The organism is Pseudanabaena sp. PCC 6802, assembly GCF_000332175.1.
In the GTDB taxonomy this organism is placed as follows: Bacteria; Cyanobacteriota; Cyanobacteriia; order Pseudanabaenales; family Pseudanabaenaceae; genus PCC-6802.
On record NZ_KB235914.1, the window covers coordinates 300291 to 356828 of the forward strand.

Consider the following 56538-nt stretch of genomic DNA (forward strand, 5'->3'; position numbering starts at 1 on the left):
GCTGCATCAGCCGCTGATGATGTTGAAGATTCTGAGGAGCTATGGAATGTCGAGACCAGCGCATCGGATTTTGAGATACCCGATCTCGATATTGAGGCTGCCACATCGGATTTTGAAATAACTGACGCAGATATTGAGACGGTGACATCAGATCTGCAAGCGGATGACATGTGGGGTGTAAGGACAACTACTACCACGCCAAGCGCAGACGACTCTGATGACATGTGGAATGTAGAGACAACGGAATCGAGCTTTGAGATATCTGATGCAATGGATGCAGAACTGGAGCGTTCTCTAGCTGACGATCTGGAGATGCCTGACCTTAGCAGCGATGACACCTCTGCTTCGATTAGATCCGATATCTCGAATCTAGACGAATCCGACCTGAGTGGTGAAACGCCTTCTATATCTGATGATTTTGGACTGGCTGAATACAGTCCGGATTTGTCTGTGTCTGAGGAATTTGACATGTCCGCAGATAGTCAGGAATCTTCTATGGAGGCCGACACAGCTTCTTCAGCAACGACAGAACCAACAGCGCGTAGCGGGGGCAAAAAAGCTGTGGGAGCGATCGCTCTGGCGGCTTTACTAGCAGTAGCTGGTGGTGGAGGCTGGTTTGTATTTGACAAATCAGCGCAGGAGCAGAAATTAGCTGAAGCCCAGGCCATATCTGCTAAGACATTTGACCCGAACCAGTTGGGGAAAGTAGAGGCATTGCAAGATGCCCACGCCCAACTAAAGAAAGCCGTCACGCTATTAGGAGAGATTCCTAACCGTCCTGGTTCTCCCTACGAGCAAGCACAATCAGAGCTAAAAGCGCTGCAACCCAAGTTACAGGCCGTTGAAGCCAAACTCAATGCGGAGAAACCAGCGATCGACAAGCTAGAGAATGCCAAGAAATTAGCTATGGATGCTAGCATCATCGTTCAAAACCCACCACATAAAGCAGATGTGTGGCAAAATGCCCAGACCAAGTGGCAGGAAGCGCTCAAACTACTGGAAAGCATCCCCCCAAGCAGTTTAGCGGCAGCGGAGGTCACACAAAAACTAGAACTATATCGCAGTAACTATGCTGCGATTACGGCACAGTTGCAAAAGCAAAAACAAATTGATTTTGCTGCTTCGCTCTGGCCGCAGGCTTTAGGCCCCGATCTGCAAGCAGAAATTCAACAACTCAAAGCCCGCAATCTACCGCATCCTCAATTTATTAGCGGCTGTATCGAGATCGTTAGCCCTCGGTTGAACGTGGGAGAGTTGAAGCAACAAGGCTTTCAACCCGATCGATTCTCGAAAGTCTTCTGCGAATACGTGGCATCGACAAAATAAGGAGATTTCCAGAAAACACGGGATTTGCTGAGATTGGGCGATCCCGAGTCTAAAACTTTTCCCTTGCCTTTTGCATTGTCACCTATGACTCTACGCGATCTGGTTGGACATGGGGATGTGGGTCTGCGTCTCCACGCAGGGGTGGAAGCCCTGCAACCCGTCCTAATACGAATTGATGGTGCTGGAAATGAATAATTGGTTATTGCGCCAACGTCAAAAACACCCGTGGGGTATTTATGCACTGTTGTTTGTATTGGGCTTGGCGATCGCCATTGGCATTTACTTCATTTTCTTTCGCGCCGAAGAAAAACTCGATGCCAAGGTGCCATCGCTCCCGCAGCACCCACAGATTCAGGTGTACATGAATCATAACGAATCTGATAGTTATACCGATCGCTACCGCCGTATCCTGCGCTATGGTGACAACCTGGAACGCATACTGCTCGACAACATCAACCAAGCTGATACGAGCATAGATGTAGCAGTACAGGAGTTGCGGTTGCCCAGTATTGTCAAAGCCTTAATCGAGCGCCAAAAAGCAGGAGTAAAAGTCCGTCTCATTCTGGACAATACCTACAATCGCAGTTATAGCGAATATACCTCAGCGGAAATTGCCAAACTCAATAGTAGAGCGAAACAAAAATATCGGGATTTCTTTGCGTTTGTCGATGTCAATCGAGATGGCAAATTAAGTCCCACTGAGATAAGCGATCGCGATGCTATTGTCATCCTGAAAAATTCCAATCTACCCTATATCGATGACACGGCAGACAATTCTCGCGGAACGGGGTTAATGCATCATAAATTCATGGTAATTGATGAGAAAGTCATACTGGCTGGCTCCGCCAACTATACCATGAGCGATATCCACGGTGATTTTAGCAATCCTAACTCCACTGGCAATGCCAATAACCTGGTCAGAATTGAGAACGAAGAGGTAGCCAAATTATTTACGCAGGAATTCGATCTTATGTGGGGCGATGGGCCAGGTGGACAGGCCAATAGCTTATTTGGTAGCAAGAAACCCTATCGCAAAGTCAAATACGTTCTGGTTGGAGATGCTCAGGTGCGGGTCAAATTCTCTCCCGATTCTAGAAATCTCTCCTTTGAGCAAACTAGCAGTGGCTTGATCGGTACCGTACTGGCTAGTGGCGAGCAATCTGCCGATCTAGCATTGTTTGTATTTTCGGAACCTGTCTTGGGCAATATCCTCGAAACTCGACAGAAAAAAAATGTTAATGTCCGGGTTCTGGTTGACTCGAATTTTGCCTACAGAAACTATGCCACCACTCTGGATATGTGGGGCTTTGTCTCCACGCAAGACTGTAAGTTTGGGAATGGTCGTCCTTGGGCAGCCCCAATTAAGACGGCTGGTATCCCTAGCCTATCAGCAGGAGATTTGCTCCATCACAAGTTTGCCACGATCGATCGACATCTTGTCGTCACTGGCTCGCATAACTGGTCGATTAATGCTAACTACAATAACGATGAAGCGATCGTTGCAATTAATAACCCAGTGGTAGCAGCACACTTTCAACGCGAATTCGATCGCCTGTATGCAAATGCTATTCTTGGCCCCACTGTCAAACTAAAGAAAAGCGCGCCGACTATCTGTCCGAGTAAACTTAAGGGGATATTCAAACCAGAGAACCAAACCCTAGTGCCAGCCAAAACGCAGGCGATCGAGTCAGAAGAAACGTTACCTAACGAGTAGATAGGGCATCGGCTCTGAGGTCGTCGATCAGTCGAGCGAGTTGGTCGCTATCTGCCTGGTAGACCTGCGCGCAAAAGTGACAGGTCGCTTCAGCACCGTCATCCTTGACAATCATGTCCTTTAACTCTGCCTCGCCCAGCATCTTCAAGGCTCCCAAAACGCGATCGAACGAGCACTTGCATTGAAATCTGACTAACTGTGTTTCTGGGAATATCTCTAAACCCAGATCGCCAAGCAGGTCTTGCATAACCCCAGACAGAGATTTACCCTGGCGCAGTAACGGGGTAAAACCAGTCAAAGCACTGATGCGAGACTCTAGAAGTTCGATCAAACGCACGTCATGGGCTGCTTGGGGTAAAACTTGCAGAAGTAGCCCACCAGCCGCCGCTACGCCAGTTTTATCGACAAATACCCCTAGTAACAGGGCAGAAGGTGTTTGCTCGGAAGATACAAGGTAATGGGTCAGATCTTCACCGATTTCGCCGGACACCAGTTCAACCGTACTGGAGTAGGGATAGTCATAGCCAGTATCCTTCACTACATAGACAAAACCATTGCGCCCTACCGCTTTACCCACATCGAGTTTACCTTTGTCGTTGGGGGGCAGTTCTACTTGAGGATTGGTGACATAACCTCTAACCGTGCCATCCAGGCCAGCATCTGCAAACACAACACCCAAAGGCCCGTCACCATTAATGCGGATATTAATACGCGCTTCTGCCTTTTTCATGCTGGAGGATAGCAACAAGCCCGCGCTCATTGTCCGACCGAGAGCGGCGGTTGCCACGGCTGACATTTTGTGACGGCGGCGTGCTTCTTCTGTAAGTTGAGTTGAAATTAAGCCTACGGCGCGAATACCGCCGTCAGCCGCAGTGGCACGAAGTAACTGGTCAGCCATTGATTCACACTTCTATTTTGTAACTATCTACCAACACTTAATATTACGCAAAATTACTGGGTCGTAGAATCCGTCTTCAGACTATTTTTGGCGCGATCTGGTTTATATAGCCATAGACAGATCTGTTAGGACAGAGGGTGTGGGGGCTGCGCCCCCACGCAGGGGAGGCAGGGCGGTCTTGGGGGTTCCCCGCTAGAGCCACTGCCGTGTGAAACCCCTGCACCCCGTCCTAAGCCTGTTGACTATAGCTGGGGGTGAGGGGGGTGTTATCCTTTGTCGCGATCGCTTAATCTAAATTCACAATTGGTAGGTAAATAGGATCGATCTGACAATCTTCGCTAAAATGAACGGATTGAGTATATTTGCTACTGAAACATGCTGCAAAGCGCTGAGCGAGCCATTCCCGACCCACAAGATTCTGCTGCTAAGCGCAAGCTATGGCTGGCAGCTATCAAGCCACCTATGTACAGCGTTGCCATTATTCCGATTACGACTGGTACGGCGATCGCCTTCCATGAAACTGGCATTATGCACTGGGGCGTATTTGCGAATTTCTTAATCTCCGCAATTTTGATTCTGGTCTGGGAAAATCTGAGCAACGACGTGTTCGACTCTGAAACAGGCATAGATCGCAATAAGGCTCATTCCATTGTGAATCTGACTGGTAAGAAAAGCGCGATCTTTTGGCTGGCTAATATCTGCCTCATGCTGGGCATTCTTGGCGTACTAGCAATTTCCTGGTGGCAAAGGAATTTTGTGGTGGTGGGGCTAATTGCGCTCTGTTGCTTCTTGGGATATACCTACCAGGGACCTCCATTTCGATTTGGCTATCGCGGTTGGGGTGAGATTATCTGCTTCTTTGCCTTTGGGCCGTTAGCAGTATCAGCCGCCTATTACAGTCAGGCACAAACCTACTCCTGGGTAGCATTGCTCGCGTCGGGGATTGTTGGGATTGTCACCAGTCTAATTCTATTTTGCTCTCACTTCCACCAGGCAGAAGATGATATCGCGGCTGGCAAGCGATCGCCAATTGTCAAACTCGGTACATCTCGATCGGCTCGACTATTACCCTGGCTCTGTGGCAGCATTTACGCTTTGACGCTTTTGGGAATCGGTTTGGGCGCATTCCCAATCTGGACGGCACTGGTATTTACCAGCCTCCCGGCGGCGATCGGACTCTGCACCTGGGTAGGACGGAATCACGATCGCCCCGAATTGGTAAATAACTGCAAGTTCATCGCGGTTGGCTTGCACTTCTGGAGCGGAGTGTGCCTAGGTCTCGGTTTTATTCTTTAGCAGCAATTTATAGCGGTTTTCACTTGAGAACGGGTTTTATTTTTGGGGTGAAGGGGTGGAACACGGCAGTGGCTCTAGCGGGGAACCCCCAAGACCGCCCTGCTTCCCCTTCTTGGGGGCAACGCCCCCAAACCCCCTTCTCGTTTTCATCTGAAAACCGCTATAGCTAACGGATCTCTATGGCAATATGACTGAGCTTTTCAAAAATGTTGCGGCTGTAATCAATGGGCCACCAGTCATATAGAAATATCTCCAGCGGTCGCCACATAGCCACCCAGCCGATAATTAGCAGTCCTTCTTTGAAAATGTCAATTAACGTCTGATTATTCAGCCAGCCAATTAATCCACTGACACTAATGCAGAAAAATAAGAATACCAAGCCCACGATCAAAGCAACGCGCCCTTCACGCAGGATGGCGCGCAGTTCCTTATCTTTAGTCTGCCTGCGATAGTCGAAATAGTGATGGATGGCTTCTGGGACGATCTGTTTTGCTTCTTTCTTCAACTCATCGGGCAAGTAAAACACTAACTTCAGGGTGGTTTTGAGTGGGAACTCGCACACTGACTGGACGATATAATTTTCCACTTTGTCATCAAGATCTTTTTCTAAGAACGGCGATGGATCGAATGAATTAAATAGTTGGTGCAGATTGTTGAATTTCAGCTCGATTAGATAGATATTGCCTTCGCGATTGTAATAGGACTCTACTTTTTTCATCGGAACAGGGCAAGTTACTTTCAAAAAAGTATACTAGGTCGCCTCATCCTTTTTCTCGCCCCCTGTAATCAGTCTTGCTCCTCGCTGTTTAGTAAAGTAGTTCCAAGCCCATTGAGTCAATACCAATAACTTATTATCAAATTCAATTAGGTAATAAATGTGTAAGAAAGTCCAGATTAGCCATGCGGGTATGCCCGTAAACTTTAAGAAGCGCATGTCTACTACTGCCGCATGCTTGCCAATTACAGCTAAGTTACCCCAATCTGCATAACGAAAGGCTGGTAATTTTTTTTCTACCAGTCGGGCTTCGATCAGGTCTGCCACGTATTTTCCCTGCTGCATTGCGACTGGAGCTATACCAGGCAAGGGTTTATTGCCTTGATGGGCATAGTTTGCCAGATCGCCAATTACAAAAATATTAGGATAGTTGGCAATGCTTAGATCTGGTTCGACAATTACTCGGCCAGCTCGATCTAGCTGTACGCCAGTACAGTCGGCTAAAACTTTTCCCATCGACGATGCTTGCACTCCCGCTGCCCAGAGGATGTTTTCAGCCGTGATGTAGTCTGTGCGATCGCCACTGCGAACAGCCACCACCTTATCGCTAATTTCTGTGACTAGAGCTTGGGTCTTAACCTGCACGCCAAGACTCTTTAGCGCCCGCGCTGCCTCTAAGGATAGGTCGGCAGGATAGGTTGGTAATATGCGATCGGTACCTTCAATCAATACTATTTCCGTTTCCGTGGTATCGATACTGCTAAAGTCGCTTTTCAGCGTACCATGAGCGAGTTCGGCCAATGCCCCTGCCAGTTCTACACCAGTGGGACCGCCCCCAACGATCGCAAACGTCAGAAGGGCGCGCCGCTTTTGGGGATCGCATTCCTTTTCAGCCTTTTCAAACGCCAGTAAAATACGACGGCGCATTTCTACGGCATCTTCTAGGGTCTTAAGTCCGGGAGCATCCTCTGCCCAGCAATCGTTACCAAAATAATGATGGCTCACGCCAGTGGCAACGACTAGCGTGTCGTAGTCAATAGTTTCCCCGTTGCGGGTAATTAGTGTTTGTTTTTGAGTATCTATACCGGTAACCTCACCCATGAGCACCCTTGTGTTTTTGTGCTTTGCCAGGATGGCTCGCAAAGGAGAGGCAATGTCCGCCGGGGATAAGCCGCCTGTTGCCACCTGGTAGAGTAGCGGTTGAAAGAGATGAAAATTACGCTTGTCTAGTAAAGTAACCTGCACGGGGGATTTACCTAGCTCCTTAGCCGCATACAACCCACCAAACCCACCGCCCACAACTACGACATGATGAGCGTTAGGATCGGCTTTGGCAGAACTGTAGCGATCGGAGCTATTAGCTATTATTGTTTGCATCACAATTACCTCATGGGATCGGCAGAGGGGAATTTATGCAGATCGGAGTCTGACTTCTTCATTATGCTGAAATGCTACTGAAATGGTATGTAGCGTCAGCCACTATTCAACGCCATAAGGTTCTCACTGCCACGGATAGTATAGCTATAGCCAATAGGCTTAGGACGGGGTGCAGGGGTTCCACACGGCAGTGGCTCTAGCGGGGAACCCCCAAGACCGCCCTGCCTCCCCTGCGTGGGGGCGCAGCCCCCACACCCCCTGTCCTAACAGATCTGTCTACGGCTATATAGCAATTTTTAGATGAAAACGAGAAGGGGATTTGGGGGTGTTGCCGCCCAAGGCAGATTTACTAGCGATCGCAAGATCTTCCTTGAGGAGTAGCATCGGGATAAAACGTCACGATCGCATCTCTATCTTTGACAAAGACTGCCTGATAGTTTTTGCCTGAGTCGGCATCCCGTACAGATAGAATACATGCACCCTGGGCGTTCCCCCGCTCTTTATAGGCTTTGGTGGCAGCAAGCATTAGCTCCTCAGCATTGTTAACATAGGAGTAACCCTTGAGTTCGTCAGTCCAGGTTTGCCCATCCTTCTTAATTACTACACCCAAGGTATAAAGCACGCCAGGGATGACTTCCTCGCGATCGCGGTTATTCGCTAGACGACCGCCTTGCCCATTTTGCTGCAATTGCAGATATCGCCCCAAGAAATGTAAACCGCCAATTTTGGTTGCTCCTTCTAGCTCGCCACAAAAGATATGCTCGAAACCCTCTCGCTTTGTCCAAATTGAGGTGAGATCGTCCAAAAATTCTGCTGGCGAATTGCGCCCCGCGACTAATGAGCCTCCGACCGCAGCACGAATAGCACTGACCACGGATGGGTACTCGGATAGCAATCGCCTCACATCGCTACTCTTGAGCTTCGTTCCAATTGGGCCGCAGGTACGCAACACTGCGCGATCGAAATCATTGAGCGCCGGCGGTGGAGGTGTGATATCTACAACTCGCCTTTGGGGGCGGTTCACCTCTACCAGTACTTCGCTGGTAGAGGTATCGAAAAATGGCAGGAGAGCGTTATTGGGCTGGCTGCTAGCGATCGAAGAGGTACTTGAGGCACTACTTGCCGCACTACTCGACGAGCTGTTACTGACAGTACTAAATGTGCCACATGTAGCACTAACCCAGCGTCGTTGCGGCGTAACACCGGGAATTTCGAGCCAGATATATTCTCGCTTTGTGCTATTAAACCCGATCGCGTTATATTTCTGGTTCTTTGATACCCGAACATTGCCTGGGTTTGCACCATTTATCGCTCTAGGGGCAGCACAAGCACGGCTTGCAGTGAATGTGCCGGATTGCAGAACCTGAGCTTGAAGGATGTTGGCGGGTATGAATATTGCGATCGTTAGTATTGCAGTTAATACACCTAAAGCGATCGCTCTGGCGATCGCGATTGAAATTCCCATCCAAATTTCCATAAGTACCCATCCAAAGTTATTTACATCGATAGCGCTACTCGAAATCCAATCTGATTTAACCAAACGTCCGGCGTATACTTACCACGCGCAGCAGCACGACAACGACCCGGAATCGCAAACCACGATCCCCCTCGCACGACGCGATATTCATCGTCGCCATCCTCTTCCCAAATGCTTCCATTGTTGGGTGCGCCCTTGTAGTTGTCATGCCAAGGATCGGCACACCACTCCCATACTTGACCGTGCATGTCAGCTAGGCCAAAGGGGTTACAGACAGAGAAACTATTTACGGCAAGGGTTTGGGTGCGATATTCTCCTAGAGGGCCAAAGCCATAGCCAGAGGAACCATCATAGTTAGCTAAGTCGGTCGAAATCGTATGCCCATAACAAAAGGGTGTCTTTGTGCCGCCTCGACAGGCATATTCCCATTCGGCTTCGCTAGGTAAGCGATAATCCCTACCAGTGGCTCGTGACAGGCGAGTGCAAAATTCCATCGCCTCGAACCATGAAATGCTTTCTACGGGTCTATCTGAGCTTTTAAATTCCGATGGGTCGGGGTTAAGCACCAGAGGCTTAGCTGGGTTGGAGGGAGGTAAATTAGCAACTACTTGCCACTGAGCCTGGGTGACGGGGTGCTTGCCCATGAAAAACCTGGAAATATTCACCCAGTGCTGCGGGCCTTCGGTCATTTCTCTACCTGCTTCTCTGTCAGATGAACCCATAAAGCAAACGCCACTGGGGACATATACCATTTCCAGAATGGCAGATAATTCGGATGATGAAGTAATGTCCTGAATCAAGAGCTTAGCTCGGTTGACACGACGATTGATTTCCTTGCCATTGGAGTTTAACCTGACTACTTCATACTCAAATTCGCGACTATAACCGCTCTCTATCCGACGATCTGCCAATTGATGACGCTCTGCTTCTGCCATTATGTCCAGGGTGATTTGCCGATCGCTGTTAGCGCTCGCTAAATTGGGATCTAAAGCTAATGCCCGGTCGTAATCGGCGATCGCAGCTAGACAATCGCCTAATTCACGATAGGTATTACCGCGATAATTATAGGCTCTTGACAGGTCCGGCTGCAATTCAATCACTCGACTGTAGTCGTCAATTGCTACTTGATATTTCCCCAGGCTAGTATAAGCCAGTCCCCGGTACAGGTATGCTTCTACGTACGAATCGTCCAGAGCGATCGCCTGACTAAAGTTGGGAATTGCGTCCTGGTAGTCTTCGGCATAATATTTTAGTTTCCCGCGTTCAAAGTAGGAGTCGGCAAAACTAACTTGGCGACTGTATCCTATGGCGGTAAGAGACTGATTGAGCTGATTGAGGTAATCCCAGTCTTCTAAAGTGGTGTTTGCGATCGTAGTATTAATTAGATCGTTAAATGTTCTATCTTGATGCGGTGGTAGTGGCGTGATGTTGTGTAGATCTAGCCATGCGTTCATAGATCGGACGATCTGCCCTTGCGCCCAGGAGCGATCGCTTAAGTGGCTCAAGCTCAAACCTAGATCTAGGCATAGCTCTGGATAAGATAGAGGTTCCCGTTCCCACAAACTTTGATAGAGAGACTGATACCGCATCACAATTAGCTTGACTAGCTCGCTCGTTTCCTGTGATGGGACATCTCTCAGCAACTGAGATAAGAACTCCGGCAATAACGGTCTCAGTCTCAATTTTGGGATGGGATTGAGGAGAAAATATTCATCCAGTTGCAATCCAATCGATATACAATAGGAACTTGCAATGTATTGCTTCAATCGATCTAAGTCTGACTGACAAAAAACATACGATACACCAGAAGTATCCACATCTATTCCACTCTGACGGGCATTTTGCTCCTGCTCGATCGCTTTTAGATTTTCGATAAAGATAGGGATACTGTTAGGGTCATAGTTTTGACTGTATTCCTCCGGCGATATCCCTTTAGCAGTAGCTTGCTTTAAGCCCTTCCACCACTCTAAAGTAGATTGTTTGGCTAGACTGTTAAGACACTGCCGCAGGTCGATTTCTAATACTCCTGGTACGTAGCGATACTCGGTGCAGGACAAGCCCCAGTGGCCTGAATGCAAGTATAAAATCTCGGCAAACACGTCAGATTCCAGAACTACGATCGGTTCTGTTTTCAGCATCGTAAATATTTCAGCCACCGCTGACTCCCCGGCAAATGCTTCCGGGAACCAGTTGTCAGCTAACAGATCGACTGGCCGATCGCGATCTCTGTAGAACTGACAAAACTGTTCTAACTGCGCCGTTAGTTCTGGGAACAGCGTCAGATCGTTTAAATCTGCTTCGGAAGAGGTTGGTATATGTAGAAGAATTTGAACTGGAACGATACTGAACCTGCTCATCTCAAGATCGAACGCATCTGAGAGATGTAGATTTTGGTTAATAGCCTCCCAAATTTTCGACTTTGCAGTCGCTCTGGCTCCTAACTTCGCGCTCGTGGTTGAAGTATTTGACTGTAGATTAAATTGCACTAATGCCGTATGGCGATCGCTGGCACGGATAGCCAGAATAATTTGTCGCTCGGTTGTTTGTAGCTTTTGCTGTAGATCTTTCTGGCGCGATCGCCGCCACTGGAGAAATTGCTCGGATTGGCTAGAGTCAATTTCAGAGGGCTGCATTTTGTTAGCCAGCAGTTGCCTGAATTCCAATAGCTTTTGCTGGCATTCTGGGTTTAGCTTTGCCTCTAGATCTGCATCAGTATCGTCGGAGAGCGTGTCGTCGCGATTCTCTAAGGCACGGAGTTTAAGCTGTATCAGCCAGAGCCGCTGGACGAGCATCGCCAATGTCAGATCGGAGGCGATCGCCTCGTCTAACACGGATGCGTGACAAACGGGCCGACAGCTTTCAGTCTGACATAAAGCTTCTAAACCTTGCTTAAACTTAGACCAGAACTCCATAATTCCTAGTGCTTGGATATGAGGTATTGCAGGGATCTGCTACCTTAGAACTGATATAGCCGCAGATAGATCTGTTAGTGCAGGGGGTGTGGGGTTGCGCCCCCACGCAGGGGTGGATCCCCTGCACCCGCTCTCAGCCTGTTAGCTATAGCAGTAGTTTTAACACATCAAAGCGTTGAGTCACAGTAATTTTAGTTCCGAACACCATCTGTTTGAACTTGCTACACCGCACGGTAATGCTATCCCTGTTGTGTTTGCTTTTCCAAATACATACTCGGTTGGCATTACTAGCTTGGGTTATCAGACGATCTGGGCGGATCTGGCAATGCGATCGGAAGTAGCTGTCAGCCGCTGGTTTACGGATGACTGCGAACCATTGCCACGCTATGCGGAGTTGTTAGGTTTTTCTTTCTCCTGGGAACTGGACTATGTCAATATTCTAGCCGCATTAGAGCATTTGGGCGTACCAATTAGCAGCACCGATCGCGCATCTGACTCGCCACTAGTTTTTGGCGGCGGTCCAGTTTTGACTGCCAACCCCGAACCATTTGCCGATTGGTTTGACTTTGTTTTGCTGGGGGATGGGGAAGAACTGATTGGCAACATGCTGGCTGCCTATCAACAGGTACGCGATCGGCCTCGCCATACTCAGCTCAAGCACTTGGCAAAGGTGCCTGGTATTTACGTGCCCGGTTTCTATGACATAACCTACGAATCGCCAGAAGGGGCGATCGCCTCAATTCAACCCATTGACTCCGATATTCCTGCCACTGTCGCTAAACAAACCTACAGGGGAAATACCCTTTCTGCGTCTGCGGTGGTCACTGCTAAAGCTGCTTGGGAAAGCATCTACATGGTGGAAGTGGCGCGTAGCTGCCCGGAAATGTGCCGTTTCTGCTTAGCCAGCTATTTGACTCTGCCGTTTCGTACCCCCAGCGCTACGGACAGCCTGATTCCTGCCATAGACAGGGGCTTGAAAGTAACCAATCGCTTGGGCTTACTAGGAGCATCGATTACTCAGCATCCAGAATTCGATCTGCTGCTGGACTATCTTGCCCAACCCCAATTTGATTCAGTCCGACTCAGTTTGGCATCTGTGCGCGCGAATACGCTAAGCGTGAAGCTAGCCCAAACCCTTGCCAGCCGCGATAGTCGCTCGGTAACTGTCGCTGTAGAAAGCGGTTCCGATCGCCTGCGTCAGATTATCAATAAAAAGCTGCACAACGACGAAATTATACAGGCGGCGGTTAACGCTCAGGTGGGCGGGTTGAGCGCGCTCAAACTATATGGCATGGTGGGCGTTCCTGGTGAAATCGATCGCGATCTCGAAGAGACTGTAGAAATGCTGCGATCGCTCAAAAAAGCCGCTCCAAAACTCCGAATCAGTTTTGGTTGCAGCACGTTCGTACCTAAATCTCACACGCCTTGGCAATGGATGGGAGTCGATGCCAGCGCCGATAAAAAACTGAAGTATCTGCAAAAACAACTAGCTCCAAAAGGGATTGACTTTCGTCCAGAAAGCTATAAAGACTCCATAATTCAAGCGGCGATTTCCAGGGGCGATCGCCGCCTCCAGGCTTTGTTACGACTGGTATACGAATATAGCGGTGGCTCAGTGCCAAGCGACGGCATGTACAAGCGCGCCTTTAAGCAACTGCGCGGTCAAATACCTCCACTCGAAGCCTACGTTTACGAAAATTGGCAAAGCGATCGCGTTTTACCCTGGCAGCACTTGCACGGGCCTCTACCTGCAAATACTTTACAGAAACATCTAGAAACTTCACTAGCATATAGGATAAAACCGGATCGGCAATAGGATGTGAATGTATATGACATCAGTAGATATTTTGCAAGAAACCAGCGATTTCAGGCTCACCTACGAACCTTTAGATGTGGCTGAGGTTTACAGGCTGGCGGATACATCGGCAAATGGGGCGGTGGTGCTGATGAGTGGTATGGTGCGGGAGCAAACCGCAGGTCGAACTGTAGACCATCTGGACTATCAGGCATACGAGCCGATGGCTCTAAGGATATTTGCGCAAATTACGCAGGATATTCGGCGCATGTATCCCGATGTTAGTCGCGTTGTAATTCATCATCGTTTGGGCAAGCTAAGGGTGGGTGAAATTAGCGTCGCGATCGCCGTGGGATCTCCCCATCGCGCGGAGGCGTTTGATGCCTGCCGCTATGCCATCGACGCGCTCAAACAAAATGCCCCCATCTGGAAAAAAGAATACTGGCTTGACGGTGATAGTACTTGGGTTAATATTGGCAAGTGTAATTTGCCGTAAGCTCCTTCTCATTCACAGTCACTATGAAAAATCCAGGTTTAGTCCGCTTAGCTAGCGCGATCGCCTGCTCGATCGTCCTTTGTTCCCCATCATTAGCCAGCGCTCAGAACGGTTCGATTGAGTCGCTGGCAAATGCATCGGCAAGAAGTTGGCAGAAACAAAGCCGTTTGACGCAGATGCGCCCTGAGAATTTTGACTTGACGCTGTATCCGATCGTCGATGCCAATGAAGGTTATTGGAAAAGCCTGCTATGGGATACCAGCATTGCAGAACCGCAGGATGATTTCGTCGCTCAAAGTTTAAGCCAGATCGTCGCTCTGACTGCTACACCTAATCTATCTGACTCTCAAGGGAGCATCGTGGAAGCTGCCATGCAGGTGAGCACGCAGCTATACGCCAGCAATCCCAAGCGGTTTGCGATAATTCGGAACAGCTTCGAGCAAGCCCTGGAACGCAGTTCCGATCCGCAATGGGTAGCGATGTCGCTGTCGGGATTGGCGAAGGGAGATGCGTCAGTAGGCGAACTCGTGCGGATGGGCGATCGCATCAAACAGCGATTCCCTCGCTGGCATCAGGATGTCTTGCTTTACACGACCCTAAAGGAGATCGATCGCCTTGCAACACCAGCCGCTACGCCACCCTTAGCCGATTTGCTGAGCTGGACGATCGCACCCGATTCTTTCCATCTTTACGTCATCTGCCAACCCAACCGTCAAGTACTTTGTCAGGCAGTGGTAAAGGATCGGAATGGCGAGTTTGTCAGACAAAACGGTCAATTATGGTCTGTGCCGTTGTTATTGCGATCGCTGCACCATCTGAGTTGGAAATTCACTCGCGGACAAACTCCTCAGGGTATCTATCGTATCGAAGGCACGGTACCGCAGCCGGACACAGAATATTTCCGCGCCTACGGGCAGTTCCCATTAGTTAAATTATTCGTGCCTTTTGAAGGAGGAGTGAAGGAATTTTTGCCAGGGCAAAAGGGGACTTTTAGAGGCAATATCCAACAATATCAGACATTGCTACCAACTTCCTGGCAAAACTATTTTCCCATGCAGCAAAGCTACTGGGCGGGATTGTACGGGCGATCGCTATTTCGGATTCATGGTAGCGGTGAAGGAGCTAACTACTTCCCAGGCAATCGCCCTCAACTGGGCAACAATACCTGGAGTCCGACAATTGGATGTCTTTCCGCTTTGGAAGTATATGACGATCGCGGCAATCTCTCTCAATCGGATATGCCAAAGATTTTGAGAACGCTCACCAATCTAGGCGGTGGTAGTTTATCAGGTTATTTAGTTGTCGTGGAAGTCCCCGGCGATGGCAAAACCCCTATTTCGCTAGAAACCATTCAGGCATCAATTAAAGAAACCTCCACAGCTTCATCATCTAGATAACGATCTAGCGTCAGTAAGCATAAAAAAAGTTATCCTTGTCCTAATCTATAGTTAGATCCCTGAGAAAGTAAAAGCGATCGCTCCGCCAATCATTTCCTCTTTCTCTACCCAAATAACCTGCTAGGGGCGATGAAAGTTCTACGAGCAAATCGTGGATTTCTCGATCCTCCAATCTAGGTTCTCTATCTTTGATAAATTTGGCGTTGTACTGTACCCTGATAGCAAGTGGTGTTGGTTTTTCATCTGGGTGAGCTTGTAATTCTTTTACTGCTTGAACTACATGCGACCGCAATCTAATCTCAGTTTCAACTTTCTGAATATATTCATCAACTTTTTCGTCGCTACGTCCTGCCACTAAATACTTTCTAAGTTCGATCAAGTTAATTGAGCCAGAATATTTTGCTTTAAGTTCGACCAAATTTTGTAATGTTGTAGGATTTATAATTGCCATACCATGTACTTTTGCCGCATCTTCGAGTTGCTCTGTCGGCTCTCCTGAACCGATAATTAACTTAGCTGCTGTCTCAAAAAGTTCTTGCTTTCTAAGTGTTCCTAAGTTAAGTAGTTGTACTGCTGTATCGTTAGGTATCTTCTTCCCAGCTTTACATTCACCAAAGAGGGGAAACGGTTCTAGACACAATAAATCTAATCCTCCTGCTCCACCTTTATGTGCGTAATCAGCTTTAAAACCAAGGAATTCAAGACCTTTTCGCACAATATTTTCAAAATCCGTTCCAGCCTGATAGTTACTTTTTCCCTCATCTTGCTCTTTACTGCGATCGCCTAAAGTAACAATCTCTCTATCTTTTATCCAATCTAAATTAGGATCGGATATTTGTATTGGTTTAGTTTCTTGCCAACCAAGAAATACTTGAATTTGCTCAGCTAATAGTTTGGCGGCATGGTTAGTAAAAGCCAGTTGGCTAATTGCTATTTGCAGGTTTTCTAGTTCAGGATCTTCTGGAAGTTCTAGGTTTTCTAGTCTTTCTCTACGTTTAGCAAATTCGCGATCGCCTATAACTGGCAGGTCATCGGTCACAGTAATAGGATGAGACAAAGGTATGAATTGCGCTGTCGCTTTGGCAGATACTTCCACCGAATTCGGCAATAAATAAACTCGCAAATAAACCAACCAAATGACTTCTCTTTGTGCCAGTATTTCCTCTAACGTTTCTACTGACCAGACTGTAAGGCGAGATATTATATCTAAGGCTTCAGCAGAATCAATAATTTGACATAGCTCGCATCTAGCCCATGCGTTGACAAAAACATTACCAGAATCAAGATTAGAATTATCGGGATAAAGTCCGAATTGCTGCCCCGGACGCAGAAATGATTGGGATATTGCTGCGATCGATTGACCTTTTACTAAGGCATCAACATCAGTAATGGGTAAGCACAAGGCATTAAAAATTGGGGCTGACTGACTCATTTTCCTCTACTGCCCTGTACCTGCGAATCTGAGCAAGAGTCCTACAAGTGCGATCGCAGCACTAATCGAGAGTCCTGCCGAAATACCACCAACCCATTTGACAACATCCCAAGTTCTATCTTGCCACTTTTGGGTTTGCCCAAGTTCTTTGCTAAAATGCTCCACTTCAGTATTGAGTTTGTCGAATTCAGTACTAAACTTATCAAACTCAGTATTAAGTTTATCAAATTCAGTATTGAGCTTATCAAGTCTTTGAATGACATCTAGTAGGGTTGGTTCGTTACTACTGGCTTGCATTGGTATTACCTCACCGATCTATCTGTATATCATCTATGCTATCATCAAGGTCTGATGTGCTTTTAGGAATGCTGACTGGCATATCTTCATCAATCAAATTTTCCGGCTCCTGCCCAGAAGGATCGCTGAGGATCTCACGGATTAGGGGGTTATCAGTTGCCAATCTTCTCTTAGCAATAAAGTTAAAAATACTGTCCTCTGTTAACTCATAATTCTCAGCAGAATTATAAACAAATAAGATAGCTAAAAGAGGTTTGATGTCCTGGCTTTGTAAAAATACCCATTCCCCTCCTTGTTCTTGAAGAAGTTTTCTTACACAATCTCTGGGTATGGCAGCACCACGATTAATAGTTTTTGAGCGTATTAAGCAGCCGCGAGTAAACCCAAATTTTTTATAGTCAATTAGTCTTTTTAAGGCTGCTCCAATAAATCTACCAGCAGACTGCTGAAGGACAGCTACTCCAATTTTTACAACTCTACCGCTCTCCTCACCAATAATTCTGAAATGAAGGTAGCCTTGGTCGGCTTTACTAGCTTCAATTTCTTCTATGTTTTTAACTGCAACCCCTTCAACTGTCTCCTCATCTATCAAGCTAGCAATTCCCAACCAAAGAGCATCGGCAATTACTTCATTATTCTCCATATATTCGTCAATGTCTTCCTCAACTGCTGCCATTTCATTATTGAAAGCCACCTCAATGGGATCTGGTGGCAATATTAGAGGGATGTCAGGAGATATTACGTCTTTCTTGGTTGTAAAGTTCTCCGAACACCACATTAGCACTCTCCTGGCTGTGGGCTTTTCCTTGCCGATTTCTCTCAGTTCATCTACATCAAAAGGATAAACAGGATTTGGTGGCACTAATTCTTTCTCTTTATAAAATATAGCTAACCATTGAGAAACTAGATCTACCACGCTGTCAGGATTAAGATATTCCAGTTCTAAAACTCGATCTGCTGTGCGATCGAAAGCTGCCCCTGCTACAGGTAACTGTTTGATCTGATCTCGGAAAGTATCAGGATATGTTGCCATCAGTAGCACGCACCGTTTAATGCGGTTGCGTAGATCTTTCGCTAAGGCATACACAACCTGTGCTCTAGTAAACCCCCTTTTGTTATCGCCGGGGTCATCTAGCTCATCAAAGCAGAACACAACAGTAATGTAGTCGCTGATCAGATCTAAGATTTGGCAGGCAAAGTTAAAAGATTCTACTTCTTGCTTCTGATTAGGAGAGTTGGGTAATCCCATCTCCACCGCTTTCCCATCAGCTAGGTCTTCTCCTGCTAACCAGTTAACTGCATAAGATTTATGGTGTTCAGAGAGCGTCCAAAGGATTGCCTTTAACAAATAGGGGTTGTCAACGTCTGGCTTCTTTGGCAAAAGTGCTTTATGCAAACGGTCGATCCATGTAGGATCTTTAGCTAATTCCTTTGTAACACCAATTACCGCTTGCCTGGATGAGTAAGCTTTTTTAGACGTAACTTCTCGTAACAAGTTTACTGCAAGTTCTTGCCATTGCGAGACCTCCTGAGAACCTATTTTTTTGAGGCTTGAAACTAAGGTTTGTAAAAACTCATGCTTAATACAATCCGGGTTGCCATAATTACCCATATAGACGAAAAAAGCTTTACCATCTGCTTGAAGGAGATGACGAATACGGCTAATGATGTGGGTTTTACCTGTACCTTTCTCAGCAGTAATAGTAATACCAACCGAAGGAAGCTCACCTCTATCGACTTTAGTAATTGCCTCAAATACAACATCAGAAACCATAGCATTGATAGATGTTGCATCTGGGAAGCTTTTGCCCCATACATGCTGATGATCGGCAAATTTAATTGCAAAAAGATTAGAACCCTCGATTGCTTTACTGAGATCCTCAACTGACGATGATGAAGTTGTCATAGAAATTAAGTTTGGTAAATGTGTGAGTAAATTAATAGTTTGAATAAGGCAGCTAATCAGTGTGATTGGGTTAATATTTTGGCATAGCACCTCATACCACCAACTTTAGTCATGATCGAGTCCTCTAGCTTGTCAGTTGCACCATCTTCTAGCGCTCCACCTTGAAGCTGAAAAATATCATTAGTTTGCATTTCCAGCATCCAGTCATTAAATTGCGAACGGGTAACGCGATCGCCTATTTCCCGCCTAATCCGATAAATCGGTACAAGACGATCGTAGTTGTAATCGCGGTTGAGGCGATCGTAAACCTCTAGGGCTAAAGCCTTAAACTCGTCATAGGTGGCGATCGCTACTGCATTTGTTTGGCGATCGCCGATCTGGTTGCCAGCACCAGGTAAAGCATCGCCCAAATGCCGAATCCACTTCAGCAAAGCATTGGCAACGCTACTACCAACTTGGTTTTTCCCAAACGAAAAGTTCTCGTCTTTGAGACCAGAAGCAAGGACTTCCTGCCCGTAAGCGGTTATAGAAATCCGCGTAGCCCGTTTTTCTGTGGCAATTAAGATCGCATTTTCCTGTGACAAATTATCCAGAATTACTTGATAATCCTTAGATTTCTCACCGGATTTAACAATTTGCCGCATTAGGTCGCCTTTTTTAACCCCCTGTGCGCCCATATCCCACAAACCGAGCAGTAATCGTGTTTTAGCCAGTGCTGCATTAAACTTTGAGCTTTGCTGTTGTGACATATTGATATCTCATTAGATATGATTATTAAACCAGATAATTAGGGCAACTAGACCGCGATGTTAGCCAGAAATTATCAAGCATTATTTAGCTTAACCAAGTTTATTGGTATGGTTTTCAGCTACCATCTCAAGCCCACCAAAGATGTCAAACCTGGACATCCTGACCGATCGCACCCCAAAAACTTGCCAAATTACGATCTCTTTGCGATGTTTTGCGATCGCGGCAAAGCATCATCCGCAATTCCCCCATCAGACCTATCAATTCAGTGAAGGTGTAATTATCGACTTCTTGACGCGGAAATGTCGTGGGAAGCTGCCCATTGGCTGATATCTTGACGGTTAATTGCTGCTGCCATCAAATCTGGGAATAGATCGGGGGTACAGGCGAAAGAAGGTACGCCAAATCCAGCGATCGCGGCTGTGTTGCGATGGTCGTAGGCAGGCGAACCATCATCGCTCAACGCCAACAAAGTAATGAACTGTACCCCCGACGCAACTAGAGTAGCAATGCGTTTGAGCATTTCCTCATTATTCCCACCCTCATATAGATCGCTAATCAAAACCAGAATGGTTTCCTGGGGTTGGCGTACCAATCCTTGACAGTAGGCTAAAGCCCGATTGATATCCGTACCGCCGCCTAGCTGGGTACCAAATAAGACTTCGACCGGATCCTGTAGCATTTCAGTTAAATCGACTACTGCTGTATCGAAGACTACCATACTGGTTTTGACGGCTGGCAATGTCGCTAAGACAGCACTAAAAATGCCCGCATATACCACAGACGTAGCCATAGAGCCGCTCTGATCGACGCATAGAATGATATCGCGCAAAGAAGAGCGTTTGCGTCCATAGCCAATCTTAGTTTCAGGAATGATGGTGCGATAGTCCGGTTGATAATTTTTGAGATTGGTGCGAATTGTGCGATTCCAATCGATTTCATGATGACGGGGGCGGCGGTTGCGTGCGGCGCGGTTTAAGCTGCCCATTACCGCCTGCCGCGTCGGGTTCTCTAGCTTGCGTTGTAATTCTTCAACGACTCGCCGCACCACAATGCGCGCAGTTTCCTTTGTCTTACTAGGCATAATGCCACTGAGCGATAGCAAATTTGCTACTAGATGCACGTCTGGTTCGACTGCTTCTAGCATCTCTGGTTCCAGTAACATGCGCTGCAAGTTCAGTCGTTCCAAAGCATCCTGTTGCATCACTCTCACCACAGAAGCAGGGAAGTAGGAGCGAATGTCGCCCAACCAGCGCGCCACCTTTGGCGACGAGCTACCTAAGCCACCGGAGCGATCGCTGTCATAGAGGGCACTCAAGGCACCATCAATCGCCGCGTCCTGGCTGTTAAGACTAAAGCCTAACCCATCAGATCCTGCGCAAATACCATCAGCCGCTCCGCCACCGAGGATAAGTCTCCAGCGACGCAGGCGGGTTTCGGGGAATGGGTTATGGGGGTTGGGGAGAGAGGATTGAGACATGAATATATAGTTTTTTAGAATCTTGGGTTTGAGAACAAACTGCAATAACAATAGATTTACCGATCGTAAATCTCTCGACGATGACCAATTTGATGGATAGTAACAACCTCTTCAGCAGCATTCGTAGAATAGATGATACGATAATCTCCAACTCTCAGCTTACAATATCCTGCTAGATCGCCCGCAAGACCTATGGGAGAGACTTGCTCAAAATTTGTAGCTAGCCATTTGATTTTCCGAGTAATACGAAGTTGAATAGCTCGATCGAGCGTAGCAAGATCGTTGAGTCCATCAGAAGTAAATGTTACTCTATAGCTCATCCCAGTCGATTCCAATTGTTTTCAAGGCATCTTCAGCAGAAATAGTTAGTTGGGGATGCTGGTTATGCCTCAATAGGCGCTCGACAACTTCTGGCCGTAAATTTTTTCCCCAATCTGGATCCCTATACTCCTCTAATACCTCGGTTACTACTTCCCGAATTAATGCTCGAAACTGCTCGGTAGTCAGGTCTTTTACTTGCATAATTTTTTCGCTTATTGTCTTAAATTCTAGTGTAACCTTAGTTCACAGTTCTTTGACACCAAGTAGCTGAGCTACAAGCGGGAGGACGGTATCAGCGCGATCGCGATCTAGGTCTATAGCGCTGCTGCCAGTAATTGCTGTGCTGGAGTCTCCACGTTTGACGCGCTCTCCCATTTGGCGACGTTCGGGGGCGGGAAAAGTAGAGAAGGTGCGGCGGAGGAGCGGTAGCAGGATGGTAAACGTGTCGTCAGTCAAGCTGGCGACCCAGGCATCCAAAACTTGCCACAGGCGATCGTCGTGCAGGAGAATGAGACCGCTGCCTTTTAGAAATCCTTCCACCCAGGCGGCAGCGATCGCGGGTTCGCTGGCGGTGGAGAGCGCGAGTCCCATGCGAGTTCCCACCGATTCTGTGGTAAAAATGCCCGCATCGAGTAAGATGCGACAGCAACGTCCCGCTAGAAGCCCGTGCAATCCCTGTCGATCTGCCATCTGTGCCAATACTGCTTGCCACGATTCGAGCATCTCAGGGTTTTGTAGTAACATCACCGCACTATTCACTTCAACGATGCGATCGTACATAGCAGTCGCAGCTTCATCATTCAAAGAGGAGCAGGCAAAGGGTAATCCCACACAAATGCGAGCGACTAAGCCATCAACTACGTATTTGATAATCTCCGTATCAATTTGGCGCACGTTGCCATAGCGCAATACATTTGCTAGCGGCGGCAAAGCTGCCATCAGGTGAGCGATATCTGTGGCGATCGCTGCTTCTGCTTGCAGGCGCACCATCAGGTAGCTGGCAGCATCAATTAGATTCGCCAGTAGGGTCTTATCCACCAGATCGGTGAGAGTAGGAAGATCGATGGCTCGATTCGCCAGATCGCGCGTACGGGCGATTGCAGCTTCCTCAATGGTTTTACCCCAAATACTAGCTTCAATTAGCTGTACGGCCAGTTCTGGCTGCCACTGCAAGCGCCACTGTTCTTTGAAAGTGCCCTTACCTGAGGTGTATTGCTGGCTCCCCCAAGGGATATCGAGCAAAAGGAGGCGATGGAGTAGTTGCGATCGCTCAAGGTCGTTAGCGTTGCGTAAATCCAGATCGAGTTGGCGAGCAGAGGCTTCGGCCTTTAGGCGCAAACGCTTCTGCTGTTTGAGCAAGTCCTGCTGCAAAGGCACCATCGGTGTATCGTCCGGCACTTCGCCCATCCGTTCCCCGACGATTAGTTTTTCGCGAATCAGTTGCATTGGTAGAGGATCGCCAAAACATAAAACGGCTTGTACCGCTTCATTGAGTTCGGGAAGTCCTGGAAGGGGGCGATCGCGCAGTGCCGCCAGAGATTCTGCCAGCCGCACGGCTTCGATAACGCTGGCGGAGGAGGCATCGATATCTTGCGATCGTAGAAGTCGAGCAACATTGACAATCCAACGGGTGGTGATTTGGGGGTTAGATGATAGGAGTTGGGGGTTGGGGGTTGGGGGTTGATGCAGGGGTTTAGCATTTGCCGTGAGTTCTTGTGTTTGATGCGAAGACTGTTGGACAAATGCTAAACCTTTACTGGATTCCCAGAGGTGGTGATACCAGCCGGGGGAGTCGATGCCTGCGCCGTAGCCACTGGTGAAACAGAGTCGCCCGTAAGTCCAGGGCACCCAGGTTACTTCTACCTTGATTTTGGGGAGTCCTTTCAGTAAGGCAGCATCTGTTTTGGCTGGAGGCATCTGGGCGAGGGAGGGAGCGTGCCAAGCTCCACAGACGACAGCGATTCGCTCCTTACCTTCGGCTTGGGCAGCGCGGATGCATTGTCGCATGTAGGCTTCGCGCTGTCGCTCGATCGAGCGATCGGGAAGTTCTAGGGCTTGGCTGATTTCTCGATTTTCTCGATCTAGTTCCTGCTTAAGTTCTTTGCCAGGATCTAGATCTAGCTCCTGTCTGAGTGCTGTCATCGCTTCCAGGATGCCAGCAAACAGATCGGTGCTATCTCTGCGGTGCTCTACCATGTATTCCCACCACCGCTCGCCATCGTTGAATCCTGCTGCTTCGGCGAGATATTTGAGAGGATCTTGAGCGATCGCACGTTCGGGATTGTCAGGCGGTGATTCCAGAGTGGAGGGATTAGGAAGATCGGCGGGATCTAGAGAGTTGGAAGTTGGGAGTTGAGAATTAGCTATGGCAAGGCGATGGATTTGCGGGAGGTCGATGAAGCGAACGGGGATATTGCGCGTTAGTCCGTAATGGAGAGCCTGCCATTCTGGGGAAAAGATGGCGAAGGGGTAATAAACAGCTTGCTGTAATTGTTCGGGAGCGTAGATCAGCAGGGCAACTGGTGGCTTCATGTCCGCATGTGTTAGTAGCGGCAGAATAGGCTGAGCTTCAGGTGGACCTTCTACTAAAATCGCATCGGGTTGTAGTTGCTCTAAAGCATAAACTAAGCTGCGCGCCGAGCCTGGCCCGTGGTGGCGGATGCCGAAAACATGGATTCCCATTACTCTGCCTCCCTACCCGCCCGATAGATATCCTTCCAGCCATCTCGCTCTTTGATTACGGTTTCCAGATATTCTCTCCAGACAATCTGGTCTTGCACGGGGTCTTTGATGACGGCACCGAGCAACCCGGAAATTAAATCGCCCGATCGCAGATATCCATCGCCGAAATGTGCGGCTAGTGCCAGACCGCTATTCACGACAGAAATTGCTTCGGCGGTACTGAGCGTACCGCTGGGAGACTTAAGCTTGGTTTTACCATCCTGGGTAACGCCGTTGCGCAATTCGCGGAAGATGGTGACGACGCGACGGATTTCCTCAAGGGCAGGTGGTTCGGCGGGGAGTTCCAGGGCGCGACCGAGACTCTCGACGCGGCGCTGGACGATTTCGACTTCCTCGGCTTCAGTATCGGGGACAGGGAGAATGACGGTATTGAAACGGCGCTTGAGGGCGCTGGACAATTCGTTAACGCCGCGATCGCGATTGTTCGCCGTGGCAATTACATTGAATCCTTTACTTGCCTGTACTTCCGAATTGAGTTCGGGGATGGGAAGGGTTTTCTCGGAGAGAATGGTAATGAGAGTATCCTGCACGTCGGAGGGAATGCGGGTTAATTCCTCTACGCGAGCAATTTTGCCATCGTTCATGGCTCGCATCATGGGACTATCTACCAATGCCTGTCGTGAGGGGCCTTCAGCCAGGAGTCTGGCATAGTTCCAACCGTAGCGAATCGCTTCTTCGCTCGTGCCTGCAGTGCCTTGAATCAGGAGAGTGGAATCTCCAGCGATCGCCGCAGCCAGATGCTCGGATACCCAGGATTTCGCAGTACCGGGTACGCCGTATAGAAGTAGAGCGCGATCGGTGGTCAAGGTGGCGATCGCGATTTCCATTAAGCGTTTATTGCCGATATATTTGGGCGATACCTCGAACCCGTTGTCGAGTTTACCACCTAAGAGATAGGTCGATACTGCCCAAGGTGAAAGCTTCCAATTGGGGGGACGTTGCTTGGTATCCGCTTTGGCTAATTCCTCTAGTTCGTGGGCAAACTGCTGTTCGGCGTGTTGGCGCAGTAGCGCACCATCAAGTTCTACGCTTGCTTGCGCCTTTGGGGGAGTCTCCTTTGACTTGGCAGTTTTCGAGGTTTTGACAGGTTGTTTCTCATCGCTCATAAGAGTTAATTCCTATTATCCATTATTAATTGCTTCTAACATTTCTTGTCGTAGTTTGACAATCCCTAGAGACTCATCTATAGTTCTTAATATAGAGTTTTTGACATAATCATTATATTCAGTGGTTTCACTTTGTTCGACTTGCTGACGCGTGTCGCTCAATAAAGCTACTAACTGGTGAATTTGAGTCGGTGCCATGTATCTAGCGCATCCCCATAGAAATGGATCGAGTCTTCTATCATATCGATTGTTATTCTGTTCGATTTCCTGCTTGAAGCTATCTAAAGCTACCTGAGTTACTCCCCCGCTCCAAATTGCCTTATCCTTAAATAGCAAAATTCCAGCTAGATTGGAGGTAACACCTTGCGATTTTATAGCTTCCAGCGCGATCGCCTCCTGTCGCTCGTATGGTAGAGATTTAAACATCTGGTAGATATTCGGCATTAAAGGTTGCAGAATTGATGCAGCGTTGGATGTAAATATAGCTTCGATCCAGGCAATATCTTTTTGACGCGATGCTGCTAGCGCCAGCCCCCTTAATACTATCTCATCCGATCGCTTGTGTTGCGCAACTTCCATTAGTTCTGAGGGAGTCTTAGACCAGATTTGTGCCCAAAGCGATAGCGGGGTAGATGCTAGCATTTGTTGCAACCACCACGATTTATCTCCTAATTTACTATCTTGACTTTTTGGTTCGATTCCGTCACGGATCGTACTTTTGTCACCCACTTCAGATAAAGTTACCTGAAAAAATGACTCGCCCTTTTTACTCACAATCTCAAGTGCAGATTTAACCCGCTCAGTCATGCGCTGGCATAGACGCGACTCGGGTAGGCAAGATAAATGCTCCGCAGCAACGCGGCGGACTTCCTTACTGCGATCGTCGAGGGCAGATTCTAGAAATGGTTCATCCACCATGCTTAAGCCGATCTCCAAAGTTTCCAAAAACTTGGAGCGATCGCCTGCGGTCTCGCTTTTCCACGTACCTTCCAAATATTCCCTAGCGCGATTAGCATCCCGCTGGCGCTGAACTCTGAACCAGATTAATCTCTCTTTGAGATTGCCTGTTTCCCATACAGTTTCGCGATCGTCAACTGTTACATAGTTCCATTCAGGGTTTTGCGCCGCCAACCATATGCCCCGCTTACCCAACACAGGGACGATCGCAGCATGTAAATCTCCCAAAGCCTTACCCAAAGATAGCAAGCGCTCCAGACTAGTTTCCGGTACCCGTTGTCCCATCTTTGCTACTGCTCTTACGAATTCGGGTAAGATCTCCAGATTTGCTCTATTTGTATCGCTGAGGATTAACTGTAAGTAGTAAGCAGCGCGATCGCTACAGCATGGTAAATCTTCAAGATCGCAGGGCTGTGGTAATGGAATATCAGTAGTTTTAAGTTTCTGTCCCAGTTTGTGATGCAGCGTAATTGCTGCGGCTACACTTAGCAAAGCAGTTTCTGGGTTGGCAGGATCGATTTTGGCTATCAATTCGCCAAGTTTTCCGTCTGCAATTGGAGGTGTAAAAGGTTGGCGTTCGGTACCGATTAGGGCTGTGGCGACGATGTTTTGGAGCATGGTGGGGGTTGGGTGATAGGGGTTGAGGGTTTGGTGATAGGCGTTAACGCAGGGGTTTAGCATTTGTCCCATAATCTTCGCATCGATCGCAAGCATTCATCACAAATGCTAAACCCTTACAGGATTGGGTTGGATTATGGGGATTGGGGTTAGAATAGGTGGAATTTTTGGAATGCATAGGTGCTGAGAGGGAGGAATTTTCTCCCGTTCCACTCGCCGAATATGGTGATGGGATGCCCTCCACTAACTGCGTGCATTGACCAATTAGATGAGGAAACATAGATTGGCAATATCTTTCCATTGCGATCGCGAATCGACCAATTATCAGATTCCATAGGCATGAGCGTAACTTGTGCGATTGTCAAGGGGAATTTCTCTAACCAAATATGACAAGATAAGGCATGATGATAGGCAGCGATCGCGTCGTCAATGCTTTGATAACCGGGCATCCGATCGAGCGAGCTAACTGATTCATAGCGAGTTTTAATTAACGCCCGCAGGGGATATGCACTTTCATAAAACGCCAGCTCTGCCTCGAACGCAGTACCAGGCATAATCTGTAGCTCGAACGGCTGCGTGCCGTAGGCAAATTGCAGGATTAGGGCGGGGCGATCGCTCTGTTTCCCCCATAACCAACTGCGACTTACCCTTAATTTTTCCTCCTCTTCTATACTCTGTCCCATTACCAACCAATAATCTCTCACAACTCTTTCAACTTTTCTATCCTCTCTCTTTTCGTTGTATTTCTCTGGTGGAACCGATAGGTTTAGGTCAGGCATGGGGGGGCTGCCCCTACTACGACTGGAATCGCCATTTCCATCTTCCACTTCCGCCAACAGCTCCGCTTGACTTTGACTCCAGCCCATCTGCGTCCGAATATCCGCCTGCACGCCACTGGGCAAAGTCTCCAGGCGTTGGAAGCCTTCGAGCAGTAAATGCAATTTGCTAAGTTGCTCTAATAGTCTTTCCGCCCAATCTGCACCTGAGTAGGGAATTCCAGCCATGTCCTTGATTAAACGGGCGATGCCGGGGGCTTGGGCATCAACCGCTCGCGCGGCGGCTTGCTCCCAGTAACTATAGGGTTTGGCTTGCACCGTCGCTAGACCCTGGCGAATTAAATCTGCCAGCCAAAGTTGCAATTCTTTGACTCCCGCCGTAACTTTGCGATATCTTTCCGCAGTGCGCTTAGCTTGGGCTGCAGGATCGGCAGGTTGGGCTGCCTGCTCCTGCTTTTGCTTCTGCTTCTCCTCTCGCTTTGCGCGAGAATTCAGCCAATCTGTTACCCATTCCGGCGGCTCGCTATCCTGGAAAGTATCAGGTTGCTCTGCCAAAAGCAAAAATAAACCTATTCCGTGTTTGCAGGGAAACTTACGGCTGGGGCAGGAGCACTTAAATGCAGGTTCGCTCAGATCGACCTGCGTGCGGTAGGGGTCTTTGCCGCTACCCTGACACTCGCCCCAAATCACCTGTGAGGTTTTGCCAAGCGATCGCCACTTACTCAGAGTCGCCAGACCCATACCATTTTTAGCAGATGCCGGATCTGGTGCTAATGCTATTACCTGTTCTGATGTCCAAGTTGCAACCATAATTGAGAGTGCAGGAATCCAGAGAATATCTTATGGCAACCGCATTATAGCACCAACTATCGCAACACATTAGTATGCTCGTGCCAATCTCTCAATTAAATCCATCACCTTGACTTTTACTAAATCGCGGACTTCTCGAAATTTATCAATACCCTCTCCCTCAGGATCGTCAAGTTGCCAGTCTTCAAAAATATCGCGTAGCACCCATGCTTCCGGTAGATTTACACCGCATCCACATAGCGAGATTACGGCATCATAATTTGCTGGGTCGAAATCGCTTAAGGGTTTAGATGTCTGCAAGCTAATATCAATGCCTATCTCTGACATCACTTGCATGGTTATAGGATCGACCTGGCTGGATTCCAAGCCGGAGCTAGTTACCTCAACTTTGCCAGATCCAAATATCCGAGTAAATCCCTCTGCCATTTGCGATCGCCGCGAATTTTTTTTGCAAACAAACATGACCTTCGGTAGAGAAAGTACTTTCCTCAAACAGATGGCTGTAGTTGGACAAAGGCTAACAAACTGGCTTGTATTTTGAATTATCGGCGGCACTGCATCGCGATCGACTTGCTCGAATCCCATCTTAGTAAAGAAACCCGATTCCAATGTTGTTAACAGATAAACCTGCCTGACTCCCTTAGACTGAGCGTATGCCATTAGCTGTTCGGCGATCGCGCGACCGTAGCCCTTTTTTCTATAAGCTAGCGCGATCGCTAGCGACCGCAACAACCCATACACACCGTATAGTTCTATGCCGCCGATACCCACTATTTCTGAGTCAACCTGACCTAGAAACATAGAATCTAATTTGCTTGGGATATCTGCGATTGGTAGACCGTTAACTGCAAGTAGTTGCTCGATATACTCTAGATTTGCTGTAGTTGCTGGCTTGAGGGTTATCATTGCTTTGACTCTAATTTTAGACTTTGTACCGTATCTCGAAAGTTGTGAGAAAGATGCCTGTAGGTCACGACAGCTAGTTGTGCCCCTACAATGGGAGCAATCCAGTATAACCAGTGATGCTGCCAAACCCACCCAACGAGAGCTGGCCCGAGCGATCGCGCTGGATTCATACTCGCTCCTGTAATTGGTCCCATAAACGCCGCCTCTAAACCAACAGTGAGTCCGATTGCGACACCCGCAAAACCTGAGGGAGCGCGCCGATCTAGTCCCGACCCTAAGATTACAAGCATGAGAATAAAGGTGAGGACAAACTCCAAAATTGATGACTGCAACCAGTTGTCATGCAATGGGAGCGTAGCACCCATATTTGCCACAGATCCTAAAGAAAGGAACAGGATTGATGATGCGGCGATCGCGCCTCCACATTGAGCCAGAATGTAAGGCAATACTCGATTCTGTGGGAAAAAGCCACTTGTCCAAAAAGCAAGCGTGACAGCGGGATTAAAGTGCGCGCCGCTAATATGACTGAGGGCATAAATTAGAGCTGCCACCACTGCGCCAAATACAAAGCTAATTCCCAGGTGCGTAATTGCACCATGACTGAGTTCGTTGACCATCACTGCTCCAGTGCCCGCAAACACTAAAATGAACGTGCCAATACTCTCAGCGGCAATTTCTGAATAGCAAGCAACAAACTGCTTTTGCAATACTTCCTTCACTGGTTTTGATAATAGTGCTTAAATTTAGCGATTATTCGCAGACAATCCAAGCATATTTCAAAAAAAATTGATATGTCAAGCCGAAGGATCGCAGCGCCGAGCTGGCAGAATTTCGCTAAAACGACGGAATTCAGCTAAATATTGTTCTAAAATAACAAACTGAGATAGATTAAGGCTGTAATAAATCCAACGACCGTCGTGACGAGCGCGTACTAACCCTGCCTCTTTTAAAGCTTTGAGGTGGAATGATAGCTTTGATTGAGCAATACCAAGATATTCGCAAAGCTCGCAACCGCAAAGTTCTTTATTGCGCAGCAGTTCTACAATATTTACTCTTAACGGATCTGACAGTGCATGAAATCCTGCAATAATTTGAGTAGAGACTTGAGGTGAAGTAGAGGCTGATGTATTTAGCATCAAGTTTTATTGAAATATTATTTTTATAGGATACTATAAGCGCGATACTTTTGTTTTACATTAAAAGAGGTTGGAATTTGTCATGACAGATCGATACCCTTATCCCAACGAAGAAACTAAAGAAACCTGTCTCGATCGCTTGCGAGAAAACAACCGCCAGCTAGAGCTATATAATTTATTCTTGGACGATGCAATCTCTCAAGTTGACTCGGAATTACGCCAACAAAAGCGAGAAAGATTATTGCCGAAAATACAACCTATCGAATAAGGCGATCGCAGATCCAAATTTACATCTCAGGTTGCTTAAAAAGCAACCTCATTCTAATCTTGTCATCTTCAACAACACTAAAATGGCCGTACCAATCGTCGCGTAGAGCGATCGCTTTCGCAACTTTTTGAGCTACTACAGCACTCGATGGCATCTTAACCCGAAATAGAACAATCCCAGTTGTGGCAGGCAATTGCGATCGAAAAGCCAGTTCTCCAAAATCTTTGTCAAATGTTAAGAGAATACGGTTCTCTATTTGAGCGCGACTTAGCACTTCGCGATCGGAGATGCCAGGTGAGTCAACTCTAATCCAGGCTACATCATGTCCATTTTGTCGCAGCGCTTCAACAGCATCAAGGGGAAAGTTTTCGTTAGCAAGGAAGCGCATAAGCTAGACGGGAATGGCGTAAACCTTTTCGGATTTCAAAGAAGCACTGGCATAGCTAAGACAAGCCTGGATATCTGCAAGAGTAATACCTGGGTAATTACGCAAAATTTCGTCCGTACTCCAGCCTTGTGCAAGGAGATCGATAATGAATTCAACTGCAAGTCGAGTTCCTTTGATAATAGGTTTACCAACTAAGACATTTGGGTTGAGAATAATTCGAGATTGCCAATCCATAGTTAATAATGGTTCAAGTACGTAGACAAAGGACTGATGCAGTAGTCATTGGCTCTAGTATAGCTCATATCGCTTTTAGCTTCCCCTCAATAACCCAGCATATTGGCGATCGCAGCCACAGGTGCCCCCCGATTGCTTCGCAATACTTTTGTTTTGCGTTTGTTGCATGGGGGAGGCTATCTCCAATATTAAGTTATTCGTGGCAAGTAACGGTAGTAGTTGAAAAGCTGAGATAATTATGATTGGCTTCCGAATATTTGCTCGAAATCGATAGTAAAGCTATCTGACGAAACCTTAACTATGACAAATCGATATCCTTATCCTAATGAAGAAACCAAAAGAAACTGCCTCGATCGCCTGCGGGAAACTAATCGACAGCTAGAGCTATATAATTTGTTCTTAGACGATGCGATTTCTCAAATTGATTCGGAATTGCGCCAACAAAAGAGAGAAAGATTATTGACGAAAATACAACCTGTCGAATAAGGCGATCGCTGAGTGCCTACCCCTAGATATCGGGGCAACCACGGGGGGATTGCCCCTACCACAATAAATGGTTGATATTGACAAAATAGCGAATTTGCAGGGTTTCGGGCAATATTTTTGTCTGTTTCAGTGCCATTCAATAGTATAATCTTTCGCGATGCTTTATGGAAGTTGCGTTGGATAGACCCTCAAGAATGGGAGTTTCCCATCAAAAAATGTAGGTATTACTTTCTCTAATAGCTATCAGTTCTTACATCCAAAATTATGGAAATAAAAAAGATAATCTCTCGCTACATAATAAAATCACCATAAGCAAGATTAGTAACGTAGCGATCCACAAAAAAGAATAAACTCTTCTCCGTTTTTTAATAAACTCTTTTTCTTTTCTAAACTCAACATCATCATTTAAAATCCTATTTATATCCTCTTGGACTAAAAGGTCTAAAAATCTTCCTTTGAGATTCTTATATCTTAGTTCGAGCCTTTCAATTTCCTGATCTAGGCTCCATATTGAAAATAGAAGGTATAAGAAAGATATAGCAAGAAATGCCAAGGAGATATTTGTGGTATCATCATCAAATATCTTGTTGAGTTTACCAGGTTTATTAGAACTAAGAAATTTTAATAGAAAAACAGATATAAAATATGAGATAAAAGTAATTATACTCTTTTTAAAGTCACCAAGATAGTTTTCAATGATATTATTAGATTTTTCAGTGATGGCAATTAGTTGATCGCTAATTTTATTTCTTATCTCTATATATCTATTTAAATTTTGTTGAAGATAAGTCTTAAATCCCGACTGAATAGAAAAAAATACATCATTGGAAATTTCAATTGGTTTTTCACTTTTTAAATAAATTGACAATATATTCCTGGACAGGTTTATTTTGTCAGCTACATTTCCTGAGTTGGAATATATCCAATCGAAGATCTTCATATATTCAATAATTGAAGAAGTATTAGTTTCGTCAATTTTAAAGTTTCCCTGAAGTGTTTTAAAGCCATTAAGTTTATATTCAAAAATATTTTTTTCCTTAATTGAAGTAATATCAAATATGCTCGCAATAGAGAATATAACAGTAAGCCTATCAAGTTTTTCCGTAATACTATTGGGACTAGTAGGTCTTTGCTCTAAATAGAAGTAAGTTGGCAAAAAAGGATACTCAGCATAATTTGCGAAATTGCAAACTTCTCTAAGTTGATTTGCTTTATCTGGCAAATCTTTGAAGCTGTTGAATTCTGAACTACTGAATTCAATCCTTTGTGAATAAAAGTTTTCAATATCCTCTCCAACAATAAAAAAGCACAACTTCTTCCGGAGAATATTATCCTTAATAGTATCTAAGAACTGTATTGTAGTTCTCCCTTTAACAAAATCACAAAAACTACTAAAATCATATATGTTGGCTGTATAATTAACATTTTTTTTGATTTCAAATTTTAAAGTAATTTGCTCATCTTCAACATCATTGAGTACTTTTCTTAGTTCATCGTTGAAACTCTGATAGTTTTTAGTAGATGAAGCTAGAGTAACTGAGGAATTGAAATTGTCTATTGAAAGGCTTAGTTGCCAATCATCATTATTAGGTATTTTATCTAAAACCCCTGCTATTTTAGTATCTATATCTAGAGTTAAATTTTTTGAAGTAAGGTATTCAATACGATACGAAGTAAACTTATCTTCTATAAGTACAGAAGTATTATTATCTAATGGTTCGAAGATGCTTTGTATCGATTGAGATAATTTCATTTTTGTAACCTTGCAAACCACTTGTATCCTTCTTCGGTCTTTATTTTAATAAACTTGTTACCCTCACTATCTTCTTCAGCGATAATTGTCTCAGTAATATTTTCAACATGATCGTTAATCCAAAGTTCAATACTAGAAGATAATTTTATTTTTTCGGAAATTCTTCTTTTTGTAATTTTTTCTTTAATTATAGGAAAGCGACGATCAAATTTAAAGTTCTCAGGCAGGCTTTTTAACTTATCAACTATTGTTTCTGTTTTTAGTTTATCATCTATTGGCTCATAGCCTGTTAACATATCAACAATCTCAGTTAAGTTAAATTCATCGTGAGTTCTCATGTAACCTACAAAAAAGTTTCGTATAATTTGATAATCTTCAGGATGTTTATCTTTTATGGGTTCGATTGTCTTCTTAAATATAATATCAACTGACCTTTCAGTATTATATGCAGGTGTGTAAGTCTCGCTAAGCTCTAAATAGTCTTGCCACCAATACTTTGACATAGTTGAATTAGTGTCAAAGATTCGTACTTTCTCAATTTGGTGAGTGCCGTTATAGGCAACCATAACTGCCTTATACAGTTGCTTTTTTAGGGGAAAACCACTTTTTATTCTTAAATCCGCCTCATCCAAAATTTCTTCATGCTCGGCCTTGCAAATAATTATATGTTTTTGATTATCAATTTCTAACAATGCCTGAAAAAGACTCCCTTTTTGTACTTCATGTTTTAGGTGGGTGATCCTCTGCTGAGTTTCCTTTTCAATTCTTAATAACCTTTTAGCATTGCCTTCTGCCGCTTCTAGGAATGAATTGTTTAACATTTTATCCAAGGACGCTCTAACTTCTGTAGTTTCCGACAAAAACTTGAACTCCCTATTTGAGAAAGACAATTGAACTTTTTCGATCAACTTTTCAATATACTCTTGAATCTCGTCTCCTCCCTGCTCAGTGTTACGCAACTTAACCTTCTCTTGGACATGATCGAAAGAGTAAAGTGCAGCTTTGATAATGTTCATGTGGAATGCTTCTGACTATATACCCATGTAATTGATTTCAAATCTTATCACAATTATTGCTCTGGTAACCTGAGATATTACAGGAGATATGGTTGTTTCAAGGGTCACTACCTAAAAAATGTAGGCTGTACTATTGCCGTGGCAACAAATGGTATCGATGCCATTGATATCGATACCAGCATTACGTAACAATACTGCCGCAGAGAGTGGCAATCCCTGGTCAAGCAACAGTTTCATAGCGATTGGGTAGCTCAATGATGCGATCGTCTAAGTAGGAAGAGGCAAAAATTAGGGATTGGCGAATATCCTCATCTTCTAATTCAGGAAACTCTCGATGTAATTCTTCGCGATCGCTATAGAGCGCTAGTAGCTCAATTACTCGACGAACAGTAAGGCGAAGGTTGCGAATGCAGGGTTGTCCATTCATGCGTTTCGGATTGCTCGTAATACGATCTAATTTCATAAAGCCTAATTCCAATGTTTTACAATCATCTTAACACTTTGAGTTACAAGCCATCCATGGCGCTGAGGGCTTTACCCAAGCGCACAAGCCCCTGACAGCAGTCCATGCGATCGAGATGGACTTCAATGAAAGACAGGCGATCGCTATTTGCCAGAGCCTTATCCAAGGCTATCTCTAACTCCCCTTCCGTGCGTACTTCACAACTCCAACTATCACCAAATACTTCCGCTAGGCGATGATACTTCCAAGGTTGAATGTCGTTATAGGGACCTTCATGAATGACGCGCTCGACGGTGTAGCCGTCATTGTTAATTAAGAAAATAATGGGATTTAGTCCGTACCTAATTATGGTTGATATCTCTTGACAGGTCATTTGAAACGCGCCATCCCCAATGAATGCAACTACGCGACGATCTGGAGACGCTAGTGCCGCTCCCAAACACGCAGGTGTAGCATAGCCAATTGAGGTGTAGAACGCTTGAGCGATGAAGTCATTGTTACTATGCATGACCAGATCGATAGTGGCAACGAGAGCATCGCCTGTCTCCGCGATCGCAATGGAATTATCTGCGAGGAAATGATTCATGCGCTCGTAAAAGCGGATATTGGATATTTTGCGCTCTGGTTCTGGAGTAAAACTGGCGGAGAGAAGCGAGGAGGCGGGTTTGATATCAAGCGATTCGTATGGCTTGTGCTGTAACTTTACCGTTAAGGCATCGACAAAATCCCCCAGACAGACAGGGCTGTAGTGATGGTATTTGATTCTGACCTTGTCGGAGTTAGCATTGATTAACTTGTTTTCATCCAGGTGAGCAGTAAAGCCACCTAAATTCATATCCGACATCAGGGCACCCAAGCATAAAATACAGTCCGCTTCTTCCACTCGTTGCCTGACATAGTCGCGACTCAGCGCTCCGGCATAATTGCCAATAAATTGGGGATGCATCTCAGAAATGATGGATTTGCCCAAAATTGTAGTAGCAATGGGATAGCCCGATCGCTCTAGCAATCGCGATAGTTTCGATTCGATATTAAATCGATGAAATTCGATCCCAGCAAAGATGACCGGACGCTCCGCCACTGATAGTAGCGATACGGCTTCTTCTACAGCTTCTTTGAGGGCGTGAGAGTTGCTGGTGGGAATGTCCGGGATATCTATCGAAACTAAAGGCATACAGGGTTGATGCACCATGTCCGCCGGGACTTCGATATATACGGGTCGTTTGTAACGCAGACAAGCAGCGATCGCGCTGTCGATTTGGGCGGCTGCCTGGCTGGGGTTAGAGATCGTTACTGCAGCCACGGTGACGTTACTGAAAATGGCGTGTTGCAGTTTGTAATCGCCAGTGGTGTGATGCATGAGTAGGTGATGATGGCGCTGTGACGTGTGGGGCGCGCCACTAATGACGATGAGGGGCACCAATTCGGCGTAGGCTCCTACTACGGCATTCAGCAAACTCAGGCCACCCACATCGTAGGTAACGCAGACAGCCCCCACCCCATTTAGTCGGGCGTAAGCATCCGCTGCATAGCCAGCATTGAGTTCGTTACAAGTACCGATTATTTGTAAGGAATTTTCCAGGAACACATCCATCAGCCCCAACACGTAGTCGCCAGGTATGCCAAAGATATGCTTAACCCCAACTGCAGCAAGACGCTGCGCTAAATATTCACCCACCGTTACCCCATGCACCTCAGACATAAGTAACCGCTCCTGCATTAGTTTGAGTAAATCTATGCCTCGATCTTAGCTAGATTCATCGTGGGTTGGGCATTTGAGCTAGTTCAACCCATAGGTTTTTGGTCGTTTCATACACAAAACTTAATGAATAAAAAATAGACAGCAGCGATCGCGGCACAGTAACCTAGAGTTCATTAATTGTAATTTTGCATAAATTATCCATAAACAAACAAAGGAAAGCTTATGGCAATTCAACGCGGATCTAAGGTTCGTATTTTGCGGAAAGAATCCTACTGGTACCGCGATGTTGGTACCGTGGCCTCCGTAGACAAAAGCGGCATTATCTATCCCGTAATCGTACGCTTTGACAAAGTCAACTATTCCAACGTTGCCACTAACAACTTCGCCATTGACGAAGTTGAAGAGGTAAGCTAAGGGGTTCGCGCATAGATGGCTGAATTTAGACTTCTAAATTATATAGCTACCTATGCCTGAGTTACCTGAGGTTGAAACGATTCGGATCGGACTAGATCGAACAACAATTGGCCGACAAATCGAAGGTGGAGAAGTATTGTTGCCCCGCACGATCGCCCACCCCGAAGAGTCGGCTAATTTTGTGTCTGCGCTCACCGGCCAGGCATTTGTGGAATGGCAGCGGCGCGGTAAGTATTTACTGGCAAAACTAAGCGATCGCAGCTATCTAGGCGTACACCTGCGCATGACAGGTCGCATGTTATGGCTAGATCGGAGCGCGCCAGTCCACAAGCACACGCGCGTAAGGCTATTTTGCGGCGATTGGGAATTGCGATTTGACGATCAGCGCACGTTCGGACAAATGTGGTGGGTGCCGCCCAGGACGAAAGTAGAAAAGATTATTACAGGTTTGCAAAGTTTGGGGGTCGAACCGTTTGACCCAAAATTTACCCCCGCTTATTTAGCTGCAAAATTGAGCAAGAGCGAGCGTCCCATTAAAAACGCTTTACTCGATCAGGCGATCGTGGCAGGTATCGGCAATATTTACGCCGACGAGTCTCTGTTTCTCAGCAATATTCATCCACAGTACCCAGCGCGACAGTTACAAGCTACTCAGATCGCGGCACTGCATGCTGCGATTATCAAGGTATTAAGCGATGGCATCACGAATGGCGGCAGCACGTTTAGCAACTTCCAGGATGTCACGGGCAGTAAAGGGAACTATATCGATATGGCATGGGTATTTCGTCGTACTGACCAGGCTTGTAAGGTATGCGGCACGGCGATCGCGCGGATTAAATTAGCGGGGCGATCGTCGCATTTTTGTCCCCACTGTCAACCGCAATTTCTTCCCTAGATCGATCCTCGAACTATTTTCTTCCGCGCTTTCTATTGGAAAGCTTTGCCAAAGTTGCTCTCCACAAAATAGAGAAAAATGCTGCCGACATAACTGACATAGCTATGAAAAATATAAAATAAACAGCAAAAGATATCCAAGCACCTGACGTAAAAGCTACGACTATAGCAACAACTGCTCCGTAAGCATATATCCATGCTAGACTACCAAAACATATCCAAGCCAAAATCAAAACCCACCATGGGAATCGACCTCTAACCAAACCTCTAAACACTCGACCTATAAGCTCGATCTGGCCTATGGGTTCGTAGCCAGATGGAACTCTATCGTATTCTACTGGTCTAGAATTGGGAGGGACTTCATTGGAAGGTTTGCCTTTATCCAGATCGTAGTCTGGTAGGAGCCGATCAGAATCATCTCTTCTGGTCATTTGCGCCTCCAGGATATTAGATACCTGACTTAAAGATTATAGCCGCAGTTTAGCCTTGGTGTATTGACGCTGTCAATGGATGCGTTAGCGATTTGCGTAACGCATCCTAGGCAGCTAAACTACTAATCTCGATCGATACATTTCGTACATCATCAAGCTGCCCGCGATCGCTAAGTTCAGTGAGTCTGCCGTACCCACCATTGGAATTCGCACGAGTTGCTGGCAAAACTGGCGCTGCGCTTGAGTTAAACCTCGCCGCTCTTCTCCTAGAAAGAGTAAAGTAGGATGCGGATACTGTAACTGATGCATATCCATCGTGCCATCGGGCGAAGCGCCGATTACGGCGCACTGGTGCCGCTCTCCCCATGCCTGCAAAGTTGAAAGATTCGTACGTACGAACACCTGTCGAAATACGGCACCCATCGATGCTCGTACCACATCCAGCGCAAAGGGATCTATGCGATTTCCAATCAGGATAAATCCCGCTCCTCCAAATGCCTCGGAAGTGCGGATCAAAGTGCCTAAATTACCAGGCGATCGCACTGTTTCCAGAACCACCCAGCACAAGCCAGATTGTGGCGAGATTTCCGCTAGCCTTGACCAGGGCTGGATCGCGATCGCGGCAATTCCCGAAGCCCGCTCTGCTCTGGACATTTGGCGAAATTGTTCGGGTGTCAGAGGTAGGCAAGGTACGCCGGAACGTCGCGCTTGTCGCACCTGCTTTCTGGCGATTGGTGCCGTCAGCAGCTTTTCGCTATACAAAATTTGAGATATCTTTAAGTGATTGTCGATCGCCCAGATGAAGTTCCGTACACCTTCAATATAGAACGATTGACTGGCATCGCGGTAAGCGCGATCGCATTGTAGTTTTTGAATTTCAGCTAATAGATCGTTTCGAGAAGTTTTTTCATGAATCATCCTCCTTGCGAGCAACCTGGCTCGCAGCGTATTGGACACGCACACGATCCTAGCACGTCCAAGATCTCGTGCGCTTAGAGGTAATGCTAAAATTGGGGCATTAAGTTTCACCAAAGATTCTCTATGAGTTTTCAACTACTAGAAAAATCTCAAATTCAGCCGATCGCAGAGCAGCGGGTAGTCCTTGAGGGCGTAAGCTGGCAGCAATACGAATCCCTGTTGGCAACCTTAGGAGATGAATTTCCAGGCTTAAGATTGTCCTACCTAGAAGGTACATTAGAAATCATGACTACTTCTGCCGAGCATGAAGAATTAAAAACCATCATAGCTATGTTGATGGAAACCTACTTTCAAGTAACACGCACGCGGTTTCATGGCATAGGAGCGGCAACGTTTCGCAAGGTTGCGAAGCAAAGAGGTTTAGAGCCTGATGAATGCTACTGTTTGGCGCAGAAAAAGGAATTCCCAGATATCGCGATCGAAGTAGTTTTGAGTAGCGGCTCTGTGGATAAACTGGAAATTTACCGAGGGCTAGAAGTACCAGAGGTATGGTTTTGGCAGAATGGTCGATTTGCGATTTATCACCTGCGATCGCACGGTTATGAATTAGTCAACCAGAGCGAGCTTTTACCAGATTTAGATCTGGCTTTGCTATCTAGCTACGTCAGACCAGCTGAGCAATTTGATGCTGTAATGGAATATCGCACCGCACTCCAAACTAGCCAAACTGATGGCTGAGAAAGGCTTTTGTCAGTGAGATTGCCTGCTCTGGACTGGAAGCGATCGCTACATCCCCCGCACCCAGCTTTTGCCAAAAGTCATTGCCGTCACCAGTTTCGTTAAGCAAAATTACTTTTTTCCCAGCTCTGAGGGCGAGGGCAACCTCCGATGCCGTACCCGCGCTCATCCCACACGCAATTACCACATCGCTGGACAGCACGTTGATATTATTGCGGGCGCTACCCATGCCCGTGACAATCGCAAGATCGATGTTCTCAGACATCCCTCGGCGATCGGCTCCAGGTAAAATCCCAATCGTAAACCCACCGGCTGACTTTGCTCCTTCATTCACCGCTGCCATCACGCCTAGATTTAGCCCACCAGATAAGATCGCCCATTGTTCCTGCGCGATTAACTTCCCTAGCTCGTAGGCATGGCACAGATCGGCTTCAGTGGCACTCGCGCCCGGGCCCATCACCCCGATCGTAATTTTAGGCATAGCATTGATTATGTTTGATGTGCTTAGTGCATAAGGGTTTTAGAAGCTATTAGCTGTTAGCTAAATAGCTACTCAACTGCGTATTTATGACTATTAGGATGCTAGTATGTTAAAGAATAGCAATATTAGTTAACAAAAGATTAATTATGCCACGCTCTGCTTTTACCAAAAACGAACAAGGAATCATGAACAACTGGGCGATCGAGCCTAAGATGTATGTCGATCAGGGAGAAGAGCGGTTTGGCCTGACCGAATATGCGGAAGTAGTTAACGGTCGCCTAGCAATGGTAGGCATAGTTGGCTTGATTGTATTGGAATTTATTACAGGCAAAGGTTTTTTAGCTCTGCTCGGTTTCTAAATTTGGCAGTGGCACTGATGCCATGGAAATCTTCTTAGATGTTTTGGTGCTGCTCTGAGTTTCGAGACTAGAATAGTTGAGATCGCCTTAAGGTATAGATCTGCAAACTTTTCTAGGGGGCTGCAACGCCAAGCACGAACATGAGCGACCAAATTCAAGACCGACCGATTAGCCGCGTGGGTAGATCGCCCTGGCGCAATTTATCGCTAGTTGCCACTGGTGGGTTTATTGCCGTTCTGACATTTTCTCTAGTCGGTCTGTGGCGCGTGGGCGATCGCTTTTTTGCCGAGATGGCATCGATGTTTAGCTTCAAAATATCCTCGGCGGAAGTAGATTTGCGCCCGATCGTAATCCAGCAAATACGCGGGGCTAGCGAGCTAACCACGTCGATCTTCGTGATGGAAACAGTGGTGCCTACTCGTCAAAGTTTGCTTTTGGGTAGCGTACCGCTAGGAACGACAAAGCTGCTCTATATCGCACATGGCGAGGTGAGAGCGGGGGTAGATTTGAGCGCGATCGCGCCGCAAGACGTAACCGTAACTCCGAACAGCATTACGATCGCCCTGCCACCGCCTAAAATTTTAGACAGCAAGATCGATGTCAAGCGCTCCAGCGTGTACGAGTACGATCGCGGCTTTTTAGGTCTAGGGCCGGATGTGGGTCCCAATTTACAGACCCTTGCCCAGCAAGAAACCCTTCGTCGGATTGAGAAAGCTGCTTGCGATAACGGCATTTTGACTGCAGCAAATCAAAGAGCAGAGCTTGTGGTGAGTCAGTTAGTAAAGCTAACAGGTGATGCTAAAGTCACGGTCAAAACGCAAGCACCCACGGCGGGGTCATGTTCCTGAGGATATAGTCGCTAGGCGGGAACGCAACCAGCTAAAATAGCTTTTGTAGTCTTAAGTTTCTAAATTACGGGCATGAAAGACCTCGATCTCGAAAAAACAATTGACAAGCTCAATGAGATTATGGAGTTCGAGTTGTCGGGGGTAGTGCGCTACACGCATTATTCCTTGATGATTACTGGCCCTAATCGCATTCCCATCGTCACTTTTTTTAAAGCGCAGGCAAACGAGTCTTTACTCCATGCTCAGCTAGTTGGCGAAATTCTCACTGGTCTTGAGGGGCATCCCAGCCTCCGCATAACCCCTCTCGAAGAAACTAATACCCACTCTGTCAAGGCGATTTTGTCTGAGAGCTTATATCACGAGCGTCAGGCAGTACGTTTTTACAAAGAATTACTAGAAATCGTCCAGGATCGCAGTGTTTATCTCGAAGAGTTTGCCCGCAGCATGATCGGTAAAGAAGAGTTGCATAACCTGGAACTAAGGAAAATGCTCCGGGATTTTGGGGGCTGAACCGAACTTTAGCCACCAAAATAACTTAATTCGTCCACAACTAAGAAATTAAACTAATGACGGTTCGCGTTCGCATTGCCCCTAGCCCCACTGGTAATCTCCATATCGGCACGGCTCGAACAGCCCTATTTAACTGGCTGTATGCCCGTCGTCATGGCGGAAAATTCATTTTGCGTATCGAGGATACAGATCGCGAGCGATCGCGGGATGAATACACGCAAAATATCCTGAGCGGCTTAGCCTGGTTAGGTATTGACTTTGATGAGGGACCTTTTTATCAAACCCAACGCCTGGAACATTACAAAGAGGCGGTTCGTGCATTGCTGGATCGGGGTTTAGCTTACTTCTGCTATGCCAGTGCCGAAGAGCTAGAACAAATGCGAGCGGAGCAGAAAGCCAAGAAACAGGCTCCCCGCTACGATAATCGCCATCGCAACTTGACCTCCGAACAGCAGGCAGCGTACGTGGCAGAAGGTCGCCGACCCGTAGTGCGCTTCAAGATCGAGGAGCCGCGTGAAGTGACATGGCATGACATGGTACGCGGTGAGGTGACGTGGAATACCCGCGATCTGGGCGGCGATATGGTCATTGCCAGAACTGACGACCAGGGACAGGTTTCTCTACCGCTGTATAACTTTGCGGTCGTGATCGACGATATCGAAATGGATATCACCCATGTGATTAGAGGTGAAGATCACATTGCCAATACTGCCAAACAAATCTTGCTATATGAAGCAATGGGCGCAAGTATGCCAGAGTTTGCCCATTTGCCTCTAATCCTGAATAAGGATGGAGCTAAGATTTCCAAGCGCGACGGTGCCACATCTGTAGATGAATTCCGTGCTATGGGATACATACCTGAAGCATTTAATAACTACATGGTTTTATTGGGTTGGTCTAAGCCTGATGCCCAGGATATCTTTACCATGCAGGATGCAGCCCCCTTATTCGGCTTCGATCGCGTCAACAAAGCGGGCGCGAGATTTGACTGGGATAAGCTCAACTGGCTTAACAGTCAATACCTGCACGATATGCCCGTGGAGGATTTGTGCGATCGCCTGATTCCCTTTTGGCAGCAGGCAGGTTTCAATCGCGAGGTTGACTTTGCGGCAGAACGCGGTTGGCTATTGGAACTGGTAACGCTAATTGCCCCCAGCTTAACTCGTCTCACCGATGCCGTGGAGATGACACGCTTTTTATTCGAGTCCGAACTTAAATTTACGGATGCCGCGATCGCGGCTTTGCAACCGGAAGCGGTGAAGCCAGTCATTACAGCGCTATTGGGGCAGCTTAAAGATACTCCCGTACTGACTGCTGATGCCGCAAATAGCCTGATTCAAACGGTGACCAAATTGCAAAATGTCAAAAAAGGTATGGTGATGAAGCCATTGCGCTGCGCGCTTACCGGCGACGTTCGCGGCCCAGAGTTAATTCCATCATTCCTGTTATTACACCAACGCGGTTTGGCGATACCGCGCCTACAGCAAGCCTTGTCAATAACGTAGTTAAACGGATCGGGTAAATATGGACGCAAAACACGATGAAGTTAAACAAATTGCCTCGCAATTGCTAGCTGGGATGCTTGCCAATCCGCATATATATCCCAATATCAGCGATGAGGGAGGTAGAGGACAGCTAGAGCAAAATCTGATAGTTGTAGCGCTGGAGATGGCTGAAAGCTTAATCGAGCATGTTGAGAGCAAACATCAGCATTGAACGAATCTTTACGGTTAGCCTGCACGGTCGATACTAGGCCTTGGGGTATTCCCCGTACTTGAAGTCTGCCTGCGCGGACTTCAAGTACAAGGGGGTAATTAAACAGGATTTGGTATTACCAGTATTCTGTTGCCAATTGCTCGTCCAGGGTTTTGTCGGGTAGCTCGGGTGATTTGGCGGGTTCTTTAGCTGGCGCGTCTAGTGGGTTTTTCACTGGCGGCTTGTCTGCTGGTGGTTTTGGAGCTGTTGTGCCGCTATGTACGACTACAGGCGTGCCTACTGAAGCCCAATTAAATAACCATTTGGCATGGTCTAGCGCTACGTTCGTACAGCCATGGCTGACGGGCGTACCAAAATTACGATGCCAATAAGCTCCGTGGATGGCATAGCTGCCAGAGTAATACATGGTATTTGGTACGTCGGGTACGTCGTAGTCAGCTCCTTGCATCCTCGCGATCGATTGCTTTGTTTGAATGGCAAACGTACCGACTGGTGTTTCGTGTCCGGGCTTACCCGTAGATACAATCACAGCATATACGGGTTTATCGCCTTCCCAGGCAATTAAACGCTGCGAACCCAGTCTGATCTCGATCCATTTCTTATCTGATACCATTAGTTCTTTCATTGCCCGAGCAATCGTGTCAGACGGCTTGGATGGCTCGGCGATCGCGGGTATAACGCTGCTGAAGCTGGCTAAAAGGGCTGCCGTAGTGGCAAGCCCCCACCGCAGCAATAACGAGCCAGTAAAAATGGCTTTCATGGATCGACTTCTCCTCAGTTTATGTCAAAAGCTTCCTACCTCTATTTTGCGCAAAAATCGTTGGTAAATGTCAGAAATTTCAAGAAATCTCAATAAAAAGCCATGAAAGTTAAAGTGGGTTATGTTGCAACTGTGAGTCAAAACGTTACAGTAAGAGACTTGTAGACCATAACACCACATTTGTTAGAATTTCGTGGTGAGCTAGAGGCATTATTCGTAAATTAAGGAAAGTTCAACGTGAGTAAATTTAGTGCGATCGAGTCTATTAAGGCCCAGGAAATTCTCGATTCGAGGGGACGACCCACGATTGAAGCTGAGGTACGACTAGCTGGAGGTGCCATAGGCTTAGCCCAGGTTCCTAGTGGTGCTTCTACAGGTAGCTTTGAAGCCCATGAGTTGCGTGATGGCGAAAAGAGTCGCTACGGTGGCAAGGGCGTGCTAAAGGCGGTACGCAATGTCACGGAAAAGATTTTGCCAGAGCTGGTCGGTATGGACGCGCTCAACCAGGAAGCAATCGATCGCGTCATGATCCACCGCGATGGTTCGCCCAATAAATCCAATCTGGGCGCAAATGCCATTTTGGGCGTTTCTTTAGCTACAGCTAAAGCAGCAGCAGCAGCGGTGGGGTTACCCCTCTATCGCTATTTGGGCGGGCCGCTGGCTAACGTTCTACCAGTACCCTTGATGAACGTCCTGAATGGCGGTGCCCATGCCGATAACAATGTCGATATTCAGGAGTTTATGATCGTGCCCAGCGGTGCGCCTAGCTTTAGGGAAGCTCTGCGTTACGGGGCAGAGGTATTTACCGCCCTGCAATCCGTATTGCATGAAAAAGGACTGGTAACCAGCGTTGGTGATGAAGGTGGTTTTGCGCCGAACCTGGAATCCAATCAGGCAGCACTGGAATTATTGGTAGATGCGATCGCCAAGGCTGGCTATACACCGGGCAAAGATATCAGTTTGGCTCTGGATGTGGCATCAAACGAGTTATTTAACAACGGCAACTATACGTTTGATGGCAAGTCGCACTCTGCCTCTGCCACGATCGCCTATTACGAGCAGGCGATCGCCAAATACCCGATTGTATCGATCGAAGATGGCCTGCAAGAGGAAGACTGGGAAAATTGGCAAACCATGACCGGGAAGCTTACCAATACGCAGCTTGTCGGTGACGATCTATTCGTCACGAATAAGGAGCGTTTGGATCGAGGCATCCGTGAAGGCTGTGCCAATGCCATTCTGATTAAGCTCAATCAAATCGGCAGTCTTACGGAAACCCTAGAAGCGATCGCTACGGCGGACAGAAACAGCTATCGTTCTGTAATCAGCCATCGCTCTGGCGAAACTGAGGATACTACGATTGCAGATCTGGCTGTGGCGACGCGGGCAGGGCAAATCAAAACCGGATCGCTTTGCCGCAGCGAGCGCGTTGCTAAATACAATCGCTTGCTTCGCATTGAAGCGGAATTGGGCAGTCAGGCGGTTTATGCCGGTGCGGTTGGTCTAGGCCCGACTAAATAGTTCGATATCCCATCAAGAATTTGCGCGTATCATGCCTCCGCCTTGCTTAGATTGCGCTCCTCCTGACCTGTGCGCGATCGTGCTGGCGGGGGGGCGAAGTTCTCGTATGGGTCAAGATAAGGCTCTGATACCGATTAATGGCATTCCCTTACTGCAACGTACGTGCGATGTAGCAGCAGCCTGTTGCGATCGCGCGTACGTTGTTACAGGGCGATCGCAAGATTATCAACATCTGCCATTAGCACGGCAATGCCAATTTCTGAGCGAATCCAATCCAGAGGGGCCACTGGTTGGTTTTTACGTTGGTTTGCGCCAATTAGATACGCAAGCAGTCTTAACCAACTGCGATTGGATACTCTTACTTGCCTGCGATTTACCTAATCTACAAGCGAGCGAATTGCAAAGGTGGGCGAGTCAACTGCCCCAGCTATCAGAGACCGTAATGGCGTATCTTCCCAAATATTCTGCTTCTGGCACCAATCCATCCCATAAACAATGGGAACCGCTGTGTGGATTTTATCGTCGGGACTGTTTGCCTAGCCTCAAGGGATTTATCGCCGATGGTGGCAGGTCGTTTCAGCGATGGCTAGATCGCATTCAGGTTGCCGAAATTCTCAACGTAAATCCACTCGTACTATTTAACTGCAATACACCTCAAGATTTCTCAGAACTATAGCGGTTTTCAAATGAAAACGAGAAGGGGGGTTGGGGGCGTTGCCCCCAAGAAGGGGTTCCACCCCTTCACCCCGTCAATAAAACCTGTTCTCAATTAAAAACCGCTATATAGCGGTTTTCAGATCGGCGGTGAGTAGGGGGTGTGGGGGCACAGTCCCCACGCAGGGGTGGAGCTTTACGATGCAAACGTAATATCTTCAAATAGTTCCTCGATCGCGAATTTCAGATTAATGCTCTCCAACTCGATGACATCACCGGGTTCGTATGCTGTTAATTCCCATTTGCCGCGATCGTTCGGTCGATAGATATCCACTGCGATCGCTTCAGAACTAACTAAAACGTACTCCTTTAAGCTAGCTGAACGGCGATACAGCGCAAATTTATTGCCTCGATCGTAAGCTTCTGTACTAGAAGATAAAACTTCCACAATCAAGCAGGGGTAACTGAGGAATTTAGTATTGCTGCGATCGCGATCGTCGCAAGTCACGCTCAGATCGGGATAGAGAAACAAATCCAGGTTAAACACTTCTACCTTAGCATCAGAATTAAATACTTGACATCTTTTGCCGCGCAAATAATTGCTAACCAGAGCGATAAAATTAACTGCGATTTTACTATGGTTGAGAGTGCCGCCAGTCATGGCGTAGACTTCACCATAAACGTACTCATAACGCAGTTCTTGTTTCTCTTCCCACTCCAAATATTCAGCGGGTGTAAATCTGTGCGAATAGTCAGAGGCAGCAACCATAAGCTATCTTTCATTACTTCCTAGAAAATATTTTAGCATTTGGAACTGTTCTCACCCTCCGGTGTCGGTTAACTTGATGACCAATTTCGATTAATCCGATTAGATTTGGGTGGCAGCATATTTGGGTTTACGTGTTACTATTTCTTGGGGCTATTCAGGATAAAGCGCATGCAAAAACTATCTCGATCGCATTTAACTCTAATAACCATGTTGTGCCTTTCCTTCGGCGCAGTTGCACCTGTTAGCCAGGTGCAAGCAAAGGATAAGTCGGAAGTTTCCCCCGATATTGTCGTACCCAGTGTGGAAGAGAGCGCGCCAGCCACCACTACGCCAAGCGCTCCTCAAGTATCCGAGCCTGCTCCTGCTGTGGATGCGATCGCTCCTCCAGAGCCGCAAGCACCAGCCCAGGTCGAAGTTCAGACTACTCAAGAAGTTAAGTCCAGCCCCGTACGCTCCGAACCCATCACAGTTGAGGTACAGTCTCGGACGAGTAAGCCAGACGTTGCTATATCTACGCCCAAATCCTCGCCAGAGCGCGTGGATATTATTATGGAAAGCCGTAATTCTGGTTGCCGATCTGTAGTTAGCAGTACCAGGAATTTGCAACCCGATCTGTGCGCGCCACAGATCGATCGCAGAGATTACCAAGCGATCGCCACTCACCCCAGTTTTGTCTACGAATCATCCTCGGGCTTTAGGACAGAGGTGCGGCAACTCACCCCCCGTGAAATTAAAGCCATGAGTCGGCCCAGTAATGGCGACAAGCGGATGCAGTTTCCGCTGGCGATTCCAGCTTTTATCAGCTCTTCGTTTGGGTTTCGCATCCACCCCATCACCGGACAAGGACGGTTTCACCAGGGTACAGATATCGCCGCTGCGGAAGGCACGCCCGTACTGGCTGCCTACAGCGGTAGGGTAGAAGTAGCAGGCTGGCTTGGCGGTTATGGCTATGTGGTAGCGATCGGTCACAGCGACACCCACGAAACCCGTTACGCTCATTTATCAGAAGTCCTGGTGAAGCCCGGTCAATACGTTAAACAGGGCACGGTAATCGGTTTAGTTGGCAGCACGGGGTTTTCCACTGGTCCCCACTTACACTTCGAGCTATGGGAAAGAAGAAAAGACGATTGGGTAGTCGTCGATCCTACCGACCAACTCGTTTTAGCTTTAGATGAACTGAATCGCTATCTTGCGCAGCTAGTTAAGTCAACCGCCAAGGGTTAATTTGACTTACTGCGGCCTTGCTGTATATTGATACAGGATTAGTGCCGCTGGAATAGCCGATCGAGTCAGGCATCTTGAGAATACCTATAGCAATTAGAAAATTCATTTTAAAGCCTTCTGGAACCACCTAGGAGGCTTTTGAGCTATAATGGTATAGTGTTTTGACGTTAGAGACTAAATAAACCTCAGAACGAATTTTTGGAGTTATTTCATCCATGCCAGAAACAATGACCGAGACCTACACCGCCGAGCAGATTCAGGTATTAGAGGGTATAGAGCACGTTCGCAAGCGCCCTGGTATGTACATCGGCTCTACAGGTCCCAAAGGCTTACACCATCTTGTCTTTGAAGTTGTCGATAACAGTGTTGACGAAGCTTTAGGGGGGCATTGCGATTTAATTACTGTCGATCTTTTAGAGGATGGCTCGGTAACAGTTAAGGATAACGGGCGGGGGATTCCTACTGATATTCACCCCAAAACTGGTAAGTCGGCTCTAGAAACTGTAATGACCGTATTGGGGGCGGGGGGCAAGTTCGGCGGCGAAAGCGGCTATAAGGTTTCGGGAGGCTTGCATGGCGTAGGGGTTTCTGTGGTTAATGCCCTATCAGAATGGGTGGAAGTTAAGGTCTGGCGGCAGAACAAGGTACACGAGCAGCGCTACGAACGGGGCGTACCCGTCGGCGACTTGAAAATTAGCAAAGCCGAGCCAGGCAGTCGGGGTACGCAAGTTACGTTTAAGCCAGATCCTCAGATTTTCCAAACCGATACCACTTTTGACTTTATGACGCTGGCCGGGCGCTTAAGGGAGTTAGCGTACTTAAATGCTGGGGTCAAAATTCAGTTTAGCGATCGCCGCAGTGAGGAACCAAGGATAGAAATCTATCACTACGATGGCGGCATCCGCGAGTACGTCACGTACATGACCCATGAAAAGGAACCGATTCACCCTGACATTATCTATGTCAAAGGGGAACGGGACAACGTGCAGGTAGAAGTAGCGCTGCAATGGTGTTCCGATGCTTTTAATGACAATATTCTGGGGTTTGCCAATAATATCCGCACGGTTGACGGCGGTACGCACCTGGAGGGCTTGAAAACGGTCCTGACGCGCACGCTCAACAGTACGGCGCGCAAGTTAAAGAAACTGAAAGAAAACGATTCCAACTTAGCGGGTGAAAACGTTCGCGAAGGTCTGACAGCCGTAATTTCTGTCAAAGTACCGGAGCCGGAGTTTGAAGGCCAAACTAAAACCAAGCTTGGGAATACGGAAGTACGCGGGATAGTAGATTCGTTTGTGGGCGAAGTTCTGAATGAATATCTCGAATTCCATCCCACTGTAGCAACTTCCATTCTCGACAAAGCAATCCAGGCTTTTAACGCCGCCGAAGCCGCTCGTCGCGCTCGCGAACTCGTCCGCCGCAAATCTGCATTGGAATCTTCCACCTTGCCCGGAAAGCTTGCTGACTGTAGCTCTCGCGACCCCCGCGAATCTGAAATCTTCATCGTTGAGGGCGATTCTGCAGGGGGTTCGGCAAAGCAAGGGCGCGATCGCCATTTCCAAGCGATTCTGCCTTTGCGCGGTAAAGTTCTCAATATTGAGAAAGCGGATGATAGCAAAATCTATAAGAATAACGAAATTCAAGCCCTGATTACGGGCTTGGGTATGGGCATTCGCGGCGAGGAGTTCAGTATCTCTCAACTGCGCTATCACAAAATTATTCTGCTGGCAGATGCGGACGTTGATGGGGCGCACATTCGCACGCTGCTGTTAACCTTCTTCTATCGCTATCAGCGCGAGCTTGTCGATCAAGGCTATATCTACATCGGTTGCCCTCCACTTTATAAAGTGGAACGCGGCAAGAACGCACAGTATTGCTACAGCGATCGCGACTTGCAAGCCCTGCTTGCCACTTTCCCCGCCAACGCCAACTACAATATCCAGCGCTTCAAAGGTTTGGGCGAAATGATGCCGCAGCAGCTTTGGGATACAACGATGAATCCCGCTACGCGCACCCTCAAGCAAATTACAATTGAAGATGCCGCCGAAGCCGATCGCATATTTACGATTTTGATGGGCGATCGCGTCGCACCGCGCCGCGAATTTATTGAAACCTACGGGCCTAAACTCAATCTCACAGATCTGGATATTTAGGAAAGGAACAATCTAGATTACGTCGATGCGATCGCATCGGAAATCTCTGGCCTGACTATTTTGCCCGCTCCTTAGTTTGCTAGGATAATGGTAGTAATATAGTGAAACTTAGAGATGTTGTTGAGCGTTTGGAGATCGATCCACGTAAACTCACAGACTATGCTTTGAATCCTGATAACCCGGTTGGGGCAGATAAAGCTTTGATGTTTCTTCGTCGTCTAGGATATACCAAGAGCAATTTTGAAATGCTCTTACAACAAATTCAATCTCAGGCTCTGAATGCTGAGGCAATTCTCACCCAAACGGATGCGCACGGACAGAGGTATCGGGTAGATCTGGAAATTACTGGTGTAGAAAACCAGCGAGAAGTTGTTCGCACAGGCTGGATTGTAGAACCTGATGCAGATTTTGCAAGATTGGTCACTTTGTTTGTAAAAAAGTAAATTATGGTAAAGCCCAAACTGTTTGATGTAATTGAGTTATTAAGAAATCTTCCTGAGACAAGCCTACAGGCAGGCTATCGGGGAGCGATCGTAGATATATATGCGGACGGACAGTATGAAGTAGAGTTCAGCAATGAAGCAGGTGAAACGCTAGCCCTTGTAACTTTATTTGCAGATCAGTTCATTGTAGTTTGGCGGTCAGCAACCAAAACTTGGGTGCCAATTGCAGAAAAAATCGAAGCTTTGGTGGCAGGTCTACCAGAAGATATTCGTGAAGAGGTTTTCGATTTTGCGCGGTTTATGTATAGTCGCAAATCAACTGTGCCCCATAGCTAGCAGAGATTTAGCGATCGCTTTGCTAGGATAATGGCAATAATAGCGATCGCAGTGCAAAGGAGGTGTAGCTCTATGACTCTGGCGACAAAGAAGAAATTAACGTTTGAGGAATATCTAGCCTATGACGACGGTACGGATACGCGGTACGAGCTGGTGAATGGGGAGTTAGTTGCCATGCCTGCGGAAAGCGACTTGAATCAGCGGATTGGTATGTTCCTACTCACCTGCTTTGCACAAATGGGTATACCCTTTTACTGTTTGCGCATGGGGTTAGAGATCGCGGTAATGGGAATGCGGACAATGGTGCGAATTCCCGATCTAGTAGTTTTGTCTGAAGACCTGGCAGAAGCTTTAAAAGGAGCATCCCGCGCGATCGTGTTGCCAGATATGCCACCGCCGCGTTTAGTAGTCGAAGTGGTATCGCCAGGCCAGGAAAGTATAGACCGCGATTATCGCTATAAACGTTCCGAGTATGCCGCAAGGGGAATTGATGAGTATTGGATCGTCGATCCGGGGCAACAAATAGTAACGGTGCTGACATTGGTAAGCGGACTGTACGAAGCGCAGGAATTTCGAGGGGGCGATCGCTTGTCTTCGCCAACGTTTCCAGAGTTAGCGCTGACTGCCGCACAAATTATAGAATCGGGTAGTTGAAATAGTGGTTCGATCGAGGCTGTATCGAGCATGACAAAGACGGGAGGTTTAGCTCTATGACTCTGGCGACAAAGAAGAAATTAACGTTTGAGGAATATCTAGCCTATGACGATGGTACGGATACGCGGTACGAGTTGGTGAATGGGGAGTTAGTTGCAATGCCACCGGAATCACGGCTGAATGCTCGGATTGCCATGTTTTTAATTTCTGTGTTCCTCAAATTCGTGCCATTTCGCCTGCTCTGCTGTAAAGATACGGAAATCGAAGTTAACGGTAGATTTGCCCAAACTCGTCTGCCCGATATCATGATTCTGTCGGAAGAATTGGATGAGGTTTTGGGAGATGCTCGCAGCACGATTACTCGCGATATGCCGCCGCCTCGCCTGGTTGTCGAAGTGGTATCGCCAGGACAGGAAAGCATAGATCGCGATTATCGCTATAAACGCTCTGAGTATGCCGCAAGGGGAATTGATGAGTATTGGATAGTCGATCCGGGGCAGCAAATGGTAACGGTGCTGACATTGGTAAGCGGACTATACGAAGCGCAGGAATTTCGAGGGGGCGATCGCTTGTCTTCGCCAACTTTTCCGGAGTTAGAGCTGACTGCCGCGCAAATTATAGGGGCGGGCGGTTGATGGGGTCTGATCGCCTGGATATGGCCGGATGGGGGTTGGGTTTGGCAAAAGTTGTGAAGTTAAAACTGTCCCAGAAACTTAACTTCGGGTTCGAGGAGCAGCGACCACTTCTCCTGGACGCGCTCCTGGATATAACCGATCAAGCGGGCAATATCGCTGGCGGTCGCGCCACCGCGATTGACGATGAAGTTAGCGTGGAGTTGCGCCACTTGCGCGTTACCAATCTGATATCCCTTCAGTCCCGTTTGTTCGATTAACCACGCCGCTGCCTTGGGATAAGGGTTGCGAAATACACTACCACAGCTAGGCAAATGATAGGGCTGAGTGGCATGTCTGGCTCTCAAATGCTCTTCCGTCGATGCCTTGATCTTTTCCGGATCGAAACCAGGTTTTAATTGCAAAGTTGCACCTGTAACAATGCTGCTGCCACCTTGCAAAACTGAGGTGCGGTAGCTGAATCCTAATGCGTCGGGTTTAAGGGCATAGGCTGCGCCATTGGCTGACATCATTTGTGCTTCTAGCAGCACATCCGCCGCACAGCCTCCCTGTGCGCCCGCATTCATCACAACCAGACCGCCAACCGTGCCAGGAATGCCCACTGCCCATTCAAATCCCGACCAGCCCCTGGCGGCTGCTAGCGTAGCCAGCCGCGCTACAGGTTCGCCAGCCGCAGCAGTAAGTCGCCCAGTGCGATCGTCAAACTCGATGCCGCGCAGATGGCGCAGGCAAATTACCAACCCTGACAACCCCCGATCGCCGATCAAGAGATTGCTACCCGCACCGAGAAATGTTAGCGGTAATTGCCGATCGCTACCCCACATCAAGCCGTCGCGCAGATCGTCAATGGAATGAGGATCGAGAAACCACTCTGCCTTACCGCCTACTTTAAACGAGGTCATATTCGCTAAGGAAACTGAGGCGCGAATCTTGGTGTCAGGGGTGGAATCGGCAATCATTTTCGTAAGGGGTTGGGTGATAGGGGTTGGGTGATATCGCAGGGGTTTAGCATTTGCCTGTTAATCTCTGCCTTAAGCGAAAATATTTGTTACAAATGCTAAACCCGTACAGGGGTTGGGTAATTCTAAGACTGTACGTAGCAGTTTGCCATTGCTTCAATTGTAGGTGCAATAATTCCGTTGAGGTTGCCAGCACCTAAAAATAGAGCTAGATCGCCAGATTTAAGCTGTTTAGTCAGAAAAGACTGTACTGCCACTAAGGTCGGACGATAATGTACGTTAGGGTGATGCTGGGCGATCGCCTCGGCCACTTGCTCGCCAGTAATGCCATCCTGATTTGGCTCGCCCGCAGCGTAGATATCTGTTACTACCACAGTATCCGCATCTGTAAATGCTGTAGCAAACTCAGATAGAAACCTGACGGTGCGACTGTAGCGGTGAGGTTGGAAGATAGCTACAACTTGCTTATGTTCCTGCTGTCTGGCAGAGACCAGCGTTGCTCTAATTTCGCTGGGGTGATGGGCGTAGTCATCCACAAAAATAATGCCATCATGCTTGCCTTTAACCTCAAAGCGACGACCAGCACCGACAAACTCTGGTAATGCAGCTTGAATTACAGGCCAATCTATACCGATGTGGCGGCATACAGCGATCGCGGCTAAGGCATTGGCAAGATTGTGAGAGCCTAGCAAACCCATCTCAATTTCGCCTGACGGCTTGCCTTTTTCTAGAATCATTGCCCTAGTTGCATCTGAATCGTACCTAACTTTAGTGGCACTATAGTCAGCGCTGGTGTCGTTCAAACTGTAAGTAATCTGAGGTTGCAGGTGCTGCTTGATATTAGCGCAGTCAGTACAGGCAACTACAACTTGGCAGCGATCGGTAAATATTTGAAATGTGGATATAACTTGTTCTAGGCTGTGGTAGTGATCGGGGTGATCTAACTCGATGTTAGTGACTACACCCAAGTAAGGAGAGAACTTAACCAGAGAACCATCTGACTCGTCGGCTTCCGCGACCAGGTATTCTCCTTGACCTAGTCTGGCGTTGCCCTGCCAGTCCTGCACTTCACCACCTATGACAATTGTGGGGTCAACGCCTGCCCGTAGTAGTAAGAAGGAAATCAAGCTACTTGTAGTAGTCTTGCCGTGAGTACCTGATACTGCAATGCTTTTAAACTGGTCGATCAGCGCCGCCAATACGTCAGAGCGGTGCAGAATTGGTAACCCCAATGCTTTAGCTGCCTGAAATTCGGGATTCTGCTGGCTAATCGCGGTCGAGCAAATAATCTGGGGGCGACTAATTGCATTGATATTGTCAGCGCAGTGTCCGCGATATACCTCCACGCCCATCTGCTTAAGTCGATCGGTAATCCGATTTTCGCTGAGATCCGATCCTGAAACCTGGTGCCCCTGTCTAACCAAAATATGGGCTAGGGCAGACATACCAATACCACCAATACCGATAAAGTGAAATGGCTTTCCGCTGAAGTTAACCAGATTCACAATTTTTCTCCTTGCTCACCACACCTATTCAATGTGCGACATCATACCAAATAATTCTGAAATAGAGCCACCAATCGCAGACATAAAGCTAAAATTTGCTGACTTTATATAGAGCTATAACCAATAGGCTATAGGACGGGGTGCAGGGGTTCCACCCCTGCGTGGGGGCACAGCCCTCACACCCCCTGCAATTACTAATCTGTCTGCGGCTATAGTTTCAACATTTTCGGTACGAGGCGCGATCGCTCCAACCATGACGGCTTCTAGCCCTTTCATGTCCAGAATGTAAAGTATGGTCTTTTTGCGATCGTGGCAAGCAAATTTCTCTTCTCCAGCTTGCGTATCGAAACTGTCAACAGTTTCGCGTGCCAATCCGCCCGTGCTACTTAATTCTCGATGGGGCAGATTGGGGATATCAAGGCGAAATTAAGTTGCTGGCGTGCTAAACCATAATGGTTTCCAGGCTCTTGAGGTTAGGAATGCAAAGGACATCTCTTTCCGGATCTCTTTTAATCAGATTTTTCTTCTCTAATTTGCCCAATACCCTGGTCACGGTTTCTCTGGCTAGACCGCTCAAGCTACTCAGCTCGCGATGCGGCAAGTTGGGGATTTCAATCCCTCCGCTAGCCCCTTTTGTACCTTGCCCCTCAGCCAGAAATATTAAAACATCGG

At 47.3% G+C, this 56538-nt stretch carries 58 protein-coding genes and 2 pseudogenes (2 of these 60 running past the window's edge); 25 read left to right on the forward strand and 35 right to left on the reverse strand.

Translation table 11 applies throughout. The annotated features are described in order from the left end of the window. Positions 1-1326, forward strand: partial view of a hypothetical protein gene (locus PSE6802_RS0106680; RefSeq protein WP_019499276.1) — the 3' portion only. It extends 465 nt beyond the left edge of the window; only the last 1326 of its 1791 coding nucleotides appear in the window; its start codon lies off the left edge, out of view; it ends in the stop codon at positions 1324-1326. Positions 1327-1513: 187 nt separating this feature from the next. Then, positions 1514-3040 carry a phospholipase D-like domain-containing protein gene (locus PSE6802_RS0106690; RefSeq protein ID WP_162139212.1) on the forward strand — a complete coding sequence of 509 codons (1527 nt, stop codon included), beginning with the start codon at positions 1514-1516 and terminating at the stop codon, positions 3038-3040. Here the strand turns inward: PSE6802_RS0106690 and hslO are convergent. Further along, a complete protein-coding gene (gene hslO / locus PSE6802_RS0106695) occupies positions 3030-3938 on the reverse strand; it encodes an Hsp33 family molecular chaperone HslO (RefSeq protein WP_019499279.1) in 909 nt (302 codons plus the stop codon). The two genes, PSE6802_RS0106690 and hslO, sit on opposite strands and share 11 nt — an antisense overlap. A 375-nt stretch (positions 3939-4313) precedes the next feature. Here hslO and menA point away from each other — a divergent pair, with 375 nt between their 5' ends. Next, the gene (menA, locus tag PSE6802_RS0106700; protein ID WP_019499280.1) at positions 4314-5234 is read left to right on the forward strand and encodes a 2-carboxy-1,4-naphthoquinone phytyltransferase; all 921 of its coding nucleotides are present in this window, start codon (positions 4314-4316) and stop codon (positions 5232-5234) included. 166 nt (positions 5235-5400) lie between these two features. Here menA and PSE6802_RS0106705 read toward each other — a convergent pair whose 3' ends face one another. The 4 genes from PSE6802_RS0106705 to PSE6802_RS32510 form a co-directional block, all read right to left on the reverse strand. Beyond that, positions 5401-5952: a hypothetical protein gene (locus PSE6802_RS0106705; RefSeq protein WP_019499281.1), complete on the reverse strand. Its 552-nt coding sequence runs from the start codon at positions 5950-5952 to the stop codon at positions 5401-5403. 33 nt (positions 5953-5985) lie between these two features. Further along, on the reverse strand, positions 5986-7326 hold the full coding sequence (locus tag PSE6802_RS0106710; RefSeq protein ID WP_019499282.1) for an NAD(P)/FAD-dependent oxidoreductase: 1341 nt from the start codon (positions 7324-7326) through the stop codon (positions 5986-5988). A gap of 349 nt (positions 7327-7675) precedes the next feature. Further along, positions 7676-8791 (reverse strand): EndoU domain-containing protein, encoded by a 1116-nt coding sequence (locus PSE6802_RS28080; protein WP_083901747.1) that lies wholly within the window; start codon positions 8789-8791, stop codon positions 7676-7678. Positions 8792-8823: 32 nt separating this feature from the next. Further along, positions 8824-11715 (reverse strand): SUMF1/EgtB/PvdO family nonheme iron enzyme, encoded by a 2892-nt coding sequence (locus tag PSE6802_RS32510; RefSeq protein ID WP_019499284.1) that lies wholly within the window; start codon positions 11713-11715, stop codon positions 8824-8826. 175 nt (positions 11716-11890) lie between these two features. Here PSE6802_RS32510 and PSE6802_RS0106725 point away from each other — a divergent pair, with 175 nt between their 5' ends. The 3 genes from PSE6802_RS0106725 to PSE6802_RS0106735 are packed head-to-tail and all read left to right on the forward strand — an operon-like array spanning position 11891 to position 15403. After that, on the forward strand, positions 11891-13531 hold the full coding sequence (locus PSE6802_RS0106725; protein WP_026103117.1) for a B12-binding domain-containing radical SAM protein: 1641 nt from the start codon (positions 11891-11893) through the stop codon (positions 13529-13531). A gap of 13 nt (positions 13532-13544) precedes the next feature. After that, the gene (locus tag PSE6802_RS0106730; RefSeq protein WP_019499286.1) at positions 13545-14006 is read left to right on the forward strand and encodes a molybdenum cofactor biosynthesis protein MoaE; all 462 of its coding nucleotides are present in this window, start codon (positions 13545-13547) and stop codon (positions 14004-14006) included. Between the two features lie 23 nt (positions 14007-14029). Continuing rightward, positions 14030-15403: a hypothetical protein gene (locus PSE6802_RS0106735; RefSeq protein ID WP_019499287.1), complete on the forward strand. Its 1374-nt coding sequence runs from the start codon at positions 14030-14032 to the stop codon at positions 15401-15403. A 40-nt stretch (positions 15404-15443) separates the two neighbouring features. On the opposite strand, the gene PSE6802_RS0106740 is transcribed toward PSE6802_RS0106735, so the two are convergent. The 4 genes from PSE6802_RS0106740 to PSE6802_RS0106755 are packed head-to-tail and all read right to left on the reverse strand — an operon-like array spanning position 15444 to position 19787. Further along, positions 15444-16835: a DUF1802 family protein gene (locus PSE6802_RS0106740; RefSeq protein WP_019499288.1), complete on the reverse strand. Its 1392-nt coding sequence runs from the start codon at positions 16833-16835 to the stop codon at positions 15444-15446. Between the two features lie 6 nt (positions 16836-16841). Continuing rightward, positions 16842-17132 (reverse strand): hypothetical protein, encoded by a 291-nt coding sequence (locus tag PSE6802_RS0106745; protein WP_019499289.1) that lies wholly within the window; start codon positions 17130-17132, stop codon positions 16842-16844. 10 nt (positions 17133-17142) lie between these two features. After that, the gene (locus PSE6802_RS0106750; protein ID WP_019499290.1) at positions 17143-19038 is read right to left on the reverse strand and encodes a P-loop NTPase family protein; all 1896 of its coding nucleotides are present in this window, start codon (positions 19036-19038) and stop codon (positions 17143-17145) included. Between the two features lie 56 nt (positions 19039-19094). Continuing rightward, positions 19095-19787, reverse strand: coding sequence for a hypothetical protein (locus tag PSE6802_RS0106755; protein ID WP_019499291.1), 693 nt, complete (start codon positions 19785-19787; stop codon positions 19095-19097). 57 nt (positions 19788-19844) lie between these two features. On the opposite strand from PSE6802_RS0106755, the gene PSE6802_RS0106760 reads away from it, so the two are divergent. Further along, positions 19845-20057 (forward strand): hypothetical protein, encoded by a 213-nt coding sequence (locus PSE6802_RS0106760; protein ID WP_019499292.1) that lies wholly within the window; start codon positions 19845-19847, stop codon positions 20055-20057. A gap of 8 nt (positions 20058-20065) precedes the next feature. On the opposite strand, the gene PSE6802_RS0106765 is transcribed toward PSE6802_RS0106760, so the two are convergent. The 11 genes and pseudogenes from PSE6802_RS0106765 to PSE6802_RS0106810 form a co-directional block, all read right to left on the reverse strand. Then, positions 20066-21265 carry a vWA domain-containing protein gene (locus PSE6802_RS0106765; protein WP_051050564.1) on the reverse strand — a complete coding sequence of 400 codons (1200 nt, stop codon included), beginning with the start codon at positions 21263-21265 and terminating at the stop codon, positions 20066-20068. A 56-nt stretch (positions 21266-21321) separates the two neighbouring features. Then, positions 21322-21585: a type II toxin-antitoxin system RelE family toxin gene (locus PSE6802_RS0106770; protein WP_019499294.1), complete on the reverse strand. Its 264-nt coding sequence runs from the start codon at positions 21583-21585 to the stop codon at positions 21322-21324. Continuing rightward, the gene (locus PSE6802_RS0106775; RefSeq protein ID WP_019499295.1) at positions 21575-21787 is read right to left on the reverse strand and encodes a hypothetical protein; all 213 of its coding nucleotides are present in this window, start codon (positions 21785-21787) and stop codon (positions 21575-21577) included. The genes PSE6802_RS0106770 and PSE6802_RS0106775 overlap by 11 nt, the downstream gene beginning before the upstream one ends. A 42-nt stretch (positions 21788-21829) precedes the next feature. After that, positions 21830-24268 carry a DUF5682 family protein gene (locus PSE6802_RS0106780; protein ID WP_019499296.1) on the reverse strand — a complete coding sequence of 813 codons (2439 nt, stop codon included), beginning with the start codon at positions 24266-24268 and terminating at the stop codon, positions 21830-21832. Beyond that, the gene (locus tag PSE6802_RS0106785; protein ID WP_019499297.1) at positions 24268-25434 is read right to left on the reverse strand and encodes an ATP-binding protein; all 1167 of its coding nucleotides are present in this window, start codon (positions 25432-25434) and stop codon (positions 24268-24270) included. Before PSE6802_RS0106785 ends, PSE6802_RS0106780 begins: the two co-directional genes overlap by 1 nt. Before the next feature lie 15 nt (positions 25435-25449). Beyond that, on the reverse strand, positions 25450-27105 hold the full coding sequence (locus tag PSE6802_RS0106790) for a DUF5691 domain-containing protein (protein ID WP_019499298.1): 1656 nt from the start codon (positions 27103-27105) through the stop codon (positions 25450-25452). Positions 27106-27158: 53 nt separating this feature from the next. Further along, the gene (locus PSE6802_RS0106795) at positions 27159-28595 is read right to left on the reverse strand and encodes an SWIM zinc finger family protein (protein WP_019499299.1); all 1437 of its coding nucleotides are present in this window, start codon (positions 28593-28595) and stop codon (positions 27159-27161) included. A 69-nt stretch (positions 28596-28664) separates the two neighbouring features. Continuing rightward, positions 28665-29057, reverse strand: coding sequence for an arsenate reductase, glutathione/glutaredoxin type (gene arsC, locus PSE6802_RS35755; RefSeq protein WP_026103120.1), 393 nt, complete (start codon positions 29055-29057; stop codon positions 28665-28667). A 33-nt stretch (positions 29058-29090) separates the two neighbouring features. After that, a pseudogene (arsN2, locus tag PSE6802_RS35760) lies at positions 29091-29501 on the reverse strand (arsenic resistance N-acetyltransferase ArsN2); the annotation flags it as partial. Further along, on the reverse strand, positions 29498-30220 hold the full coding sequence (locus PSE6802_RS0106805) for an MIP/aquaporin family protein (RefSeq protein ID WP_019499301.1): 723 nt from the start codon (positions 30218-30220) through the stop codon (positions 29498-29500). The gene PSE6802_RS0106805 and the pseudogene arsN2, both read right to left, overlap by 4 nt. Before the next feature lie 75 nt (positions 30221-30295). Beyond that, positions 30296-30637: an ArsR/SmtB family transcription factor gene (locus PSE6802_RS0106810; RefSeq protein WP_019499302.1), complete on the reverse strand. Its 342-nt coding sequence runs from the start codon at positions 30635-30637 to the stop codon at positions 30296-30298. An 82-nt stretch (positions 30638-30719) separates the two neighbouring features. Here PSE6802_RS0106810 and PSE6802_RS0106815 point away from each other — a divergent pair, with 82 nt between their 5' ends. Continuing rightward, a complete protein-coding gene (locus PSE6802_RS0106815; RefSeq protein ID WP_019499303.1) occupies positions 30720-30905 on the forward strand; it encodes a hypothetical protein in 186 nt (61 codons plus the stop codon). A 19-nt stretch (positions 30906-30924) separates the two neighbouring features. Here the strand turns inward: PSE6802_RS0106815 and PSE6802_RS0106820 are convergent, their stop codons facing one another. Then, a complete protein-coding gene (locus tag PSE6802_RS0106820) occupies positions 30925-31293 on the reverse strand; it encodes a DUF5615 family PIN-like protein (RefSeq protein WP_019499304.1) in 369 nt (122 codons plus the stop codon). A gap of 3 nt (positions 31294-31296) precedes the next feature. After that, positions 31297-31527, reverse strand: coding sequence for a DUF433 domain-containing protein (locus PSE6802_RS0106825; protein ID WP_019499305.1), 231 nt, complete (start codon positions 31525-31527; stop codon positions 31297-31299). Between the two features lie 300 nt (positions 31528-31827). On the opposite strand from PSE6802_RS0106825, the gene PSE6802_RS0106830 reads away from it, so the two are divergent. Beyond that, positions 31828-32013, forward strand: coding sequence for a hypothetical protein (locus tag PSE6802_RS0106830; protein WP_019499306.1), 186 nt, complete (start codon positions 31828-31830; stop codon positions 32011-32013). 262 nt (positions 32014-32275) lie between these two features. Here the strand turns inward: PSE6802_RS0106830 and PSE6802_RS0106835 are convergent, their stop codons facing one another. The 4 genes from PSE6802_RS0106835 to PSE6802_RS0106855 all read right to left on the reverse strand — a co-directional run bounded on the left by PSE6802_RS0106835 (position 32276) and on the right by PSE6802_RS0106855 (position 36947). Further along, entirely contained in the window at positions 32276-33766 is a 1491-nt protein-coding gene (locus PSE6802_RS0106835) for a hypothetical protein (RefSeq protein ID WP_019499307.1), read from the reverse strand. After that, complete coding sequence (locus PSE6802_RS0106840; RefSeq protein ID WP_019499308.1) at positions 33763-34782, reverse strand: nucleoid-associated protein; 1020 nt, start codon at positions 34780-34782, stop codon at positions 33763-33765. Before PSE6802_RS0106840 ends, PSE6802_RS0106835 begins: the two co-directional genes overlap by 4 nt. Before the next feature lie 220 nt (positions 34783-35002). Continuing rightward, positions 35003-35245, reverse strand: coding sequence for a DUF433 domain-containing protein (locus PSE6802_RS0106850; protein WP_019499310.1), 243 nt, complete (start codon positions 35243-35245; stop codon positions 35003-35005). A gap of 43 nt (positions 35246-35288) precedes the next feature. Then, complete coding sequence (locus tag PSE6802_RS0106855; RefSeq protein ID WP_026103121.1) at positions 35289-36947, reverse strand: alpha-keto acid decarboxylase family protein; 1659 nt, start codon at positions 36945-36947, stop codon at positions 35289-35291. 222 nt (positions 36948-37169) lie between these two features. Here PSE6802_RS0106855 and PSE6802_RS0106860 point away from each other — a divergent pair, with 222 nt between their 5' ends. Further along, positions 37170-37361 (forward strand): photosystem I reaction center subunit IV, encoded by a 192-nt coding sequence (locus PSE6802_RS0106860; RefSeq protein ID WP_019499312.1) that lies wholly within the window; start codon positions 37170-37172, stop codon positions 37359-37361. Between the two features lie 52 nt (positions 37362-37413). Further along, positions 37414-38256, forward strand: a complete 843-nt coding sequence (locus tag PSE6802_RS0106865; RefSeq protein ID WP_019499313.1) for a DNA-formamidopyrimidine glycosylase — start codon at positions 37414-37416, stop codon at positions 38254-38256. Between the two features lie 13 nt (positions 38257-38269). Here PSE6802_RS0106865 and PSE6802_RS0106870 read toward each other — a convergent pair whose 3' ends face one another. Together PSE6802_RS0106870 and PSE6802_RS0106875 are read right to left on the reverse strand one after the other, a co-directional pair. Then, positions 38270-38686 carry a hypothetical protein gene (locus PSE6802_RS0106870; RefSeq protein ID WP_019499314.1) on the reverse strand — a complete coding sequence of 139 codons (417 nt, stop codon included), beginning with the start codon at positions 38684-38686 and terminating at the stop codon, positions 38270-38272. Between the two features lie 114 nt (positions 38687-38800). Continuing rightward, positions 38801-39604: a TrmH family RNA methyltransferase gene (locus tag PSE6802_RS0106875; protein WP_019499315.1), complete on the reverse strand. Its 804-nt coding sequence runs from the start codon at positions 39602-39604 to the stop codon at positions 38801-38803. A 123-nt stretch (positions 39605-39727) separates the two neighbouring features. Between PSE6802_RS0106875 and PSE6802_RS0106880 the strand changes: the two genes are divergently transcribed. Continuing rightward, on the forward strand, positions 39728-40342 hold the full coding sequence (locus PSE6802_RS0106880; RefSeq protein WP_019499316.1) for a Uma2 family endonuclease: 615 nt from the start codon (positions 39728-39730) through the stop codon (positions 40340-40342). On the opposite strand, the gene PSE6802_RS0106885 is transcribed toward PSE6802_RS0106880, so the two are convergent. Continuing rightward, positions 40323-40823 carry an SLOG cluster 4 domain-containing protein gene (locus tag PSE6802_RS0106885; RefSeq protein ID WP_019499317.1) on the reverse strand — a complete coding sequence of 167 codons (501 nt, stop codon included), beginning with the start codon at positions 40821-40823 and terminating at the stop codon, positions 40323-40325. The two genes, PSE6802_RS0106880 and PSE6802_RS0106885, sit on opposite strands and share 20 nt — an antisense overlap. A gap of 146 nt (positions 40824-40969) precedes the next feature. Here PSE6802_RS0106885 and PSE6802_RS0106890 point away from each other — a divergent pair, with 146 nt between their 5' ends. The 5 genes from PSE6802_RS0106890 to PSE6802_RS0106910 all read left to right on the forward strand — a co-directional run bounded on the left by PSE6802_RS0106890 (position 40970) and on the right by PSE6802_RS0106910 (position 44256). Further along, the gene (locus PSE6802_RS0106890) at positions 40970-41182 is read left to right on the forward strand and encodes a chlorophyll a/b-binding protein (RefSeq protein WP_019499318.1); all 213 of its coding nucleotides are present in this window, start codon (positions 40970-40972) and stop codon (positions 41180-41182) included. Between the two features lie 140 nt (positions 41183-41322). Next, the gene (locus tag PSE6802_RS0106895; RefSeq protein ID WP_019499319.1) at positions 41323-42030 is read left to right on the forward strand and encodes a DUF4230 domain-containing protein; all 708 of its coding nucleotides are present in this window, start codon (positions 41323-41325) and stop codon (positions 42028-42030) included. Positions 42031-42102: 72 nt separating this feature from the next. Further along, positions 42103-42540, forward strand: a complete 438-nt coding sequence (locus tag PSE6802_RS0106900; protein ID WP_019499320.1) for a ferritin-like domain-containing protein — start codon at positions 42103-42105, stop codon at positions 42538-42540. A 56-nt stretch (positions 42541-42596) separates the two neighbouring features. Then, entirely contained in the window at positions 42597-44045 is a 1449-nt protein-coding gene (gltX, locus tag PSE6802_RS0106905; RefSeq protein ID WP_019499321.1) for a glutamate--tRNA ligase, read from the forward strand. A gap of 19 nt (positions 44046-44064) precedes the next feature. Beyond that, complete coding sequence (locus PSE6802_RS0106910; protein WP_019499322.1) at positions 44065-44256, forward strand: hypothetical protein; 192 nt, start codon at positions 44065-44067, stop codon at positions 44254-44256. Between the two features lie 256 nt (positions 44257-44512). Here PSE6802_RS0106910 and PSE6802_RS28090 read toward each other — a convergent pair. Next, positions 44513-45016, reverse strand: a pseudogene (locus tag PSE6802_RS28090) (L,D-transpeptidase); the annotation flags it as partial. Between the two features lie 237 nt (positions 45017-45253). Here PSE6802_RS28090 and eno point away from each other — a divergent pair. Together eno and PSE6802_RS0106925 are read left to right on the forward strand one after the other, a co-directional pair. Beyond that, positions 45254-46537: a phosphopyruvate hydratase gene (gene eno, locus PSE6802_RS0106920; RefSeq protein WP_019499324.1), complete on the forward strand. Its 1284-nt coding sequence runs from the start codon at positions 45254-45256 to the stop codon at positions 46535-46537. A gap of 31 nt (positions 46538-46568) precedes the next feature. Further along, complete coding sequence (locus PSE6802_RS0106925; protein WP_036945579.1) at positions 46569-47213, forward strand: molybdenum cofactor guanylyltransferase; 645 nt, start codon at positions 46569-46571, stop codon at positions 47211-47213. Between the two features lie 174 nt (positions 47214-47387). Here PSE6802_RS0106925 and PSE6802_RS0106930 read toward each other — a convergent pair whose 3' ends face one another. After that, on the reverse strand, positions 47388-47960 hold the full coding sequence (locus tag PSE6802_RS0106930) for a Uma2 family endonuclease (RefSeq protein ID WP_019499326.1): 573 nt from the start codon (positions 47958-47960) through the stop codon (positions 47388-47390). A gap of 168 nt (positions 47961-48128) precedes the next feature. On the opposite strand from PSE6802_RS0106930, the gene PSE6802_RS30855 reads away from it, so the two are divergent. The 6 genes from PSE6802_RS30855 to PSE6802_RS0106960 all read left to right on the forward strand — a co-directional run bounded on the left by PSE6802_RS30855 (position 48129) and on the right by PSE6802_RS0106960 (position 53405). Continuing rightward, the gene (locus tag PSE6802_RS30855; protein WP_083901668.1) at positions 48129-49184 is read left to right on the forward strand and encodes a M23 family metallopeptidase; all 1056 of its coding nucleotides are present in this window, start codon (positions 48129-48131) and stop codon (positions 49182-49184) included. 227 nt (positions 49185-49411) lie between these two features. Beyond that, complete coding sequence (gene gyrB, locus PSE6802_RS0106940) at positions 49412-51337, forward strand: DNA topoisomerase (ATP-hydrolyzing) subunit B (RefSeq protein WP_026103123.1); 1926 nt, start codon at positions 49412-49414, stop codon at positions 51335-51337. Positions 51338-51438: 101 nt separating this feature from the next. Next, positions 51439-51780 carry a DUF6883 domain-containing protein gene (locus PSE6802_RS0106945; RefSeq protein WP_019499329.1) on the forward strand — a complete coding sequence of 114 codons (342 nt, stop codon included), beginning with the start codon at positions 51439-51441 and terminating at the stop codon, positions 51778-51780. Positions 51781-51783: 3 nt separating this feature from the next. Then, entirely contained in the window at positions 51784-52116 is a 333-nt protein-coding gene (locus PSE6802_RS0106950) for a DUF4926 domain-containing protein (protein ID WP_019499330.1), read from the forward strand. A 72-nt stretch (positions 52117-52188) separates the two neighbouring features. Further along, positions 52189-52770, forward strand: coding sequence for a Uma2 family endonuclease (locus PSE6802_RS0106955; protein ID WP_019499331.1), 582 nt, complete (start codon positions 52189-52191; stop codon positions 52768-52770). A 56-nt stretch (positions 52771-52826) separates the two neighbouring features. After that, on the forward strand, positions 52827-53405 hold the full coding sequence (locus PSE6802_RS0106960) for a Uma2 family endonuclease (RefSeq protein WP_019499332.1): 579 nt from the start codon (positions 52827-52829) through the stop codon (positions 53403-53405). Positions 53406-53464: 59 nt separating this feature from the next. Here the strand turns inward: PSE6802_RS0106960 and murB are convergent, their stop codons facing one another. From murB to PSE6802_RS0106980, 4 genes are all read right to left on the reverse strand, one after another. Further along, on the reverse strand, positions 53465-54361 hold the full coding sequence (gene murB / locus PSE6802_RS0106965) for a UDP-N-acetylmuramate dehydrogenase (protein WP_026103124.1): 897 nt from the start codon (positions 54359-54361) through the stop codon (positions 53465-53467). A gap of 125 nt (positions 54362-54486) precedes the next feature. Then, complete coding sequence (murC, locus tag PSE6802_RS0106970) at positions 54487-55869, reverse strand: UDP-N-acetylmuramate--L-alanine ligase (protein WP_036945582.1); 1383 nt, start codon at positions 55867-55869, stop codon at positions 54487-54489. Positions 55870-55980: 111 nt separating this feature from the next. Then, positions 55981-56238 (reverse strand): hypothetical protein, encoded by a 258-nt coding sequence (locus PSE6802_RS0106975; protein ID WP_019499335.1) that lies wholly within the window; start codon positions 56236-56238, stop codon positions 55981-55983. 70 nt (positions 56239-56308) lie between these two features. After that, positions 56309-56538, reverse strand: partial view of a Crp/Fnr family transcriptional regulator gene (locus PSE6802_RS0106980; RefSeq protein WP_019499336.1) — the 3' portion only. It continues 466 nt past the right edge of the window; only the last 230 of its 696 coding nucleotides appear in the window; its start codon lies off the right edge, out of view — the gene reads right to left on this strand; the stop codon is at positions 56309-56311.

Excerpts from the sequence above, each read along its gene's own strand:
- PSE6802_RS30855 (WP_083901668.1), top strand. The coding sequence starts at position 48,129 with ATGCAAAAACTATCTCGATCGCATTTAACTCTAATAACCATGTTGTGC.
- PSE6802_RS0106870 (WP_019499314.1), bottom strand. The coding sequence starts at position 38,686 with ATGACCAGAAGAGATGATTCTGATCGGCTCCTACCAGACTACGATCTG.
- PSE6802_RS0106710 (WP_019499282.1), bottom strand. The coding sequence starts at position 7,326 with ATGCAAACAATAATAGCTAATAGCTCCGATCGCTACAGTTCTGCCAAA.
- PSE6802_RS0106745 (WP_019499289.1), bottom strand. The coding sequence starts at position 17,132 with ATGCAAGCCAGTAGTAACGAACCAACCCTACTAGATGTCATTCAAAGA.
- PSE6802_RS0106775 (WP_019499295.1), bottom strand. The coding sequence starts at position 21,787 with ATGCAAGTAAAAGACCTGACTACCGAGCAGTTTCGAGCATTAATTCGG.
- PSE6802_RS0106730 (WP_019499286.1), top strand. The coding sequence starts at position 13,545 with ATGACATCAGTAGATATTTTGCAAGAAACCAGCGATTTCAGGCTCACC.
- PSE6802_RS0106830 (WP_019499306.1), top strand. The coding sequence starts at position 31,828 with ATGACAAATCGATATCCTTATCCTAATGAAGAAACCAAAAGAAACTGC.
- gyrB (WP_026103123.1), top strand. The coding sequence starts at position 49,412 with ATGACCGAGACCTACACCGCCGAGCAGATTCAGGTATTAGAGGGTATA.
- PSE6802_RS0106810 (WP_019499302.1), bottom strand. The coding sequence starts at position 30,637 with ATGCTAAATACATCAGCCTCTACTTCACCTCAAGTCTCTACTCAAATT.
- PSE6802_RS0106860 (WP_019499312.1), top strand. The coding sequence starts at position 37,170 with ATGGCAATTCAACGCGGATCTAAGGTTCGTATTTTGCGGAAAGAATCC.
- PSE6802_RS0106950 (WP_019499330.1), top strand. The coding sequence starts at position 51,784 with ATGGTAAAGCCCAAACTGTTTGATGTAATTGAGTTATTAAGAAATCTT.
- PSE6802_RS0106735 (WP_019499287.1), top strand. The coding sequence starts at position 14,030 with ATGAAAAATCCAGGTTTAGTCCGCTTAGCTAGCGCGATCGCCTGCTCG.
- PSE6802_RS0106930 (WP_019499326.1), bottom strand. The coding sequence starts at position 47,960 with ATGGTTGCTGCCTCTGACTATTCGCACAGATTTACACCCGCTGAATAT.
- PSE6802_RS0106705 (WP_019499281.1), bottom strand. The coding sequence starts at position 5,952 with ATGAAAAAAGTAGAGTCCTATTACAATCGCGAAGGCAATATCTATCTA.
- PSE6802_RS0106900 (WP_019499320.1), top strand. The coding sequence starts at position 42,103 with ATGAAAGACCTCGATCTCGAAAAAACAATTGACAAGCTCAATGAGATT.
- PSE6802_RS0106960 (WP_019499332.1), top strand. The coding sequence starts at position 52,827 with ATGACTCTGGCGACAAAGAAGAAATTAACGTTTGAGGAATATCTAGCC.
- PSE6802_RS0106895 (WP_019499319.1), top strand. The coding sequence starts at position 41,323 with ATGAGCGACCAAATTCAAGACCGACCGATTAGCCGCGTGGGTAGATCG.
- menA (WP_019499280.1), top strand. The coding sequence starts at position 4,314 with ATGCTGCAAAGCGCTGAGCGAGCCATTCCCGACCCACAAGATTCTGCT.
- PSE6802_RS0106890 (WP_019499318.1), top strand. The coding sequence starts at position 40,970 with ATGCCACGCTCTGCTTTTACCAAAAACGAACAAGGAATCATGAACAAC.
- PSE6802_RS0106765 (WP_051050564.1), bottom strand. The coding sequence starts at position 21,265 with ATGTCTCAATCCTCTCTCCCCAACCCCCATAACCCATTCCCCGAAACC.
- PSE6802_RS0106825 (WP_019499305.1), bottom strand. The coding sequence starts at position 31,527 with ATGGATTGGCAATCTCGAATTATTCTCAACCCAAATGTCTTAGTTGGT.
- PSE6802_RS0106875 (WP_019499315.1), bottom strand. The coding sequence starts at position 39,604 with ATGATTCATGAAAAAACTTCTCGAAACGATCTATTAGCTGAAATTCAA.
- murB (WP_026103124.1), bottom strand. The coding sequence starts at position 54,361 with ATGATTGCCGATTCCACCCCTGACACCAAGATTCGCGCCTCAGTTTCC.
- PSE6802_RS28080 (WP_083901747.1), bottom strand. The coding sequence starts at position 8,791 with ATGGGAATTTCAATCGCGATCGCCAGAGCGATCGCTTTAGGTGTATTA.
- PSE6802_RS0106785 (WP_019499297.1), bottom strand. The coding sequence starts at position 25,434 with ATGAGCGATGAGAAACAACCTGTCAAAACCTCGAAAACTGCCAAGTCA.
- PSE6802_RS0106840 (WP_019499308.1), bottom strand. The coding sequence starts at position 34,782 with ATGAACATTATCAAAGCTGCACTTTACTCTTTCGATCATGTCCAAGAG.
- PSE6802_RS0106835 (WP_019499307.1), bottom strand. The coding sequence starts at position 33,766 with ATGAAATTATCTCAATCGATACAAAGCATCTTCGAACCATTAGATAAT.
- PSE6802_RS0106855 (WP_026103121.1), bottom strand. The coding sequence starts at position 36,947 with ATGTCTGAGGTGCATGGGGTAACGGTGGGTGAATATTTAGCGCAGCGT.
- arsC (WP_026103120.1), bottom strand. The coding sequence starts at position 29,057 with ATGTTTGTTTGCAAAAAAAATTCGCGGCGATCGCAAATGGCAGAGGGA.
- PSE6802_RS32510 (WP_019499284.1), bottom strand. The coding sequence starts at position 11,715 with ATGGAGTTCTGGTCTAAGTTTAAGCAAGGTTTAGAAGCTTTATGTCAG.
- PSE6802_RS0106690 (WP_162139212.1), top strand. The coding sequence starts at position 1,514 with ATGAATAATTGGTTATTGCGCCAACGTCAAAAACACCCGTGGGGTATT.
- hslO (WP_019499279.1), bottom strand. The coding sequence starts at position 3,938 with ATGGCTGACCAGTTACTTCGTGCCACTGCGGCTGACGGCGGTATTCGC.
- PSE6802_RS0106885 (WP_019499317.1), bottom strand. The coding sequence starts at position 40,823 with ATGCCTAAAATTACGATCGGGGTGATGGGCCCGGGCGCGAGTGCCACT.
- PSE6802_RS0106880 (WP_019499316.1), top strand. The coding sequence starts at position 39,728 with ATGAGTTTTCAACTACTAGAAAAATCTCAAATTCAGCCGATCGCAGAG.
- PSE6802_RS0106850 (WP_019499310.1), bottom strand. The coding sequence starts at position 35,245 with ATGAAATTAGATCGTATTACGAGCAATCCGAAACGCATGAATGGACAA.
- PSE6802_RS0106780 (WP_019499296.1), bottom strand. The coding sequence starts at position 24,268 with ATGGGAATCCATGTTTTCGGCATCCGCCACCACGGGCCAGGCTCGGCG.
- PSE6802_RS0106740 (WP_019499288.1), bottom strand. The coding sequence starts at position 16,835 with ATGAGTCAGTCAGCCCCAATTTTTAATGCCTTGTGCTTACCCATTACT.
- PSE6802_RS0106790 (WP_019499298.1), bottom strand. The coding sequence starts at position 27,105 with ATGCTTGCGATCGATGCGAAGATTATGGGACAAATGCTAAACCCCTGC.
- PSE6802_RS0106795 (WP_019499299.1), bottom strand. The coding sequence starts at position 28,595 with ATGGTTGCAACTTGGACATCAGAACAGGTAATAGCATTAGCACCAGAT.
- PSE6802_RS0106750 (WP_019499290.1), bottom strand. The coding sequence starts at position 19,038 with ATGACAACTTCATCATCGTCAGTTGAGGATCTCAGTAAAGCAATCGAG.
- PSE6802_RS0106760 (WP_019499292.1), top strand. The coding sequence starts at position 19,845 with ATGTTAGCCAGAAATTATCAAGCATTATTTAGCTTAACCAAGTTTATT.
- PSE6802_RS0106770 (WP_019499294.1), bottom strand. The coding sequence starts at position 21,585 with ATGAGCTATAGAGTAACATTTACTTCTGATGGACTCAACGATCTTGCT.
- PSE6802_RS0106865 (WP_019499313.1), top strand. The coding sequence starts at position 37,414 with ATGCCTGAGTTACCTGAGGTTGAAACGATTCGGATCGGACTAGATCGA.
- PSE6802_RS0106820 (WP_019499304.1), bottom strand. The coding sequence starts at position 31,293 with ATGCGCTTCCTTGCTAACGAAAACTTTCCCCTTGATGCTGTTGAAGCG.
- PSE6802_RS0106955 (WP_019499331.1), top strand. The coding sequence starts at position 52,189 with ATGACTCTGGCGACAAAGAAGAAATTAACGTTTGAGGAATATCTAGCC.
- PSE6802_RS0106755 (WP_019499291.1), bottom strand. The coding sequence starts at position 19,787 with ATGTCACAACAGCAAAGCTCAAAGTTTAATGCAGCACTGGCTAAAACA.
- PSE6802_RS0106815 (WP_019499303.1), top strand. The coding sequence starts at position 30,720 with ATGACAGATCGATACCCTTATCCCAACGAAGAAACTAAAGAAACCTGT.
- PSE6802_RS0106910 (WP_019499322.1), top strand. The coding sequence starts at position 44,065 with ATGGACGCAAAACACGATGAAGTTAAACAAATTGCCTCGCAATTGCTA.
- PSE6802_RS0106925 (WP_036945579.1), top strand. The coding sequence starts at position 46,569 with ATGCCTCCGCCTTGCTTAGATTGCGCTCCTCCTGACCTGTGCGCGATC.
- gltX (WP_019499321.1), top strand. The coding sequence starts at position 42,597 with ATGACGGTTCGCGTTCGCATTGCCCCTAGCCCCACTGGTAATCTCCAT.